Origin of the sequence: Streptomyces sp. NPDC089424 (assembly GCF_044749345.1) — a bacterium.
In the GTDB taxonomy this organism is placed as follows: domain Bacteria; phylum Actinomycetota; class Actinomycetes; order Streptomycetales; family Streptomycetaceae; genus Streptomyces.
The window spans coordinates 1-52,968 of sequence record NZ_JBIVHU010000014.1; the positions used below are offsets into that span (position 1 = coordinate 1).

Annotated in this window: 63 protein-coding genes (1 of these 63 only partly in view); 11 read left to right on the plus strand and 52 right to left on the minus strand. The window is 69.0% G+C overall.

Translation table 11 applies throughout. The annotated features are described in order from the left end of the window. Nucleotides 1-94: 94 nt before the first annotated feature. The 13 genes from ACIP2X_RS37625 to ACIP2X_RS37685 form a co-directional block, all read right to left on the minus strand. Complete coding sequence (locus ACIP2X_RS37625; RefSeq protein WP_401682804.1) at nt 95-244, minus strand: hypothetical protein; 150 nt, start codon at nt 242-244, stop codon at nt 95-97. 10 nt (nt 245-254) lie between these two features. Continuing rightward, nucleotides 255-389 (minus strand): hypothetical protein, encoded by a 135-nt coding sequence (locus ACIP2X_RS37630; protein WP_401682807.1) that lies wholly within the window; start codon nt 387-389, stop codon nt 255-257. 42 nt (nt 390-431) lie between these two features. Beyond that, a complete protein-coding gene (locus ACIP2X_RS37635; protein ID WP_401682810.1) occupies nt 432-926 on the minus strand; it encodes an SLOG family protein in 495 nt (164 codons plus the stop codon). 11 nt (nt 927-937) lie between these two features. Further along, nucleotides 938-1,720 (minus strand): DciA family protein, encoded by a 783-nt coding sequence (locus ACIP2X_RS37640; protein WP_401682812.1) that lies wholly within the window; start codon nt 1,718-1,720, stop codon nt 938-940. Nucleotides 1,721-1,722: 2 nt separating this feature from the next. Beyond that, nucleotides 1,723-2,208, minus strand: coding sequence for a hypothetical protein (locus tag ACIP2X_RS37645; RefSeq protein WP_401682815.1), 486 nt, complete (start codon nt 2,206-2,208; stop codon nt 1,723-1,725). A 12-nt stretch (nt 2,209-2,220) separates the two neighbouring features. Further along, on the minus strand, nt 2,221-3,516 hold the full coding sequence (locus tag ACIP2X_RS37650; protein ID WP_401682818.1) for a transcriptional regulator: 1,296 nt from the start codon (nt 3,514-3,516) through the stop codon (nt 2,221-2,223). A gap of 1,238 nt (nt 3,517-4,754) precedes the next feature. Further along, nucleotides 4,755-5,183, minus strand: coding sequence for a hypothetical protein (locus ACIP2X_RS37655; RefSeq protein ID WP_401682821.1), 429 nt, complete (start codon nt 5,181-5,183; stop codon nt 4,755-4,757). Then, entirely contained in the window at nt 5,180-6,088 is a 909-nt protein-coding gene (locus tag ACIP2X_RS37660) for a WhiB family transcriptional regulator (RefSeq protein WP_401682824.1), read from the minus strand. The genes ACIP2X_RS37655 and ACIP2X_RS37660 overlap by 4 nt, the downstream gene beginning before the upstream one ends. A 355-nt stretch (nt 6,089-6,443) precedes the next feature. Beyond that, the gene (locus tag ACIP2X_RS37665; protein WP_401682827.1) at nt 6,444-6,602 is read right to left on the minus strand and encodes a hypothetical protein; all 159 of its coding nucleotides are present in this window, start codon (nt 6,600-6,602) and stop codon (nt 6,444-6,446) included. Between the two features lie 76 nt (nt 6,603-6,678). Continuing rightward, nucleotides 6,679-7,059 (minus strand): helix-turn-helix domain-containing protein, encoded by a 381-nt coding sequence (locus ACIP2X_RS37670; protein WP_401682830.1) that lies wholly within the window; start codon nt 7,057-7,059, stop codon nt 6,679-6,681. Further along, nucleotides 7,056-7,469 (minus strand): hypothetical protein, encoded by a 414-nt coding sequence (locus tag ACIP2X_RS37675; protein ID WP_401682833.1) that lies wholly within the window; start codon nt 7,467-7,469, stop codon nt 7,056-7,058. The genes ACIP2X_RS37670 and ACIP2X_RS37675 overlap by 4 nt, the downstream gene beginning before the upstream one ends. Nucleotides 7,470-7,495: 26 nt before the next feature. After that, nucleotides 7,496-8,536, minus strand: coding sequence for an ERF family protein (locus ACIP2X_RS37680; RefSeq protein WP_401682836.1), 1,041 nt, complete (start codon nt 8,534-8,536; stop codon nt 7,496-7,498). Between the two features lie 84 nt (nt 8,537-8,620). Beyond that, complete coding sequence (locus ACIP2X_RS37685; protein WP_401682839.1) at nt 8,621-9,100, minus strand: hypothetical protein; 480 nt, start codon at nt 9,098-9,100, stop codon at nt 8,621-8,623. A gap of 225 nt (nt 9,101-9,325) precedes the next feature. Here ACIP2X_RS37685 and ACIP2X_RS37690 point away from each other — a divergent pair, with 225 nt between their 5' ends. From ACIP2X_RS37690 to ACIP2X_RS37700, 3 genes are all read left to right on the plus strand, one after another. Continuing rightward, nucleotides 9,326-9,772, plus strand: a complete 447-nt coding sequence (locus ACIP2X_RS37690) for a WYL domain-containing protein (protein ID WP_401682842.1) — start codon at nt 9,326-9,328, stop codon at nt 9,770-9,772. A gap of 9 nt (nt 9,773-9,781) precedes the next feature. After that, entirely contained in the window at nt 9,782-10,189 is a 408-nt protein-coding gene (locus ACIP2X_RS37695) for a hypothetical protein (protein ID WP_401682845.1), read from the plus strand. A gap of 128 nt (nt 10,190-10,317) precedes the next feature. Continuing rightward, nucleotides 10,318-10,515, plus strand: coding sequence for a DUF6011 domain-containing protein (locus ACIP2X_RS37700; RefSeq protein ID WP_401682847.1), 198 nt, complete (start codon nt 10,318-10,320; stop codon nt 10,513-10,515). A gap of 8 nt (nt 10,516-10,523) precedes the next feature. Here the strand turns inward: ACIP2X_RS37700 and ACIP2X_RS37705 are convergent, their stop codons facing one another. Beyond that, nucleotides 10,524-11,276, minus strand: coding sequence for a hypothetical protein (locus ACIP2X_RS37705; RefSeq protein WP_401682850.1), 753 nt, complete (start codon nt 11,274-11,276; stop codon nt 10,524-10,526). 269 nt (nt 11,277-11,545) lie between these two features. Between ACIP2X_RS37705 and ACIP2X_RS37710 the strand changes: the two genes are divergently transcribed. Then, nucleotides 11,546-12,403: a hypothetical protein gene (locus tag ACIP2X_RS37710; RefSeq protein WP_401682852.1), complete on the plus strand. Its 858-nt coding sequence runs from the start codon at nt 11,546-11,548 to the stop codon at nt 12,401-12,403. Nucleotides 12,404-12,448: 45 nt separating this feature from the next. On the opposite strand, the gene ACIP2X_RS37715 is transcribed toward ACIP2X_RS37710, so the two are convergent. Then, nucleotides 12,449-12,673, minus strand: coding sequence for a hypothetical protein (locus ACIP2X_RS37715; protein ID WP_401682854.1), 225 nt, complete (start codon nt 12,671-12,673; stop codon nt 12,449-12,451). 124 nt (nt 12,674-12,797) lie between these two features. Between ACIP2X_RS37715 and ACIP2X_RS37720 the strand changes: the two genes are divergently transcribed. From ACIP2X_RS37720 to ACIP2X_RS37735, 4 genes are all read left to right on the plus strand, one after another. Continuing rightward, nucleotides 12,798-13,136 (plus strand): hypothetical protein, encoded by a 339-nt coding sequence (locus ACIP2X_RS37720; protein WP_401682857.1) that lies wholly within the window; start codon nt 12,798-12,800, stop codon nt 13,134-13,136. Nucleotides 13,137-13,140: 4 nt separating this feature from the next. Further along, nucleotides 13,141-13,356: a hypothetical protein gene (locus ACIP2X_RS37725; protein WP_401682860.1), complete on the plus strand. Its 216-nt coding sequence runs from the start codon at nt 13,141-13,143 to the stop codon at nt 13,354-13,356. A 76-nt stretch (nt 13,357-13,432) separates the two neighbouring features. Beyond that, complete coding sequence (locus tag ACIP2X_RS37730) at nt 13,433-13,585, plus strand: hypothetical protein (protein WP_401682863.1); 153 nt, start codon at nt 13,433-13,435, stop codon at nt 13,583-13,585. 52 nt (nt 13,586-13,637) lie between these two features. Next, a complete protein-coding gene (locus ACIP2X_RS37735) occupies nt 13,638-14,144 on the plus strand; it encodes a hypothetical protein (protein WP_401682866.1) in 507 nt (168 codons plus the stop codon). A gap of 13 nt (nt 14,145-14,157) precedes the next feature. Here ACIP2X_RS37735 and ACIP2X_RS37740 read toward each other — a convergent pair whose 3' ends face one another. The 4 genes from ACIP2X_RS37740 to ACIP2X_RS37755 form a co-directional block, all read right to left on the minus strand. Further along, nucleotides 14,158-15,255 carry a tyrosine-type recombinase/integrase gene (locus ACIP2X_RS37740; protein ID WP_401682869.1) on the minus strand — a complete coding sequence of 366 codons (1,098 nt, stop codon included), beginning with the start codon at nt 15,253-15,255 and terminating at the stop codon, nt 14,158-14,160. Beyond that, on the minus strand, nt 15,252-15,491 hold the full coding sequence (locus ACIP2X_RS37745; RefSeq protein ID WP_401682871.1) for a hypothetical protein: 240 nt from the start codon (nt 15,489-15,491) through the stop codon (nt 15,252-15,254). The genes ACIP2X_RS37740 and ACIP2X_RS37745 overlap by 4 nt, the downstream gene beginning before the upstream one ends. 72 nt (nt 15,492-15,563) lie before the next feature. Beyond that, on the minus strand, nt 15,564-16,397 hold the full coding sequence (locus ACIP2X_RS37750; RefSeq protein ID WP_401682874.1) for a hypothetical protein: 834 nt from the start codon (nt 16,395-16,397) through the stop codon (nt 15,564-15,566). Beyond that, the gene (locus ACIP2X_RS37755; protein WP_401682877.1) at nt 16,394-16,993 is read right to left on the minus strand and encodes a hypothetical protein; all 600 of its coding nucleotides are present in this window, start codon (nt 16,991-16,993) and stop codon (nt 16,394-16,396) included. Before ACIP2X_RS37755 ends, ACIP2X_RS37750 begins: the two co-directional genes overlap by 4 nt. 114 nt (nt 16,994-17,107) lie before the next feature. Between ACIP2X_RS37755 and ACIP2X_RS37760 the strand changes: the two genes are divergently transcribed. The 3 genes from ACIP2X_RS37760 to thyX all read left to right on the plus strand — a co-directional run bounded on the left by ACIP2X_RS37760 (nt 17,108) and on the right by thyX (nt 19,665). Then, on the plus strand, nt 17,108-17,311 hold the full coding sequence (locus tag ACIP2X_RS37760; RefSeq protein WP_401682880.1) for a helix-turn-helix transcriptional regulator: 204 nt from the start codon (nt 17,108-17,110) through the stop codon (nt 17,309-17,311). A gap of 13 nt (nt 17,312-17,324) precedes the next feature. Beyond that, a complete protein-coding gene (locus ACIP2X_RS37765; protein ID WP_401682883.1) occupies nt 17,325-17,564 on the plus strand; it encodes a hypothetical protein in 240 nt (79 codons plus the stop codon). A 1,261-nt stretch (nt 17,565-18,825) separates the two neighbouring features. Then, a complete protein-coding gene (gene thyX, locus ACIP2X_RS37770) occupies nt 18,826-19,665 on the plus strand; it encodes an FAD-dependent thymidylate synthase (protein WP_401682886.1) in 840 nt (279 codons plus the stop codon). 4 nt (nt 19,666-19,669) lie between these two features. On the opposite strand, the gene ACIP2X_RS37775 is transcribed toward thyX, so the two are convergent. The 33 genes from ACIP2X_RS37775 to ACIP2X_RS37935 all read right to left on the minus strand — a co-directional run. Continuing rightward, entirely contained in the window at nt 19,670-19,885 is a 216-nt protein-coding gene (locus ACIP2X_RS37775) for a hypothetical protein (protein ID WP_401682889.1), read from the minus strand. A gap of 9 nt (nt 19,886-19,894) precedes the next feature. Further along, nucleotides 19,895-22,441, minus strand: a complete 2,547-nt coding sequence (locus ACIP2X_RS37780) for a hypothetical protein (protein ID WP_401682892.1) — start codon at nt 22,439-22,441, stop codon at nt 19,895-19,897. A 26-nt stretch (nt 22,442-22,467) separates the two neighbouring features. Then, a complete protein-coding gene (locus ACIP2X_RS37785) occupies nt 22,468-22,779 on the minus strand; it encodes a hypothetical protein (RefSeq protein WP_401682895.1) in 312 nt (103 codons plus the stop codon). Between the two features lie 672 nt (nt 22,780-23,451). Next, the gene (locus ACIP2X_RS37790) at nt 23,452-23,796 is read right to left on the minus strand and encodes a hypothetical protein (RefSeq protein ID WP_401682898.1); all 345 of its coding nucleotides are present in this window, start codon (nt 23,794-23,796) and stop codon (nt 23,452-23,454) included. A gap of 14 nt (nt 23,797-23,810) precedes the next feature. Beyond that, nucleotides 23,811-24,173 carry a hypothetical protein gene (locus ACIP2X_RS37795; RefSeq protein ID WP_401682901.1) on the minus strand — a complete coding sequence of 121 codons (363 nt, stop codon included), beginning with the start codon at nt 24,171-24,173 and terminating at the stop codon, nt 23,811-23,813. 31 nt (nt 24,174-24,204) lie between these two features. Further along, nucleotides 24,205-25,152: an N-acetylmuramoyl-L-alanine amidase gene (locus tag ACIP2X_RS37800; protein WP_401682904.1), complete on the minus strand. Its 948-nt coding sequence runs from the start codon at nt 25,150-25,152 to the stop codon at nt 24,205-24,207. Continuing rightward, nucleotides 25,152-25,529: a hypothetical protein gene (locus ACIP2X_RS37805; RefSeq protein ID WP_401682907.1), complete on the minus strand. Its 378-nt coding sequence runs from the start codon at nt 25,527-25,529 to the stop codon at nt 25,152-25,154. Before ACIP2X_RS37805 ends, ACIP2X_RS37800 begins: the two co-directional genes overlap by 1 nt. A 155-nt stretch (nt 25,530-25,684) precedes the next feature. Then, entirely contained in the window at nt 25,685-26,053 is a 369-nt protein-coding gene (locus ACIP2X_RS37810) for a hypothetical protein (RefSeq protein WP_401682910.1), read from the minus strand. Beyond that, entirely contained in the window at nt 26,050-27,738 is a 1,689-nt protein-coding gene (locus tag ACIP2X_RS37815) for a hypothetical protein (protein ID WP_401682913.1), read from the minus strand. The genes ACIP2X_RS37810 and ACIP2X_RS37815 overlap by 4 nt, the downstream gene beginning before the upstream one ends. Next, on the minus strand, nt 27,735-28,838 hold the full coding sequence (locus ACIP2X_RS37820; protein ID WP_401682917.1) for a hypothetical protein: 1,104 nt from the start codon (nt 28,836-28,838) through the stop codon (nt 27,735-27,737). Before ACIP2X_RS37820 ends, ACIP2X_RS37815 begins: the two co-directional genes overlap by 4 nt. Then, nucleotides 28,835-29,770 (minus strand): hypothetical protein, encoded by a 936-nt coding sequence (locus ACIP2X_RS37825; protein WP_401682920.1) that lies wholly within the window; start codon nt 29,768-29,770, stop codon nt 28,835-28,837. The genes ACIP2X_RS37820 and ACIP2X_RS37825 overlap by 4 nt, the downstream gene beginning before the upstream one ends. A 10-nt stretch (nt 29,771-29,780) precedes the next feature. Beyond that, nucleotides 29,781-30,674, minus strand: coding sequence for a phage distal tail protein (locus tag ACIP2X_RS37830; RefSeq protein WP_401682923.1), 894 nt, complete (start codon nt 30,672-30,674; stop codon nt 29,781-29,783). Then, on the minus strand, nt 30,658-35,208 hold the full coding sequence (locus ACIP2X_RS37835; protein ID WP_401682926.1) for a hypothetical protein: 4,551 nt from the start codon (nt 35,206-35,208) through the stop codon (nt 30,658-30,660). The genes ACIP2X_RS37830 and ACIP2X_RS37835 overlap by 17 nt, the downstream gene beginning before the upstream one ends. A gap of 18 nt (nt 35,209-35,226) precedes the next feature. Beyond that, nucleotides 35,227-35,649 (minus strand): hypothetical protein, encoded by a 423-nt coding sequence (locus ACIP2X_RS37840; protein WP_401682928.1) that lies wholly within the window; start codon nt 35,647-35,649, stop codon nt 35,227-35,229. After that, nucleotides 35,592-36,116 carry a hypothetical protein gene (locus ACIP2X_RS37845; RefSeq protein ID WP_401682931.1) on the minus strand — a complete coding sequence of 175 codons (525 nt, stop codon included), beginning with the start codon at nt 36,114-36,116 and terminating at the stop codon, nt 35,592-35,594. The genes ACIP2X_RS37840 and ACIP2X_RS37845 overlap by 58 nt, the downstream gene beginning before the upstream one ends. Nucleotides 36,117-36,219: 103 nt before the next feature. Further along, nucleotides 36,220-36,693, minus strand: coding sequence for a hypothetical protein (locus tag ACIP2X_RS37850; protein WP_401682934.1), 474 nt, complete (start codon nt 36,691-36,693; stop codon nt 36,220-36,222). Between the two features lie 125 nt (nt 36,694-36,818). After that, nucleotides 36,819-37,283, minus strand: a complete 465-nt coding sequence (locus ACIP2X_RS37855; RefSeq protein ID WP_401682937.1) for a hypothetical protein — start codon at nt 37,281-37,283, stop codon at nt 36,819-36,821. After that, nucleotides 37,280-37,669 (minus strand): HK97 gp10 family phage protein, encoded by a 390-nt coding sequence (locus ACIP2X_RS37860; RefSeq protein WP_401682940.1) that lies wholly within the window; start codon nt 37,667-37,669, stop codon nt 37,280-37,282. Before ACIP2X_RS37860 ends, ACIP2X_RS37855 begins: the two co-directional genes overlap by 4 nt. Then, nucleotides 37,669-38,124: a DUF6093 family protein gene (locus ACIP2X_RS37865; protein ID WP_401682943.1), complete on the minus strand. Its 456-nt coding sequence runs from the start codon at nt 38,122-38,124 to the stop codon at nt 37,669-37,671. Before ACIP2X_RS37865 ends, ACIP2X_RS37860 begins: the two co-directional genes overlap by 1 nt. Continuing rightward, nucleotides 38,124-38,507, minus strand: a complete 384-nt coding sequence (locus ACIP2X_RS37870; RefSeq protein ID WP_401682946.1) for a hypothetical protein — start codon at nt 38,505-38,507, stop codon at nt 38,124-38,126. The genes ACIP2X_RS37865 and ACIP2X_RS37870 overlap by 1 nt, the downstream gene beginning before the upstream one ends. Beyond that, entirely contained in the window at nt 38,504-39,346 is an 843-nt protein-coding gene (locus ACIP2X_RS37875; protein ID WP_401682949.1) for a hypothetical protein, read from the minus strand. The genes ACIP2X_RS37870 and ACIP2X_RS37875 overlap by 4 nt, the downstream gene beginning before the upstream one ends. Next, nucleotides 39,343-39,675 (minus strand): hypothetical protein, encoded by a 333-nt coding sequence (locus ACIP2X_RS37880; RefSeq protein WP_401682952.1) that lies wholly within the window; start codon nt 39,673-39,675, stop codon nt 39,343-39,345. The genes ACIP2X_RS37875 and ACIP2X_RS37880 overlap by 4 nt, the downstream gene beginning before the upstream one ends. An 87-nt stretch (nt 39,676-39,762) precedes the next feature. Continuing rightward, complete coding sequence (locus ACIP2X_RS37885; protein WP_401682954.1) at nt 39,763-40,095, minus strand: hypothetical protein; 333 nt, start codon at nt 40,093-40,095, stop codon at nt 39,763-39,765. 5 nt (nt 40,096-40,100) lie between these two features. After that, a complete protein-coding gene (locus ACIP2X_RS37890) occupies nt 40,101-41,150 on the minus strand; it encodes a major capsid protein (RefSeq protein ID WP_401682957.1) in 1,050 nt (349 codons plus the stop codon). A gap of 18 nt (nt 41,151-41,168) precedes the next feature. Then, the gene (locus ACIP2X_RS37895; protein WP_401682960.1) at nt 41,169-41,927 is read right to left on the minus strand and encodes a hypothetical protein; all 759 of its coding nucleotides are present in this window, start codon (nt 41,925-41,927) and stop codon (nt 41,169-41,171) included. A gap of 111 nt (nt 41,928-42,038) precedes the next feature. Next, complete coding sequence (locus ACIP2X_RS37900; protein ID WP_401682963.1) at nt 42,039-42,788, minus strand: hypothetical protein; 750 nt, start codon at nt 42,786-42,788, stop codon at nt 42,039-42,041. 62 nt (nt 42,789-42,850) lie between these two features. After that, a complete protein-coding gene (locus ACIP2X_RS37905; protein ID WP_401682966.1) occupies nt 42,851-44,761 on the minus strand; it encodes a hypothetical protein in 1,911 nt (636 codons plus the stop codon). Between the two features lie 725 nt (nt 44,762-45,486). After that, nucleotides 45,487-47,097 (minus strand): terminase large subunit domain-containing protein, encoded by a 1,611-nt coding sequence (locus ACIP2X_RS37910; RefSeq protein WP_401682969.1) that lies wholly within the window; start codon nt 47,095-47,097, stop codon nt 45,487-45,489. Beyond that, nucleotides 47,075-47,593: a hypothetical protein gene (locus ACIP2X_RS37915; RefSeq protein WP_401682972.1), complete on the minus strand. Its 519-nt coding sequence runs from the start codon at nt 47,591-47,593 to the stop codon at nt 47,075-47,077. Before ACIP2X_RS37915 ends, ACIP2X_RS37910 begins: the two co-directional genes overlap by 23 nt. 512 nt (nt 47,594-48,105) lie before the next feature. Then, nucleotides 48,106-48,600 (minus strand): hypothetical protein, encoded by a 495-nt coding sequence (locus ACIP2X_RS37920; RefSeq protein ID WP_401682975.1) that lies wholly within the window; start codon nt 48,598-48,600, stop codon nt 48,106-48,108. A gap of 25 nt (nt 48,601-48,625) precedes the next feature. After that, nucleotides 48,626-50,890 (minus strand): hypothetical protein, encoded by a 2,265-nt coding sequence (locus tag ACIP2X_RS37925; RefSeq protein WP_401682978.1) that lies wholly within the window; start codon nt 50,888-50,890, stop codon nt 48,626-48,628. A 40-nt stretch (nt 50,891-50,930) separates the two neighbouring features. After that, complete coding sequence (locus tag ACIP2X_RS37930; RefSeq protein ID WP_401682980.1) at nt 50,931-51,413, minus strand: conjugal transfer protein TraB; 483 nt, start codon at nt 51,411-51,413, stop codon at nt 50,931-50,933. A 13-nt stretch (nt 51,414-51,426) separates the two neighbouring features. Further along, nucleotides 51,427-52,968 carry the 3' portion of a hypothetical protein gene (locus tag ACIP2X_RS37935; RefSeq protein ID WP_401682983.1) on the minus strand. 474 nt of this gene lie beyond the right edge of the window, so only the last 1,542 of its 2,016 coding nucleotides appear in the window; its start codon lies beyond the right edge, outside the window; the stop codon is at nt 51,427-51,429.

The following is a 52,968-nucleotide window of genomic DNA, read 5'->3' on the forward strand; positions in this document are numbered from 1 at the left end:
TCACGCCGTGATAATCCGGGCCGGGCTGCTGGAGGGGTCCGCGATTATCACGGCGTGATAGTTGGCGGCCGGGCTCACGCGGGGCGGTGGATTATCACGGCGTGATAATCGCGGGCTCGTCGTCGTCTTCGTCGTCGGGTTCGGCGTAGGGCTGGCCGTCCTCGTAGACGGGCTCCACGAACAGGTCGCCGTGCTGGAAGACGGCGCGGGGCTGCGGGAGCTCGGGGGCGGCGGTGGTGGTCATTGGGGGCTCCTCAGGCTGCGGCGAGTGCGGGCTCGGTGGGGTGGAGGGTGTCGGGGTCGATCTGTCCGCGCACCCACTGGTCGAGCCATGTGCGTTCGTCGGCTTCCTCGAGGGCGTGCCAGTTGTCGGTGTGGGGGTGGGGCATGCGCGGCTCCGATCGTGCTCGGTGATCGCGCACCACGGTGCCTCACATTCCGGGGATCGTTCCCTCTTCCCAGTCGGTGATGGTGCGGTCGGGGATGCTGGCGGCGCGGGCGCGGCGGAGGCAGTCGTCGGTGCCGTGCGAGCCGTGGACGGGCTTGTTCGCGCACCGGGGGGCTGTGCACCGGGAGGAGAACGCCAGGAATATGGCCGGGCGTTCGTCGACCATGTCTTGGTTGCGGCGGTGTCCGGCGACGGGGCAGTAGTCGCCGCCGCCTCGACGGCGCCTACGGTGGCCGGGCTGGCAGGTGGGGGCGCAGGAGCCTTCCCAGTCGGCAGGACGCTCGCGTACGAGGATGCCGTTGCGGAGCGCCCACTGGCCGGCGAGGGTGTCGGCTCCTTCAGCGCAGCCCTGCATGAGTTCGATGTCGTCGTAGCCGATCTGCCGGGCGTCGTGGCGTGTGTCGAGGAGGGTGTCCTCGAGGAGTTGGATGTCGGTCCAGCCGCGGGATCCGGTGATGCCTATGAGGGCGAGGAGCATGGCGAGCGTCCTCAGGCCGCGCCGAAGAGGCGGCGGGGTTCGCCGCCGGCCTTCTCTTGTCGGGCGCGGGCGATCGCGGCCTGACGGCTGGCTTCGTTCCGGTCGTCCGCTTCCGCGGTGAGGCGGTTGAGTTCCCATTCGGCGTCGCGGTGCTCGGTCTCTGGCTGCCGGTTGGTGCGGGCGGCGGCTTCCTGCCGGGCGATCGCCTCGAGCATGTACGGGTCGGTGGGCTGCCGTTCGGGGCGGTGCTGGAGGACAGCTTCGAGGGTGGCCCGGTATCCGGGCGAGGCGGACTCCCGCGTCTTCACCGGCGCCTCAGGCTCGGACGCTTCGGGTACGGGCGCGGCCTGGGGGGTGGTGATCCTGCCGACAGGGAGGACGCGGATGGAGCGGACGACGGGCCGGCCCATCTTGTCGTTGATCTGCTTGGCGAGCTGTCCGCCGAGGAGTTGGAGCTGGGTGAAGTAGGCGTGGCTGGCGGGGCGGAGGTCGAGGCGGCCGCGGGTTTCGTCGTAGTGGACGGGCTGGACGTGTTCGGCGTACTGGGGGCAGAGGGTGGGCCATTGGTCGAGGATGCTGCCGCCGGCGAGGCCTGCGTCCATGGGGACGTCGGCGCCGAGTGCGGTGATGGCGGCGGCGAGGTTGACGGGGTCGCGTCCGCTGCCGGTGCGGCGGGTCCGCTTGGTTTTGCTGCGGGCGGGTCCGGTGGACGGGTTTTTTGGGGCGGCGGCGCGGGCGTTTTTGAGGGCGAGCCGGGCGAGGTCCATCCCGGACAGTTGCGGAGTGTCGGTCATGGTCATTCCCTCCACCAGCGCAGGTCGGTGACCTCGGCCTCGAGGTCGGGGTCTTCGGCGTTGAGGTGGACGCTGTACCGAGCGACTGCGTCTGCGGCGTGCTCCCGCTCCGGGGTGGACATCTGCTTGGTCAGGTAGCGCCAGTTGCCGTGGAGCCACACCGAGTGCCAGGCGGCATCGCCGGGCAGCGGATCGTTGCCAGTGATGGCGTCGATGACAGCCAGGGTGTCCCGGGCCTGCTCCACAGCCTGGACACGGACCGAGCCGTCAACGGTCGTCTGGCAGAAGCGGCGAACTTCGGTGAGCGCGGCCTGGGTGCTGACTGCCTCGGCGTGAGTGCGGGCGGTACGGGCGTGGGCCCGTGCCGTCTCGGCTTGCTGCGTGTGGAGGCGGGCTTCCATTTCGGCGCGTTCGGCGTCGGTGCGGTGGGCGTGCTGCTGGGCGAGGCGCAGCAGGGCTTTGGTCTGGGCGAGTTCGTCGCGGGCCATGGCGGGGTCTCCTCAGAAGGCGGGGGCGAGGTTGGTGCGGCGGGCGTTGATGGCTTCGAGGGCGAGGGTCTGGTCGACGAGGCGGCTGGTGTACAGGCGGCGGGTGTCGCGCTCGCCGAGGAGGTCGAGGGAGGCGAGGATCAGGCTGGGGTCGCGCATGGCGTCGGCACGCATCGCGGCGACCTCGGCCCTGCTCAGGTCCTCGAGGACCAGCGGGCCGGCTTCGACCAGCGTGGTGTCAGCGGCGAGACGGCCACTGATCGCGGCGAACGCCTCGTCCATGGCCCGGCGGGCAGCCACACTCCGAGGCCCCTCAGCGAGGTCGGTGAGCGTGGTGTCCTGGTGGCGGTCCTGCTCCTGGCGGCGGGAGTCCTGCCAGTCTTCCACCAGCACGCGGCGCCTTTCGGGGGTGTTGTACAGCAGGTGGCAGGACGCGAGCCGGGAGGCGAGCAGCCCCGACGGGCGGAACGCTCCACGCTCCGGGAGCGGAAGCCGTTCGGCAGCAGCCTGCACCTGGAGAGCGGTCCAGCCGGCGTCGGCGACGTGCCGGACGATCCACGCGATCCGCGGCGCAGAAGCTCGGTTGAGCCAGGGAACGGTCTGGATCAGTTCACGGGCGAGCTGGTAGCGGCGGCCGACCAGGTTCAGGGAGCGCGGGCCACGCTTGGACGACTTCGGGGTGGGGGACTTGCCTTCCCCGCTTGCGAGCTTGCTCTCAGGGGGGGAGTGAGTACCAGCCGCAGAAGAAGTGCCAGAAGTACCACCCTGCATTAGGGTGCAACGCCCTCGACCTGAAACAGGGGTCCGGCGGCGGTTGCGGCGTACCTTCCTGGAGGCCTTCTTCGCGAGCTTCCCCAGAGCCTTCCGGGCCTCCGCGGCGGCGCCGACGGGGCGGCGCGTTGCACCCTCGCCTATGGTGCGGATGCCGTGCTCGGCGTCGAACGAGGCGGGGATGGTCCGCTCGAAGACTGAGGCACGGCCGCCAGCGCCTCGGATGCGGGTGCCCTTGGAGCGGTACACGAGCAGGCCGGTCTCCCGGAGCATCCCGAGGTGGTACTTCACGGTGCGGACGGACACCGTGAGTTTGCGGGCGAGGTAGTCGATGCCGGGCCGGCACTCCTTCAGGCGAGAGATCTCCTCCGCGATGGCGAGGGTGGTGGGCCCCCACTTGGGGCCGTTGGCGCGGGCGGGCGTGTAGTCGCCCTTGGCGGCGCGGTCGGCGATCCAGTGGACGGCCTGCATCCACGAGTGGGCGTTGGTGGCGATGCGGCCGGCCGTGGCGTGCAGCCACTGGCTAGCTGCGGTCACCAGGAGCCGCGCGCCACGACCTTGACCGTCACTGTAATCGGTCAGGTGTTCGGTTTCAGGGGTGGGGGTGTGCGTGTCGGGTGTGGGCTGGGGGTGCGGGGTGTCGCCCGTGCGGGGGGAGATAAGCCGCGAATCGCCCGGCGTGGGATTGCCAAGCTGACAAGACTGGGTGCGCTGAGGCACTATGTACTCGCCTTCACTGAGTGGTTGAGGGCACAAAAGGCCCCGCTTCGGCGGTGCTGGCTTCGGTGAGAAGCAACTCGCCCTCGGGGTGGCACCCGATGGGCCTTAGCTCGGACTAGCAATCCGGGCCGTGGTACGAGGCCGTGAATTCCGGCAGGTGGTTGGCGCCACCAAACGGATCCAGCGGCCAGGCGGTTGAGGACGCTCCCCTTGGCAGGGGGAGCAGGAGACCTCCCGCCCCAGCTACTTGCTATGTCACTTGATCTCCCTCAGTGGGTGGGGTCTGCCCAACGACGAACTGGGGCTCCAGGTAGTCGCACTGGGCTTGATCGAAAGCGGTCTGCCATCCATCGCGGCACCGCTGGCATGTGGGGTCGAACGTGTCCGCGGCGTTGTGGTCGTGAGGCGCGGCACTCATCGGGCACCTCGCCACTGCCAGCAGTCCGGCGTGCAGTCCTCCGGCTCATGCCACGGCGTCGGCTGACCAGACAGAAGCAACACCGGGTCGCGGTGAACGCCTCGGGCCTCCATCTGGGCTACCGCCGGGTCCTGCCAGAAGTGCCCCCCGGCGTGGCCTTCCTCAGCCGTCCATCCGGCCGGGATCTGTTTCACGCACGGATGCCCGGAGTCCGGTGAGGGAATGGGGCACGGCATGGTGCCGTCGGAGACGGCGACAACGCCGTCTCGGGCGGTCATGCGACGGAGTAGGTAGACGGGACAGTGGCCGAAACACTCGACGCCGGTGTGATCTTCACGGCGGAGTCTCGGGTCTCACTGTCTGAACGGGGATAGCCCCGGGTACTCTTTGCCACGTCGGCACCTTCATTCGTGTCGCAACGGTGTGGTGTCGACAGCCCTCGCGTTCCGGCTTCGCAAACCGGGACAGCCACCAAGGTGGCAGCGGGGGCTTCCGACTGTTCGGAGCGAAAGCCACACAGCCTCGCAACTGACTGCACGTCTGACGCAAGGCTCAGCCTACCGGTTGACCATGCCACGTGTCCCTCCCCTTCCCTTACGTGTCGCTCGTCGTACTTGTCACACCACTTGACGAACCGTCACCGCTCCCGCGCCGCCTCACCATCCGCCGGATGCGACCCCCGACCCGCCAACTCCCGCGACCGCGCCACCAACCCACGCATCGCCTCAAAACCAGCCACAGCCAACCGCTCCTGCACCTCCGCCAACTGCGCCCCGAACCGCAGCGGCCTCTCATAGCACTGCGCACCACGCCACCCCACCTCCACACCCCGCAGATAGATCGCCAACACCGCAGCCGGATCCACCCCCGGCCAGAGATCCTTCAACAGCGCCTCAGGCGTAGGGGCCGTCGCCGCCTGCGCACCCGTGAGGATCCCGGCGATGTGCGCCCCAGCCCCCATGTTCCGGCCCGCGAACGTGGCGTCGGCCTGCATCGTCGCGAACGCCGCCGCCTCCTCCGCGTCATCGGACGGGACAGGGTTCGTCTCAGGGATGTGCGTGGTCACGCGGCAGCCTCCAGGCATCGAGCAGTGGGAAACGACAGGACAGGGACGGGGGCGAGGGCGTCGTCCAGTGTCGGGACACGGACGACCGGGACACGCGACGGGGACCGGCGGGAACGACGTGGGCGGACAGAAGGCTCGAGGGCTGCCTCCGTCACCTTCAGCGGCAGCAGCAACTGGTACGGGCGGGCAGGCGCCGAAGTTTTCGTCGGCGGCGGCACCGCCGGCACCGACCCGTCATCCGCCACCACCCGCACCCCATCCAGCAGCCCCCGCCCGGCGGCAGCCTCCAGGAGCTGCGCCCGCGACGCCGTCTTCGGCAACCCCAGCAGCCGCACCAGCGAGGACCGCTGCCAGTTCGCCGTCCGCACATCCATCCGGCAGTCGAAGACACGACCCTCAGCAGCAGACCAGCGACGCAACTCCACCTCCGCCGCGGCCGCCACCTCGAACGGATCCCACACCACGGCCAAAGCCCGCAGCACCGCCCGCTTCTGCGGCGTCTCGAACCGGTTCGCCGGCGCCGCGGGCAGCGCATGCCGCGCCCGGATCAGAGCCCTGCCACGCTCCAACCCCGTCCGGCCACCCCACACACCACGCTCCTCCGCCAGCTTCCCCTCCGGCGTGATGCTGTTCGCGTACGCGTCACACAGCACCATCACCGGACACGACAAGCACACCTCCACCGCGGCCCCTTCACGGGCCCGGCGCTCCCTCTGCGTCTCCGGCGCCCACGCATCCGGCTCGTGATGCGCACCCACATGCAGATCCGGATTCCCCGCCATCCGCTGCGGATTATCCGAGTCCGGAGCACAACCGCGGTACTTGAAATGCGGGTGCTCCACCCACGCCGTACGCGCGGCCTCAACCGACAAGGGCTTCTGCTTGCTGCTGGTGGCGCCGGTCATACCGGACCTCCCTCCGTGCGCGGGTCTATTCGGGTCGAATGAGCAAAGGGCTGGTCGACGGCCTCGCCGCCCCTACAGGGGGCGTGCTCCGCCAAGACCTCGTCGATACGCCGGCGAAAGTCATGGAACTCGAGGACCTGCCGCCGCAGCTCGGCGTTGTCCCGGGTCTCGCAGCCGGCCATTAGCCGCTCCGCGGTCGCCACACGCGACAGTCGGCGGTAGCGGCACTGCATCAGCACGATGGCCGCGGATACGGAAACCGCCGCGGCGAGTGCCGCGGCGGCAGTGAACGTTCGGACGTGCACGGCACTCACCCTTTCTCTGGGAAGGCGGGCGGGGACGGACAAGGGTCGAGTCAGGGACGCGGCGTCTGGTGGCCGCTGTCCGGCTTCCGCTCGGACGTGCGGGCCCGCGCCACATGCGCGTTCAGCCACAGCACCAGCGGCACCACGACCAGGGCGAGCAGGAACAGCAGCGGGAACACGAGCCCCGGGAAACGGCTGGAATCAGGCATGACGAAACCTCCATGCGGCCCACAGGCCAGTAGGAATGAGATAAAGCAGGTGCCCCAGGTCGGGGACTTGAGTAGCTCAGGCAGCGGAGCGGCGGCTGCGGGCGTAGTAGACGGTCTGCCGCGAGCAGCCGACCCGTTCAGCAGTCACCCGTACTGGCAGGCCCCACTGGTCGCACCGGGCGATCGCAGCCCGCCGCTCCACCCACGTCAGGCCCGCGGGCGGGTCTCCAGCGGCAGCCCGTTCGATCGCCGCCTCGTCAGGCTCAGGCTCTGCCCAGGTCCAGTCGTCACCCGCCGCCCGACGCTGGGCGCGAGAACGGTGGACAGTGCGCTGCGAGCAGCCGAGTCGGTCGGCGATTGCACGAGCGGAAAAGCCCTGACCATCCAACTCAGCGATTGCCGCGTGCCGCCCAGCTGGGGTAAGGCTGGCTGGTGCTGTCCCGGGGAGGCGGATCACGCTGCCTCCCCCCGGCTACCGGTGAGCCGGTAACGACGGTCAGCAGCCGCGTTGGCGGCACGGCATGCATCGCAAGGCTGCTCACCGTTCTTCAGATGACGCCGGTACATGCGCGGCTCGCCACACTTCGGCTCAGGCCGCGGTGTGCGCTTACGCGTCTTCGGGTGGGCACCGCCCGGCTTCCACCCGTTCTCCTTCCACCCAGTCACCGTCGACGAGTCGGCCCCGACGCGCCTGCCGATCTCCTTCGTGGCCACACCGCGCCTATCGAGGATCCGTGCCGCGTGGATCTTCTCGGCGACGGTGAGGCTCACAGGCTCAGCGTTCAGGGCGTACTCGATGGCGATGTAGTCCAGGTCGGCCGCCTCATCGAAAGTGTCGACGGTCGACGCGTACAAGCGCTCGCGCATGCCAGCGCCAACCCGGTGTCCATTCATCAGGCGGCACTCCTCTCCGCGTCGCCACCCTGCGCGGCCTGGATCTCGGCGATGCGGTCGTCCAGGACCTTCCGCAACGTAGTCACGACCCCGCGCTTGTCCGTGAACTCCTCGTCCAAGACCCCGTGCTGGGCGCCGTCCTCCCCGATCTGGTTGAAGATCAGCAGGTTGTTGCTGTTCCAGCAGTCGGACACCTGCCGCAGCAGCTTCGCCAGATACTCGCTCGGCGCCCCCGGACCCGCAGCCTCGGCGGCGGCCTCTCCAGAGGACCCGTCGGTGGGCGCGCCGGAACCCGTCTCCGCGACCACCTGAGCAGCCACCGCCGGCGCCTCGGCAGCCTGCCGCGCCTCACGCTCCGCAGCCTCCGCCTTCAGTGCGGTACCGCGGGCCACGATCAGCTCCCCGAGCGTCGTCTCATCGCCGCCCGGCGCATACACCCTGGCGTTCAGCAGACCGTCGGCCTTCGCCTCCGTGTGCATCGCCTGAAGCGCGGTCACGTTGTTCCACACCGCAGGCTTCCGCAGCCGCTGCATGTACCCGTCCGCCGGAGAAGCCTGCCCCTCCGGGTGGTCGCGGTCCCCGTCGTCCAGCGATCCGGCATCCACCGGAATCATGAACGTCTGCATCAAGGCGTACTTCAGGGCCGCGGACATCGCCTTGTTCGACGCCTTGTCCGCGGTGTCGGACGCCTCGCCCAGCGTGGTCGCCGTGACCTTGTCACCCGTGGGACCGTAGAAGTGGAACGCGACCCGCATATGGACGGCGTTCATCTTCCCCCGGACCGAAACCTGGAAGTCCAGGATCTCCGTCATCATGAAGACCCCGTGATCCCGGAGCGGCTGCGCTAGGGCACCGATGAAGTCGTCCACGCCGCGGAACTTGTACTTCTGGTGGTCGTTGAAGCCGTTCTTGCCGACGTCCCTGACGTCGTTCATGACCCGTGCCATCAACTCATAGATGGTCGGCTGGGCCTGGTTTTGGGTGTGCGAGGTCAGGCCCTCCGCCGTCGTGCTGGCGGGGGCCTCAACGGCTAGCGCCATGAGGGTCTCTCCTAAGAAAAGTGCGCGATGTACACGGGGGTCAGGCCAGCCCAGCGTCCAAGCCGGCCCCCACCCACACGCCGATCAGTCGAGCGGGCGCTCCACACCCAGCTCCTCCATCAGCCACTCCACCCCGATCGACGACAGAGTGATCCGATACCCGGCCTCCTCCATCACCTGCGGAATCCGGGCAGACACCCGATCCCGCAACTCCTCCGGGACCGTCACCGTCAACGTCGTCTTCGAATAGCCGGCCGCACCACGGACCTGACGCACCTTCGGCGGCACGAACTCACCGGCCAGGAACGCCTCCCAGCCCTCCACGACCGCAGCCGACAACACGGTGCCCGTGTCCTGCGCCGCAGCCATCAGGGCGTCCTTCAGCCGCTTGTCCATCGTGAACGGCATCGACACGACGTCCGTACCGGACGGCTTCGTGTCCCGCAGCAGCGTCCACCCGCCCGGCGCCAACACGGCTTCCACGTCCATCGCGGCGTCGGGGTGCCCGTCGGTGCGGAGCAGCTCGGCGGCGGTCTTCAGGCGGTCTCGCAGGGGGCGGGCCACTCGGGTTCCTCTCGGCGTGCGCCGTTCGGACCGGGGCCGGCCAGGCGGGCGCGTGGGGGCGTTTGCCACGCCAGTGTCCTCCAATCAGCATTGCCGCGCCATGCCGTACGGGTATGGCGGCCGGAACGGGGTGTCCCGGTGACCACAACAGTACCGGCAAAGGCATTGCATGGCAATGCTTGATTGGCTAGGGTGGAACCACCGCACCAACCAAGGGGGCACCCGATGAAGCACACCAACCGGCAGACCGACCGAAAGACCCTCGCCGACCTGCTTCGCGCCCTCGACAACCGCCGAGCCGTCACCATCACCTACGTGGACAGCAAGGGCGACCTCACGATTCGCACGATCGAAATCCACGAGATCCACGCCAAGACCGGCGACTACGAGATCGTGGCCATGTGCCGCCTGCGCAACGAGCAGATGAAGACCGACCCCACCATCCGCACCGCGCAGCGCGCCTTCGACCTCAGCAAAGTCATCAGCTACACGGTCCACCGGATCGCCTACGTCCTGGAGCGGCCGGCCCCCACCACCTACGAGCGCCCCGACCCGGCCCCGGTCGACGACGTCGACGCCCTCTACATCTACGAGCTGGAACGCGACCCCGACGACGCCGACCACCGGCCCCGCCGCAAGCTGACCGCGTCCGACACCGACCTCGCCGCGTAAGGAACACCGATGACTAACACAACCGACCCGGGCTCGACCTTCGACCAGTTCGAGACCAACGAGCAGCGCCAAACCCGCTGGGAGGACGCAGCCCTGGCCGCCGGCCGGGAGGTGGACCGGAACGCGCTACGCGCCTACATGGTCGTCGCGGACGCCGAGCAGAAGGCACTCGCCGATAACTGGGCCAGCACCGTGGCGTCGTGCGACGCGGAGATCCGCCGCCTGAAGGGTCGCGTCTGGGAGCTGGAGCGCCCGGCCGTTGAGGCGAAGCGCAACGAGATCCGCAGCAGCTACAGCGAGTCGATGGCCATGGCTCGTGAGGACCGCGACTACGAGGGCGCTTTCAACCTCGAATGCCAGCTGCGGGAGCGCGAGGAGCAGTGGGCCCTTGAAGACGCAGCCCGCCCGTCCGTCTGATCATTCGGATACACCGAAGGCCACCGCCCTGTACCGGGGTTGGTGGCCAAGCGTGCTGATCAGGTCAGGCGATTGTAGCCAGCGACCTTGCCAACGTGCCACCGCTTCCTGGGAAGACACTGGAACCCATGGGACAACGACAGCAGCAGACCGCTCTCCCCGAGGTTCCTGCCGGGCCGCGCCGGCGCGTGTGGTGCCGCGGCTGCCGACGGGAGTTGACGGACAGCGTCTCCAGGCTGCGCGGGTACGGGGAGGAATGCGATCCCGACGCCCGCACCGGTTACGACCGGCACGACGTCGAACAGGACCCCATACCCGGCCTGTAGCCCTGGGATCAGTCCTGCTGCGCGACGCCCTCGTCTTCCTTGCCGGTGTACCGGTCAAAGGCCTTCCCCGCGGCGACCATCGCGATGCCGGCCACCGCGCTCAGCTCGATCGCCTTGATCATCACCGCGTCCGCGGTGTCGCTGGTGAACGCCACCGTCATCAGCGTCATCAGGACCGTGATCCCGATGAACATTGTGAACGAGTGCCGGCGAACCTCGATCGGCACGTACTCGACGTCTCCCGCGGTGAAGTCGCGGACCGCGTCTTCCATCTCCGTGACCAGGTCGTCCGGGACGTCGGCGGCGGGCGTCGTCTCGTAGGTCTCCTCCACGACGGCAGCGGCTTCGGCGCGCTGCTGCTCGGTGAGGGTCTGCCAGGACGCCATGTCGCGCAGCAGCCGGGTCAGGCCGCTGGTGTCGACGTCGACGGCGGCCTGGGCGGCGATGCGGGCCGCCGCGAGGTTCTGACGCTGCGCCGCCGTCCACGTGGCCTGCCAGTCCTGCGCCCACCGGCCCAACGCCTGCCGGGCGATGCGCCGGCGTTCCTCCTCCGCCGGGAGCAGCGTCTGACGGACGAACCGTTCCCAGTTCTGCTGGACCTGCGTCATGGGAACGAGGGACCGGCGTATCTGCTCTGCCTGGCCAGCGTTCATCTGGGCGAAAGCCTGCTGGGCGCGTACGAGCGACGGGGTGAAGGCACGGGCGAATGCTTCCCGGGCGCGCTCGTCGTTGTCGTCGGGGTTGTCTGCTGCGGTCGGCATGACGATCACACTGCCACAGCGCAGGCGAGCCGGGGGAACGTCCTGCCGGATCCGTCATAGCGTGTGCTCACGGTCCCGCGCCGGACACGGTCCGACCCCCGGCACCCCAAGATCGAACTGGTTACAAAACTTCAGAGGCCACCACCCTCCAGCCCGCACACGCGCGACCCCGCCCCGCACTTCCCCGCACACCGCAACCACCCCAGCACTTGGGATGAGGTAGCCCGGAAGTTTTGTAACTGATCTTCGGGGCGGGCACACTATGGGGCATGGACGCTGAGGAACTGCTGCACACCTGGCTCGCCGGCTCCGTGCTGCGCCACTCCACCCGCGCCGAATACCTCCGCGAGATCAGCAGCTTCCTCACCTGGTGCACCCGACAGCAGCCCCCCGTCGACGCACTCACCGCCCGCCCCAAAGACATCGCCGCCTGGGCCGCCGACTGCTTCCTCACCCCCTACCTGAACGGCCGGCCCTTCAACGGACCCGACGCCCTCGGCTACCTCGCCGAACAGCACCCCGACGCCGCCCGCTCCCACGACCGCCGCATCTCAGCCCTCACCCAGTACTACGAGGCCGCGTTCGACCGGAAACTCATCACCCTCCCCCCGAACCTGACCGCCCTGCGCTCCGGCGTCCCCCGGCCCCCGGGCGCGAAGAACCGCCTCGACCGCATGGAACGTGCAACACTGTTCGCCGTCATCGGCGGCTGGGGCCCCCACCACGCCAAGCACTACCAACGCGACCGCCTCGCCGTCTGGCTCCTCCTCGAAGGCCTGCGCCCCGCCCAGGTCGTCCGCGTCGACAAACGCCACCTCTACCCCCAGCCCGACGGCACCTGGCAACTGCGTGCCCCCGACGACCACGAGAACGTCGGCAAGCAGTGGGTGCTGGAGCCGCTCACCGGCGCCGCCATCAAGGACTACCTGAAAGTCCGCCCCGAACCCGTCGACCCCGGCGAGTACCGGCTGCTCCTGAACGACATGCGCCGCCCGTTGCAGTCCCGCTGGGTGAACAAGGTCGTCGGGCAGATGGCCGCCACCCACCCCCTCCTCGCCGACCGCACCCCGCCGGTCACCGCGGACACGATCGCCCACACCGGATACTGGGACGTGCCCGCACCTTGAGCGGCTGGCCTGGCCGGGTCTTCATAACATGCCATATCGCGGGAGCTATTTGGGGCGATTGTCCGACTCCTGCTCTGCCGCCTTCATGAGCAACCTGATCTGCTCACGCGTCCATCCAGTGATGCGAGCAACCTCGGCTTGGTCGCCGCGCTTGGGGTCCTGGCGCATGGCGGCTACGGCTTCGGCGCGGAGGTCCGTCCGGGCGGCGTCGAGTGCCGCTTCAGCCTCCCTGTAGCGCTGGGCAGCGAGTTCGAGTTTCGCGGTGTCCATGCGGCACATCATGCCATCGTCTTGGCCAAGTCGCTAGGCCGAATGGCTTGACACTGCCAAGTCACTAGGCCAAACTAGAGGGCATATAGAGGCATAGGGGCAACCTACGGGCAGGGAGTACGCAGTGGAGCACTCGCTCTTCATTGACCAGGCTTTGATCCAGGCGCCGAACTTCCCCCGCTCTCTGGGGTGGTGGCAGCGACGCCTCCCCGTTTGGCTGGACGCGTCGGTCGACGATCAGGGGCGAGTCAAGGTCGAACCGAACGGCTGGTGCCTCGATGGCTCTTTCGAGGATTTGTCCCTATCCGAGCGGCGGCGTGAATTGACGGCCGCCAGGAGCTACCTCTCCCAGCGCCCGCACTTCGCCAGCGCATTGGTCGGATGCGAGGAGGTCGCCGATGCGGTGCAGCCGAAGGTAGTAGACCTCCACCTGCCCGAGCCCAAGCAAACATCGGCCGCATAAGCCCATGAAGGAGGAGCGCCTGATGATGAACACGTTCCAGAAGATGGCCGCTGGCCTGGAACGGGTCAGCCCGTCCGCCCCGATGAGCACGGCCGCTGCCGTAATGGCACTGGCAAGCAGCGAAGGTCGGCCGGTCACCCCCGCTGAGACGGCGCAGTTGCCCCCGATCCCGGAGGGCGCCACGCGGGCGGAGTACGCCAGCATTCTCCGCGAGAAGTGACCACACCCTGTGGCGATGCCCCGGCTGAGGAAAGCAGCCGGGGCATCGCCCCGTACCGTACCCGAATGGAGGCCCCGTGACCGACCTCGCCCCGCGCCAGCCCGACGCCACTCCTGCCGTCTACGACGCTGCGACGCTCGCCGTCCTCGCCGCCATGGAAGAGGCAGCCGAACAGCACCTCGACGCCATCCGCTCCACCGGATACTGGGACACGCCGGACACGACCTGACCCCGGCTCCTACGATGAGAGCGGAACGCTGCTCTATGCCCTGGAGGCCGGCATGCCCACACCGGAACCCGACGCCATCAAGCCGCGCCCCGACTACCCGCCCAAAACCCCGCCACCACCCAAGCGGCCACCGTCCCCGCCCCCACCCGAGCGCACCATGCAGTACCCGGTACAGGTGCCGACGCTACGGGGACGGCGGGTGATGGCGAACCGGCAGGGCGCCACCTGGTCTCTGGAAGCCCAGCCTTGGGCCGCGAAGAAGGCCGTCACGCACGTCGCCGAACGGTTCACGAAGTGGGGGCTGCGCCAGCCCGCCACCCTTCAGGACGTCGTCCGTCTCCTCGTGGCCACGGTCGTCGAGGACGGCGGCCGCCACATCAGCCTCCACCTCGCCGAGCAGGACCGGCAGGCTCTCATCCTCGCTCTGTCCCACCAGCCCACTGCCGTCGGTGCCAGCGACGCCGTTCTGACCCAGCTCCAGGAGCTGGGCGCGGTCAGCTGCGGCACCGAAGTCACCGCCGAAGGCCGCCAAGTCTGGGCCCTCCTCGACGTCGCGTAACGGACGACGCTGGTTAGCGCACGGGCACGAACCGGTCCACCAGGTGGTCGTACACCGCCACTGCGGCCGCAGCGTGCTTGGCCTTTCGGGCGGAGTCGTCCCGACGCCGGATGTATCGGAGCGTTGTTTCGATCGCGGCATGATCGGCGTACTCCTGGATCTCCTCAACAGGGTCGCCGGCGTCGTGCATGTGCGTGAGCTTCGAGGCGCGCAGCACGTGCGGGGTCAGGTCGCGGCCGGGGAGTACGCCGGCTTCTTTGCCGAGCCGGTTCAGGAGGCGGTCGACGGCGTGCCGGTCCATGGGGCGGTCGTCGTCGTCCAGGAGGAGGTGCCCCTCGGGGCGGTCGGCGGTGGAAACGTCGATGAGGGCGCACAGACGTTCCGGGAGCGGCCACACCCGGCCCTTGCCGCCCTTGCGGGACAGGTCCAATTTCCGTACGCCGCCGGTCGTTTTCAGGTGAAAGAGCTGGGCGGTGCAGCACTCGGTGACCCGGCCGGCGAGGGTGTAGATGAGGACGGGCACGAGGGCCTGGCGGGGCGTGGCGGCGGCATTGACGACGGCCTGGAACTCTGGGACCTCCAGGATCGGTGTGGCCGTGGTCTCGTCTCTCGGGTCGACTTTGGGCCGGTCGTACTTGGTGACCGGGGAGGCGATCGTCTCCTTGCGCTTCCATCCGGCGTACTGGGTGAGTGCGGTGAGGACGGACAGGCGCCGGTTGATGGTGCGCGGCGCCCGGCCCTGTGCCTTCTGAACTTTGGTCCAGGTCTCAATAATGCCGGGGGTGATGGCCCCGACGTGGAAGCGGTCGTGTCCGCCCAACTCCCGTGCCACCTGGGCCCAGAGACAGATGTCGTCGGCGTACGCCTGCTTGGAGGTGACGGCGGGGACGGCTTCGGAGCCGAGCCAGCTAGTGATGAGGAGGAAGGTGTCGCGGTCGCAGGCTTCGGCGAGGAGTTCGAGGCGGTAGCGGCGTTCACCGAGGCGTCGTGTTCTCGGGTTGCGGCGAGCGACGGTGCCGAGGGTGTCGCGGAGCCAGTACAGGGCCTCTTCGGCGGAGCCGGGTGCGGCCAGTTCGGCGCGGGGCCGAGCGGTGACAGCGTGCTCAGTCATCGTGCCGTCAACTCCGTGAACCAGCGGCGCAGCGCTTCTTGTTCGTCGGGGGCGGCGTGCTCAAGCGCGTACCCCATGACTACGGCGAACATCAAGCCCTCGATGCGGCCAGTGCGGTCCCAGTCTTCTGCTAGCCACTGTGCCGCTTCTGCTGTTGCCGCGCCATGCTGCATTCCGTGGTGCAGTGCAGCGGCTACGAGTAGGCGTCCGGTCGCCTCGTCATCCTCAGCCGTCATGATCTGAGTCTAGCGTCGATCATCCATAACACACGTTATGCGCATCCCCCAGACCGATCGTGCCGTCGGACGCTAGCGATCCAGATACAGGACGTCGAACTCTGGCGGCTCCCACCGGCCGAAGGTCGCCACGTCCTCCTCTGTGAAGTCGGACGCCCCGCGAAGGGCCACTCTTCCCATACGGAGACTTCGGAAGCTGATCCCTGTCGTCTCCATACCCGCTGCCTTGGCTCGGCTGCGAACGACGACGTCGATGCCTCCGGGTAGCAGGGCCTTCCCGGAGATGTTCCCCCAGCGGTCGATCTGACGAAACAGAGCACCTTCAGCCGGTCCGAGACCGCCCAGTGTCTTCAGCCAGCCGTCGGTAAACCTGACCACACTGGTTGCCATGTCGCCGCTATCCCGCACGAAGACGCTGGTCTCCGCTCCGGGCATCTGAACCCGGACACCGTCGTCCACCAGGCGCACGGCGTCCGCCGTGCATCGCGACAACTCCTCCGCCTGGTTGGCCGTTCCCCAAGCCAACGTGAGAAGGCAGCCGTCGCGTAGGCCGGAAGGGTCATCACGGCAAGTGGCCAGCATCGCCCTCAGGTTGAGTTCATCGATCGGCACGGTGTCCGGTGTCCGGCGGTTGGGCGACGACTGCCATTCCATCTTCCAGCGCGTGCACATCTCCCGAGTCAGAGTGGTGTCAAACCAGTGCCCGTGAGGCTGCCACGTTCGTATCGCGTACCAGGCGAGGTCCACCGTGCTAGGGGACATCCGGCGTTCCCTGATCAAATAGTCGATGTAGCTGTGGAACGTATCCGCCGTGCAGGGGCGGGGGGTCTGGCCTCTGCCTCCGCACCACTCCTCAAACTTGCTGCGCTGCATGGCATAGGCCCGTTGCGTGCTGGGGGTGGTCATACAGTTCCTCCAGCCTGGGTGTTCCACATGAGGGCGACCACGGTCGATTCATAGGGCCAGCGCGCAACACCGCCGTGTTTGATCAGATGCATCAGGGTCCTACTGGGGTAGGTCGATCCGACCTCCAAAGGGATGCATCCGGGAGGGATCTCGAACGGCACCACTTCGGGCCGGGTGCGTCCGCCATCGGCTTCAGTGGAGGCCTTACCCGTTGAGCGCTGCGCTCGGATCGTCTGCGACCAGCGCAGTTCGCCGTCGGCGTCTGCTCCTGCCTGGTCGGTACTCAACCGTGCGGAGAATGCGGGATGTAACCGCTGGAGTCGTTCTGCGTTTATCCCTCGCGCGGCGTCGGCTACCGGTATCTCCCCTACCTCCAGCAGCGATACCGCGAACTCGCCCGACATCAACCCGGTATGCACACGGAGGAAGGCCGCAGCCTGTACCGGAGGCCAGTAGGCGGCCCGGCGTTGTGTCTGGCCGATGCGGTCTCTGTAGGCGGCGGGTATCCGGTCATTGCGTAGGTCCTGGCGAGTCTGGGCCAAGGCTTGTGCGGCGCTTGGGCTGTAGAGCATCTGGTCCAGCAGGCTGCTGGCCATCCGTTCGTGAAGTGTCCTCAAGGCCGCCCTCCCGAAGTGGAGACAGTGACGAGTAGTTGAGCTACTCTAAGCGTAGCAGTAGTCAAGCTACTCCGCCCCGCCTACGCTGATCCCATGGACTTGACCGGCTACCTGACCTCCGACGAAGCAGCGGAACGGCTCGGCATCAACCGCCAAAGCCTCTACAACCTGGCCAACCGGTCACCGGACTTTCCGAAGCCCAAGAAGATCGGGCGGACGTCCCTCTGGCCCAAGGAGGGAGTGGACGCGTGGCGGGCGCAGCACCCGAAACGGCAGACGATGAAGAGAGAGAAGTGAGGACACCGTGCCCGTGAGGAAGCCCTCGAAGCCGTGGCGCGTGACCGTGACGGGCCCGGAAGTGGAGGCCACGTCGTCGTTCACCAGTGAGCAGAAGACGTACGCCTTCATCCGCGCCAGCCTGGGCGCTGGTAGCCCTGCCGAGGCCGCGAAGGTCGAGCAGTGGGAGGGCGGCCGATGGTGGCACTTCGAGACCGTCACCGCCAACGAGATCCGGACCGCCCAAGCCGCCGAGCACGTCACCGAGAAGTGAGGACACCGACCATGGCAGCCATCCCGCTTACGTCACTGGAATGCACCCTCGAAGCCGAGCGGCTGCTGGAGCAAGCCGTTCACAGGAGCGGAGCGGACTCCGACCGGGCCATCGCAATGGCTGAGGTCTATGCGCGACTGGCCCACGTTGCCGTTATCCGTGAGACCGCCGAGAGATGAGGACGCCGACCTCGGAACGCGACGGTGCCCTGGCTGAGGAAAGCAGCCGGGGCACCGTCGTGGAGGCTACCCGGCAGCGGCTGAATCTGGTCAACTTTCGGAGCAGCAGGTCACAGACGCTTGGCGGCCACTAACGGGTGCTGCTGAGGTGCTGCCGAGTTACCGCGGATGCCCTGCGCTTCCCGCAACTTACCTGCGTCGATGGCTCCGGGTGGCTGCGAATTGCAGCCCCTGCCTACGGGGATTCGCGATCTGTCCTACCGTTCGTGCATCGCTACTCGGACGTCCGACGAGAGGGAGGAAAGTGGCACGCACGGGCAATGTGGCGACAGTCACAGTAGAGGATACGGAGGGGGTAGTTCCTCCAGATTTGCAGGGTGTTTCGCGGGACTGGCCCGGACTGCGCGGGACTGGACGGTACGACGTAAGGCGACGAGGCACGACGAGTGCTCAGGTGACGTACTTCGTGCGGGAGTTCTGCTTGCGCGCCTCCATACACTGAGAAAAGCAGAAGGAGCCCGAACCCGACGCGAGTTTCCTAGGCCAACGTCAGGAGGGCTCCTAGCTGATGTCAATCCCGAGTTCTGCGAAAAAACAGGAGTAACCAATGCAGGGTAACAAGGAGCCGGACCCCCTGAACAGGTGGTGGCACTGTAGGGTCCGCCACCTGCGTGAATGGCGGAAACGCCATGCACGGAGTGTTCAGGACAACCTGGTCCGCGGCGTGGCGTCCGGCGTCGGGAGCGGCGCGGTCAGCTTGCTGATCGTGTGGTGGCAGACCCGCCACTGACCGGTGAAGAGATCGACAACGGCCCCTGCTTCGGCGGGGGCCGTCCTGCTGCCCGGTGCCCGGATACGACATTGTCGACAAGAACCACACCCGCAAGGACATCCCGGACGACGGCGGCGCCTACCCGCGGCCGGCCCGCCAGGCTTCCAGCTCCCGTTGGCAGACCACGCACAGCGGGTTCCCGCCGGAGCCGTACCGGTGTGTCGGCTGCTGGCACGACGTACACGGCCCGACCTGCGACGGAGCGCACTCAGGGGCTGGGGGCTTGGGTCTGTCGGAGGTCGGCGTGGTCATGTCCGCCATCGTACGAGCGTGCGGGGGGAACGGTGCGGGCGGGCACGGCGACACTGGTCGTACCGCCCCTCTTCCCGAACGGAGCCCGCCCGTGCCCGACGCCCCCACCCCCGACATCGCCCCTGAGCCGGTCTTCCGTAGCGACGTCACCGTCGAACTGGTCAAGGCGTCCGCGTCCGACGCCAACGTCCTGTTCGCGGCCCGCGTGTCCACCCTCGGCGAGCAGTCCCTCGACGAGCTCGACAAGGACCCCGCCCGGTCCAAGGGCCTGATCAACTACCTGATGCGGGACCGGCACGGATCGCCTTGGGAACACACGTCGATGACGTTCCTCATCAGCGCGCCAATCTTCGTGTTCCGCGAGTTCCACCGCCACAGGGCTGGCTGGTCGTACAACGAGGCCAGTGCCAGGTACCGAGAGATGGAGCCCGTGTTCTACGTCCCGGGCGCGGACCGGAACCTGGTGCAGGTCGGGAAGGCCGGCCACTACCGGTTCGAGCCCAGCACCGTAGAACAGCACCAGCTGGTCGACAACGTGATGATGGACGCCTACCGGCACGCTTACGGCGCGTACCAGCGGATGCTTGCCGCCGGCGTGGCCCGGGAGGTGGCCCGGTCCGTGCTTCCAGTGGGCCTGTTCTCCTCGTGCTACGCCACCTGCAACGCTCGGTCACTGATGCACTTCCTCGGCCTGCGCACCACCCACCCCGCCGCCAAAGTTCCGTCCAGCCCCCAACGGGAGATCGCCATGGTCGCCGAGCTGATGGAAGCGGAGTGGGCCCGGCTGATGCCGCTCACCTACGCCGCGTTCAACGCCAACGGGCGAGTCGCGCCGTAGGTGGCTATCCGCGCGGCACCAGGACGATCTCTGCGGGGGTGACCTCCAGGCTCATGCCGTGCTTGGCGAGTACCGCGTGGAGCTCCTCAGCGCAGGCCTGGACGCGGCGCTGCTCGGCTTGTGCGATGACTGCGCGGGCGGTCGCCTCGTCGACCGCCTCCGGGTTCGCCGTCGGCGCGGATGCGGACGGGGCGCCTTCGTCGGTGTGGTGGCTGTGCATGCGGTTCTCCTAGGCGGGGGCGAGTGTGGTGACGGTTCCGGCGGATCCCTTGTACTTGAGGGCTCCGGCTTCGACGTAGAGGACGCCGCCTGCGGACGGGGTGCCGGTTGGCAGCGTGGTGGCGTTGGCGATGCCGATGACGCCGACACCTGCTGCGACGGAGGTCGTGTTGACGAGGATGCTGGTGGTGGCGTGGAGGGCGCCGTCGGTCTTGAGGCGGCCTGCTGCTGCGCGGTAGAGGTTGGTGTCGCGGGCGCTGGCGCCGTCACCCCAGTTCATCTGGCCGTCGGCGCGGAGCCGGAAACGGTCGAAGCTGTCCGCGTTGACAAGGATGCCGATCTTGTCGGTGGTGGCGGCGGACCCGGTGAGGGTTTGCATGGTGGTGCCGGTCATCTGCAAGGCGCTGGGGCTGAGGGTGCCGGACACGATGAGCGCACCATCTGTGCGGAGGGTGGCGGCCGCAGACCGGTAGAGAGTGGTGTCGGGTGCGGTGGTGCCGCCCGGCCCCCAGGAGTGGGCGCCGTCCGCGAGGACCTGGAAGCGTTTTTGTGTGTCTCCCGCCAGTTGGGTCTGGACGGCTTTGACGGTGGCGTCAATGCCTTGGACGAGGATCGCGGACTGGGTGGCGGCCTGGGCTTCGAGGTAGAGGACCTGGCCGGTGGCGCGCTGCACGTGGAGTTGCGCGGTCGGCGATGTCGCGCCGCCTACGCCGATACGTCCGGTGGCGCGGTCGATGTGGAGGGGCGCGTCGAGGAAGTCGCCGTTGTCGTCGTAGCGGCGGATCTGGAAGTCGGTTCCCGTGTTGCTGCCGGCTTCGGTGGTGGTGTTCGCGCGGAGGATCCACCTGCGGCCGACGGTGCCCATGTCGGAGGAGATCGAGAGGGCGATGTCCTTGTTCACGGTGTTGTTGCCGCCGACGCGGAAGCACGTGTTCTGCCCGGTGTACGGTCCGGCGGTCTGGTTCTGGGCGCGGACGGACAGGTCGGCAAGGTTAGTTCGGATGTTGGTGTAGGCGACGCCGATGGTGGCCTGGTCGAGGGCTTTGGTGCTGTCGGTGGCCTGGTCGATGAACGGGATCTCCAGGCGTCCTTGGAGGGCGCCGGTGAGGTCGGCGATCTCGAGTTCCCAGTGTCCGTGGATGGAGGCGTGGTTGTTTGCCTCGTAGTGGGATCCGGCCCAGACCACGGGCTTCCAGGAGACGCCGGACGCTTTCGGGTCGCGGGTGCTCGGGTCGTAGCCGCCCTTCTTCGTCGCGTCGACCGGGATGTAGAACGCTTCCATGGTCTTGGCGTCGCTACGCATGGCGAACTTGCGTACGGTCTCGCCGTAGGAGCCGACGTCGGCCCGCTGGTAGCTGTACAGGTTGATGCGGCCGGTGGAGTCGAACTGTCCGGCTTGCCCTTCGTCCTCGCCGCCCGCGAACGACGACAGGACCGACAGGGATTCGACGGATCCTCCCTGCCCGAGAGGGTGGCCGGCGGGGGCATCGTGGTTGTTGACGCGGAGGACGGCGCCCGCGGTGATGACGCCGGCGCCGGGGTCGATGGTGTGGATCGCTGCGCCGTAGAGGGCGTTGACGTGTTCGACGCGGCCGGCGATCTGCACGTTCTGTGAGTCCGCGGACAGACGGAAGTAGGAGCGTTGCGTGCCGTCGAAGTCGGGCCCGGACCAGTTGGAGACGATGAGGTCCCTGCCAGTGGCTTCGAGGTCGAGTCCGTCGCCGCCGCGGCGGAACCGATATCCCTTTCCGGTACCGAGAATGCTCAGGTCGGCGCCGTTGATGATGACCTCGCCGGTGAACGTGGTCCCTGCCTTATCGGCCTTGTCGGGGAGTGTGTCCTCGATGATGTCCAGGCGGGTTTCCATGGGTGCGGCGACGGCGGCTGCGGTTCCGGCCGGGTCGTAAGCGGTGTCCGCTCGGCCTATCTCCGCGGCGATGGCGGAGTCGGTGTAGGCCTCGGCGTCGGCGTTGGAGCCGTCCTCCCCGGGTGGTCCGGCCGCGCCCTGGGGGCCGACGAGGGAGGCCAGCCACTGCGGCTCCGTGCCTTCGAAGCCGTTCGAGACGGCTACGGCGTAGGCGGATGCGCCGTCTTCCCCGTCTTCTCCGGGCGTGCCAGGCGCCCCCGGCGCGCCCGGAGCTCCGTCGGCGCCGTCCTGACCTGCCGGTCCTTCGGGGCCTTCCGGGCCGGGCACGAAGATGACGGTGCCGCCGCCGGTCGGGGTGTCGCCGAGGTCGACGCGGAGGTCGCCCAGCCACCACTCGCCGGTCTCCGGTACGAGGATGTGGGTGAGGACCGGCGTTCCGTCCTTCGTCCGGCCTTCCTGGACCGCCCACAGTGTGTCCCCCGCTACCGAGTCGATGAGCGTGTTCGGGGTGAGCTGGACTTCCCAGCCGCCGTCCGATTGCGCGGTGATCGGAACAGGCCGGACCAGTTCCCCCGCCAGTGTGGGGACGTAGCCGACGGCGGGCTGACCGGTGACGTCGACGAGCGTGGCCACCATCTCCACCCGCTGCGGAGCGGCAGCCCCGATCAGCTTCCCGGTCACCTTCGTCATCGCTGGTTCCTCATCTCACAGGTGGTTCAGGGGGTGGTGGCAGGTGTGGGCGTCGGAACCGTGGCGCAGATTTTGTCTGCCGCGGTGCGTACCTCGGTGGGTACTTCGCGTGTGGCGTCGTCACGGAGGACGGCCCACAGGGCGCACGTCAGCTGCTGGGTGTCGGTGCGCTGCGCTGTTCCGGTCACCTGGCCGCTGCGGAGTGTGGAGAGGCGGTCCTGCGCTTCGGACGACTGCCACACCAGCAGCGCCGCGAGGACCAGGACGATGCCGACTACGACAGCGATGAGGGGGGTGGAGTCATGGCGGGGGCGGCGTGCAGGGAGGTGCGCGGCCATGACGGCTCCTTTCGTCAGCGGTCGATCAGGGCCAGCAGGCCGGGCAGGAGTCCGGTGCTGCTGGGTGTGGTCGACGCGGTGTGGCTGCTGGTGGGGGTGGGGCTGGGGTCGGTTGTGGCGCCAGTGCGTCGGCAGATGAGGGCGTCGGGGTCGTCCGGGTCGGGCTGGAGGCTGTACCCGTCCGGGCATGTCGGGCCCGGGGGTCCTTCCTGCCCGTCTTGGCCGTCCTGGCCGTCGGCTCCGTCTTGGCCGTTCTGTCCCGGCTGCCCGGGCGCGCCGGAAGGGCCGGGGACCGTCGAGTCGGCGCCGGGGGCTCCATCGGCTCCTGGGGCACCGGAGGCGCCGGGAAGTCCGGCGGGACCTGTGGGGCCGGGGACCGTAGACGAAGGGCCGGGCTGCCCCGGATCCCCCTGGTCGCCCTTCTCGCCGGGCGCGCCGGTCGCATCCTTGCCCGGCTGGCCCTGCTCCCCCGTGACTGGTGTTCCGCCTAGGTCACGTACCTGCTGAGCCAGTGCATCGCGGGCCACGTTGGCGTCGTGGAGACTGCCAGACAGATCCCGCATCGTGATCACGATCCAGCCCAGGACCAGAAGGAGCAGCGTGACCCCGCCGACCCAGACAACGTCTGTACGACGTCTGCGTCTGCGGGACACTGCCGGGCTTTCCCTCACGTCAATTCGACCCCTTACTGGCCAGGTACACCTGCAAGAGCAGGAGCAGAACGGGTACGACAAGCGCCGTCAGAATCAGCCGCTTATCGGCCGCCCTGCGGTTCTCCAGCTCGCGCTGTTCCTGTTGACGCCGCTCTGCCTCACGGGCTCGATCGTCCTCAATGGCGGTCACGCGTGTGGCGAGTGCTACGGTCCGGTCGTCCTGCGCCTGCTGTTGCAGGGCCAGAAGACTGGCGTCGACCTTCGTGTCCAGGCGCGCCGTGAGGGCGCGCATGTCCTCTTTGAGGTCGTCGAACCCGGCGTCGAGGCGACGAGCCAGCTCACCGTTGGTCGGCTCGTCACCCATGGCGGCTCCTAAGTTCAGGCCTTAGCCGGCTGCACGGCGGCAGCCGGTACCGGTGCGGTGACCTGCGTGCGGACGAAGGCCTGCGCGACGACGGTCACGAACGCCATGACGGCGGCCTGCTTGGCGGCGGACCAGTCCAGGCCGAGGTTCATGCCGAGGGCGAGGCCCGCCTGCGCGAAGCCGGTCAGCGCGGCGACCTGCCCGTCGCCGACCTTGAAAGCGACGAGGAGACCGAGGAGCGCTGCTGCGGCGGCGTTGACCGCGGTCTGGGTGTTCTGGTCGACGTCGACGATGAAAGCGGCGACGAACTGCACGACGACGGCGACGATTCCGGCCCAGACTGCGGGCTCCCGCCCGAAGAGGGTGGTGGACTTCATGATGTGGGTCCTTGTCTTGTGGAAGGGGATTTCAGGCGACGACTCGGAAGCCGTACTTGTCGCCGAGCTTGGTCAGGCTGGTCCTGCCGGGGATGCCGTCGGCGTCGCTGCCGGAGTAGCCACAACGGCGCTGCCAAGCCCGGTAGGCGGTAATCGTGCTGGTCCCGAAGTGGCCGTCGGAGTACTTCTTCTCGAGGAGCCCTGCGTCGACGAGGGCGACCTCGACGGTGCGGACCCCGCTGTAGGTGACGGGGGTGCCGCTTCGGGCGGGGTTGGAGCGGGCCGCGGCGACCAACTGGGACAGGTCGACGACGGGCTTGGCCGGCGTGGGCAGCGGCTTGGGGGCCGTGGGCTTCGGCGTGGCCGGCTTCGGGGCGGTGGGCTTGTCGTCGTCGACGCGGTCGGCGATCCGGGCCCGCATGTTGGCCATGGTGAAGCCGCGCGGGTCGACCTTGCCGGGCTGCCACTCCAGGTGCCCGATGACGGACCGGTCGGACCAGCCATGGTGGCGGCAGATCGCAGCGGACACCCGCTCGATGGCCTCCAGCTGTGCTGCGGGCCAGGGGTCCTTGCCGTCGCCGAGGTTCTCGCACTCGAAGCCGTAGAAGTGCCGGTTCCCGTCGACGGTGGCCTCGTTGTCGGCGGGCAGGGCCTTCTCGTCGATGACCGCGCGCAGGACCTCGTCGTCGCCCAGGCCGGCGTGGTTGGCGCGGCCGTAGCCGACGAGGTGGACGCGGCCGTCCTTGGTGATGACGCCGTGACACAGCGGGCCGGGGAGACCGGAGTAGCCCTTACGGCAGATTTCGACGGTGTCCTTGCTGCCCTTGGTGACGGTGTGGTGGATCATCACGCCGTGCACCGGACCCCACGGGCCCTTGCTGTTGCGGTTGTGGGTCTCCCAGTCGCCTACCTCAACGACGGTGAGGCCTTCGGCGCGCAGGATGGACGCGAACGTGGAGGCGGGCATGGGCTGTGCCATCAGGTCTCCTTGGGAAGGGGCGTGACGCGCGGGACGCGAAGGCGGTCCCAGGCGGTCTCGTCGGGAATGCCGGACACGTCGCCGGCTCCCTTGGGGCGGAGCTGGCGCTGCCAGCACGCGAAGGCGTCGCGGTGTGCCGTTGTCCAGTCCGCGCCGAGGTAGCGGCCGTCGCCGCAGTCTTCGGCTTCGAGTCGGCGGGCCATCGCGACGATGACCGGGCTGTGGCGGCCGCCGTGGAAGAACGTCTCGCCCGGGTAGGGCTCACAAAGGCTGAGGTCGCTGCCCGGTTCGGTGACTGCGGCCGGGGTGGGCTCCGGAGCGTCGGTCTTCTTCCGGGCAGCCGTCGTCTCGTCCGCTGCTGTGGTCGGCTCGGGCATCGCCCGGTGCTCCTGGATCTCCCCGCGCCCAGGTGAATGGTGTGGCGGACCGCTGCTGTGCGGCCGTCCCTCGGGGGTGGAGCGTGCGGGCGGAGGGTCGCCCCGTGATCAGCGTAAGGGCGCCAGGCTCAGACGTTCCCCCAGCCCCAACGCCGCTAGTCGTAGTTCGGCTGGGGGTTCAGCTTGGTCGCGGCGAGGATCGGCCGGAGCTGTCCGCACAGCCCGCAGATCATGCGGACCGTCCCGGCGTTGGAGTAGATCTCCGGTTCCGTCGTCGTCGTGTTCAAGTTGACGCAGGTGGAGGTGACGCACACCGAGGTGACTTGGTACCAGGTGGCCGGCTCGAAGGTGATCGGGGTCGGCGGCGGGTCCGGCGGCGGCGGGGTTTCCGTCTCCGGGTCCGGTTCGGGCTGCGGCTCGGGCAGCGGGTCGCCCTCGACAGGGGGCGGCTCGTTGGGCGGCTGCTCCCCCTCGGTAGCGTCAGGGCTGGCGGGGATCTGCTCGTACTCGGGTTCTTGGCTCATGGCGTGCCGTACGCAATCCATTCGACGGAGGTGGAGCCGGTGGTGTTGGCTCGGGTGACCCAGATGGTGAATCCGGTGGCGGAGGAGCCGGTGGTGGAGACGCCGGTGACGACGGTGCCCGGGCCGGTGCTGACGGCGGTGGCGACAACACGGATGTTGGTGCCCTTGAGGTTGAGGCCGGTGACGTTCCCGGAGGTCGGCACGTTCGCGCCGGATGGGGTGATCGTGATGCGTCCGGCGGCTACGTTCCCCGCGGTGAGGATGCCGTTGATGTCGACGTTGCCCGCCTTGTCGAGGGCGAAGCGGTACACCGAAGCGTCGGGGTCGAAGTAGCGCAGGATCGGCCCGGTGTGGGACGGGCCGGGCTGGAGGAAGAGCAGGGTGCTGGAGTCGCCGACACCGGGCTGGATCAGGGCGCGGGCCCGGGTCATGGCGAGGCCGGGGCTGTAGATGGTGTCGGCGTTCCTGGTGGCGCCGGTGGTGTCCAGGTATCCGAAGGAGGCGGTGTTGTGGAGGAGGTGGATGCGGCCGCCGATGACGACGCCGGTGTCGCCTTCGCGGAGCCGTTCGACGACGGCGAAGTCGCCGCCGAGGAAGGTCCGCCATTTCATGTCGGTGTGGCCGCTGCCGGAGAAGATCCCTGAGTTCAGGCCAAGGTCGGCGTTGCCGGTGTTCGTCTCGACGACGTTGATGACGGCGTCGTTGGTCTGGCCGGCGTTGGTGAGGCGGATGTTCGGGTAGGTCGCGTTCGGGTCGAGGACCATGAGGGCGCCGCCGGTACCGACCAGGGCGAGACCGAGCGCGGACAGTTCAGCGACGGCCCGGCTGGCGTCGTACACGAGGATCTTGTTGGCGTCGGCTTCGTTCAGGGTGATCCGCTCGCCGGACGCGGCGGTCTGGATCTCGGTACCGGTGAGGCTTCCGCCGGTGATGACGGATCCTTCGATGGTGCCGGTGAAGACAGCGTCCCCAGTGGCGGAGTCGAACTGGATGACCAGCTCGTCAGAGCTGTTGTAAACGCGTAGCCCGTCTTCGTTCAGCTCGACCCGGGCGCCGTCCGGGTCGCCGGCAACGATTCGGGTCACCAACTGGAGGACGGCCTCGAGCTTGTCGGCCTGTACCGCGCCGGCCTGAATCTTCGCGGCCGTCACGGACCCAGCGGTGAGGTCGGGACCCGTCACCTGCACCGGAGTGGCTGCGGTCTCTGCGGAGGCGGGCCCGCCGATCCCCGAGCTGTTGACGGCGATCAAAACGACGTAGTGGGCGTCGTACGGGAGGGGGGTGACGGGCAGCATGCCGCCCTCACCGGACCGGGTGATGGTGCCGACGAACGTGGCCGCGGACGGGGTGAAGCCGCTGCTCGTGGAGACGTGGACGGCGATGTGGTCGAAGTCCGACGGGAGGGTGCTGCCGTCGGCGAGGGTGCCGTCCCAGACGACACGCAGCCCACCGATGGACGGGACGACGACCGGCACGGACGGCGCGCCAGGTGGGGGGCCGTCCTGCGCTATCAGTCCGATGGTGCCGTCCGGCTGCATCCCGATCCGGCCCCGCACCGCTCCTGTGCCGTCGGTGACGACGATCGACGCATTGTCCAGCGAGGCGTGCGAAAGGCGGGCGGAGCGTTCCACGCGGGCGATGCGCGCCTCGAGCTGCTGAAGGATCCGGCCGATATCCAAGGTCACTGACCCCCGTAGGTGTACATCGCGGACGGCTGAAGGCTGACGACGGCTTGACGGCCGCCCGGCGCGGTCGGGTTGATCCTCCATCCGGTGACACGGCACCAGCCGGTGTATGACCCCCACGCGTTGTGGATGCGGGTGTAGACGTCGTCGCCGACCTGCCACGACCCGAACGGGGCGGCCGGCGTGTCGCGGAGGGTGACCTGGTCGACCCGTCCCAGGGACTGCCGAAACGCCCTCTCCCACTCGACGCGCTGCTTGAGGACGTCGTTGCCGGAGACTTCCGGGTAGTCCGCGACGTGCTCCAGGCGAAGCCGGCCGTTACGGACCGCGCTGACCTGCTTGAGCTTCGCGGATCCGTCGCCTGCGCCGGTGCCGATGACAACCTGCGCGTAGTCGTCGCCGGCGCGGGCCTTCTCCGGCTCTTCAATGATGTTGACGCCGCTCGAGAATTCGATGTCGCGGCGGCGGGCCCCGAGGCGCGGCCACCCCAGCTTGATCCGCTTCACCACGTCGGTTTTGGCGGCGTTCCAGGTGGTGACGCACGTGTACTCGGGCGTGGCCTGCTCGGAGACGAGGTCGTCGACCTGGGAGCCGAGGGACTTCAGATCCCACCAGTTGGAGTGCCACACCTCCTCAGGCGTGCCTACCTTGCTGGTGGAGGTGGTGGAGTCGACGGTGACGCCGAGGTTGCCGTCCGGGATGGACTGCGCGTACTCCCAGATGTTGCGGATCACCTGACAGCGGTCGGCGAACGTGTAGGGGCCACGGCCGCCGTGCTCGCCGTCCAGGTCGAACCGCTTCATCAGGTACGACGACCACGACGCCGCCTCGATCCGGTATTCGTTGCCCTGCTCGCGGACGTCCCAGACCAGGCCGCCCCACTCGATCTGCCCGGCGGACTCCACAAAGATTTCGGTGGTCCCCGGGTCCGCCACAGATGGGTTGGATGCGATCAGCCGGGGCGACAGCACGCCGCGAAGCTCGCCCGGCCCGGACAGTTCCGGACCGTACTCCAGGTCCGTGACCGGGAGCGCCGTCGACAGCCACGCCCCGGTGAGGACGTTGCGGGTGAGGACCCGGTCCGGGGCAGGTGCCGTCACCGCGGTGCCTCCTCGAACTCGACGTCGTAGATAAATGCGGTGTAGTTGGTGACGCTGATCCGGCCCGGGTTCCCGGAGCCGCCGTTGGCGCGTGCCCGCAGGAGCTGGGTGGTGCCGCGGTAGGCGTCAGGAATGGTCAGGGTGTCCGCGACGATCGCGGGCTGCTTGCGGATGCCGGTTCCCTGGTTGTCGTCCAGGGAGATCGCCTGAAGCGTCAGGGACGACCCGAACGTGGCGGCGAGGGCCCCGGAGAAGTTGTTGACGCTGTACTTGATCGGGGACACGTCGATCCGGATACGCGCCTTCGTCGCCCACACGGGAACGTAGAAGTTCTTCCCCGCCTCGGTGGAGAAGTAGGAGTAGGTGGTGGACGCCCCGATGAGGGCGCTCTCAGTTGCTGGGCTGCTGGTTTCCATCTGCCGGGTACGGCGCGGGTTCGCTACCGTCCGCAGATCGGTGATCATCGCGTTCGTGATGGTGGCCGTGGACGCCGGGATGTCGATCCGGGCGAGCGGGATCCCGGTGCGGCTGTCGGGAATGGCCGTCGCCGACGACGACACGTTCGAGATGACCTGGAAGTAGGCAATCTCGGCAACCTCGGGGTCCAGGGTGCCGGTGTACTCGGGGTCTTCGATCCGAAGGATCACCATGTCGGAGCGTGGGCTGCCGCCGGTCGCGGCGATGTCGACATCGACGGCACCCACGTTGCACGCCGAGTAGGTGCCCTGGAAGGCGTCGTCGCGGCCGCGGATGACCCCGGACCCGTCGCCGACGGTCACTCCCCCACCTGGGGTGGAACGCTGGGTGACCTTCAGGTCGTCGCCTTCGGTGATTCCTTCCGCGCCGCGGGCGAGGTCGCGGACCAGCATCCGGAACTGGCTGGCTGGGTGGGTGGCCCCGTCGGTGAGGATGGGCCGCGGGAACAAGGTCATGGCTCTCTCCTCAGAGGGCTGTGTAGGCGTCGCGCCACGTCATGCGCAGGCGGGCGGTGTTCGTGGAGTCGAAGGCGGTCCAGCGCATCTCCGACGTGCCCGGAGGCAGGGAGAACAGGTCGATGCGGGATGCCGGCGACAGATAGTTGGCGTTGCCGCCGTTCTCGCGGGTGACGGTGCGGTAGCCGGGCCGAGTGTCGATCTCCACCCACTGCCCGGCGTCCAAGTTGAGGGTGGGCAGGGCGAGGGTCCGCCCGGTCGGCACGTGGATCACGGTGACGTTGGCGCAGGGCCCGGTGATGCGGATGACGGGCCACGTGTCGGCACTGCCAGCGTTGTGGACCCAGCCGGGCCGGTCGGCGGCCGTGGTCCCGGACTGCACGAAGATCGGCGCGGTTACCGGGGCGGCGAACCCTCCGCCGGTCAGCCATCCCAGGGGGATCTCGGTGGTGGACTCCTCATCCGCGTACCAGGTCGGGTCGTGCGCCAGGAACTCCATGTCCAGGGGGACGTAGCCGTGGATGACCTGCCGGTACTCGGGTGCCAGGCGGCGGGTGCGGACGGTGAGCCGCTTCACAGGCCTGCCGGGCCGCTTCACCCGGAACGGCATGCCCTGCCCGGCGACCAGGCGGACCGAGCTGGCGTCCGTCGCGGCCTCGAGGTTGGCCACCATGTCGTGGCAGGCCGCGGCATCACCGGGAATCTTGATCGCGGCGTCGATCTGGACCTGCCGCCCGGACCAGTAGTCGGGTCCGGCGAACTGCCCGTCCGAACTGGGCTGGTCGACGTCGGAGTCGCGGACCGGGGGGCGGCCGAAGCCTGCGGTCTCGCGGACCTGGACGCTGGTGCCGGCGCCGATGACGACGCCTCCGATGTCGTACTGCCAGTCAGCGAGCTCCGGCATGGGCAGCCACACCTCCCCTCTTCGCGCGGCGGAACTGGTAGCCGACCTGGGCGCCGATGTCGGACGCGGTCGCCCGTGGGCTGGTGTTCGTGACGGGGACGGTGATGGTGTCGCCGCCCTGGACCACGACGACCGGACGACCTGCCTGGCCATCGGTCAACCCGACGCCGAAGCGACGCGCCACGTCCGCAAGAACCGGCATCGCGCTGCGCCGCTTGTTCGACCCGAGCGGGAGGAAGGCTTCGCCGCCGGTCTCCGGCTCCGCGAAGCGCATGATCCCAGACTGGGTGGCGTAGATCCCGGCCCGGATACCGCCGTTCGCGTACGCCTTCCCCGCGTTGGCCTTGGCGAGGTCGGACAGGAACCGCGGGGACCTCGGTCCCAGAGCCGACGACAACTGCCCCTTCGCCTTGTTGGCGACGGCGATGATGACGTCTTCGCCGATGCCGGTGGAGCCGGACACGTCGTGCATGCCGGTGGTCTTCGTCTTCACCGCGGCGATGATGGCGACCAGCGTTGCCAGCTCATCCTGGGTGAGGGTATTCCCGGCGGCAGTCACCTGGGCGTTCGCTGCTTTGGCCTTCTTCGGGTCCCGGACCGCGGCCGCGGCGAGTTGCTGTGCCGTCTCGTCGTTCTGCTCGGCGAGCTGCGCGGCGAGGTCGCCGTAGCCTTGTCCGGCGAGCTTGGCGAGGTTGTTCGCGAACGTCTGGTTGACCTTGTTCGCTGCGCCGAGCTCGCGGGTGTAGTCGGTGAGCGAGGCCTTCGCCGTGGCCTGGAGCCCTCGGAGGGCGGCGGCCATTTCGTTGATGTACTTCGTGGAGCCGCGCGCCATCTTGTCGGCGAGCTTCACGCCTTCCGCGCCCATCGACGCGAGGGCCTGTGCCACGTCGACGCCGACTCGGTCGGCGACCCGCTCAAGGTCGGCGTTCCAGGCGCGGGTGGCAGCCGAGGCGCTCTTCAGCTTCCGCTCGACGGCCCCGAGGTCGAAGTAGGACTGTTCCTTGCCCTTGACCTTCCGGGTCTTCCGGCCGGCCTGCCCGGCGTCGGACGGCGAGTACAGGGACCCGGTGGACGGGTCGTACCGCCAGTCCGTGACGGAGCCGTCCGCGTGCCAGGAGATGGACCGCGGGTCGCCGCCGAGGCGCCGCACGGTCTCCGCGGCGATCGCCCGGGATCGGGGACGCTTGGACAGCGCAAACGGGATGTAGGCCTCGCCGCCGGTTTCGGGTTCGGCCCACATCCGGTAGGTGGGCTGGGCGATCTGCGCGACGTGGTTTTCCCGCATGCCGCCGTCCGCGAACCGCTGCACGCGGGCGGGGCCGTAGATGTTGCCGTCGGCGGACCGGCCGGCGGTGGACCCGTGGTAGGTGCCGGACGGGGGCCCGCCGGGCCTGCCCTGGATGCGGTACACGGTGGTGTAGGTGACCGTCACCGACCGGTTCCTCAGGCTGGCGATCGCTGAGGCGAGGGCACCGACGTTGGCGCGCTGGCTGCCGGTCGGGACGGTGATGACGACGTTCTTGCCCTTGGTGTCCCGGATCTTGAAGCCGAGGGCCTCGAGCTGCTTGCGGGCCTCCGCGGTCGGCGCCTTCATCGTGATGGTCTTGCCGTTGGTGGACGCGACCTTCTTCTTCACCGCTTCCAGGTCGGTGATGGCGTCCTGAGTGGTCGCGTTGATGGTGATGGTCTTGTTCTGGAGGCCGTCACGGACCCGCTTCACCGAGTGGAGGGAGTCCTTCGCGGTTTTCGTGTCGGCGGTGACCTTGAAACGGCCGTCCTTGAGCTGGACGACTTTGAATCCGAGGTCTTCCAGCATGGACTGGGCGTCCGTGGTCAGGGCTTTGACCGTTACGGACTTCGCGTCCGGGGTCCGCTTGATCGCGGCGATGACCGAGTCGAGGCCAGTGATGGCGTCCTCGGTGCGCATCTCCAGCAGCGTGGACTTCTTGTCGGGGATCTTCAGGTAGGAGTCGGCGAGGGCTTCGGCCTGCGCGCGGGTCAGGCCCATGCCGTCCGCGGCGTCGATGAACGCCTTCCGGCCGTCGCTCATGATGCCGTTGACGTGCTCCCACGACTTGCCCTGGTCGCGGGCTGCCGCGGCCGCCGCATCGGTGTTCGCGGCAAGCTCGGACAGGACCTTCTCCGCCTCGCGGGCCTTCTCCGATCCCAGGTCCAGTTCCCCGTCGCGCATCTTCAGCGCGCCGGCGTGGTCCTTGACGGCTTCGGTGGCGTCGTCGATGGACTGCTCGAACGCGGACATCGCCGACCCGGCGGCCCGGTTGACGTCGTTCAAAGCCTGGATCGACTGGCGCAGGCCGTCCGCGCTGCGCTTCTGCTCCTCCAGCTTGGCCTGCGTGGCCTGCGCGGCCCGCCCGAACAGGCCCTGCGACTGCGCCGCCAACTCCGCCTCAAAGGCGGCGTCGGCCATCGCGGACTTGTAGTCGTCGAGCCGGTCCGTGAACTCGCTGGTGTCGCGGCCGCCCTTGCCGTACTCCGCGGACAGCTTCTTCAACGCTTCGCGGGCGAGGTCCGCCTGGCCGTTCTTCACCAGGTTCGCCAGCGACTTGTCGATGGCGTCGATGTTCTCCTTGGCTTCCTTGACCGGGGTGGAGTCCCAGTCGGCAAGCCCGCCGATGCTGACGATCCACTGCTGCACGTCGTCGGTGCTCGAGGGGTCCGTCAGCGACCGGACGCTGTCGTAGAGGCCCTCCAGGTCCTTCCCGAACGCCCGCGCTGCCTCGCCGGTGGTCTTCCCGGTGGAGCCCAGCTGCCGCAGAGACGTGGTCAGCTTGTCGACGTCCGGCGGGGCCTTCTTACCGACATCGGACAGCTTGATGAGGACGTAGGCGAGGGCGGCGATCCCGGCGACGATGACCGATGCGCGGGCGGCCGTACCGAGGGCAAGGAACGCGGCCCGCAACCCTGCCAGGCCGCCGCCGGCCGCCGCGGACGCGGCGCCCAGCGTGGCTATCTGTGTGCGGACCGCGGCGAGGCCACCCGCGAGCGCTGCGAAACCGGCGCCGGACAGCTGGAGCAGCTTCAGTGCGGTCGCGACCTGAAGGATGATCCCGATCAGTTCGGGCGGGAACGCCGCTACCAGCTTCGCCGCATAGGTGATGAGGGTGAGCAGGCCCGGTCCGGCTTCCGCCGCGCCCCGCAGGAGCGTCACCAGGGCGTCGGAGAGCGCCCGCAGCGCTTCCCTGGCGGCGGGCCCGTTCTGCTTGGCGTACGCCATGAACTCGGCTATCGGGCCGCTCGTGATGGCGCCACCCTCTGTCAGCACCCGCAGGAAGTGGATAACGCCGTCGGTCATCTCGTCGAGTTGCCGGTCAGTGAAGTCGGAGAACCGGTCGGCCATCGCGTCGAAGCCTGGGGTGTCGACGGCGCCACCAGCGACGTCGATGAGCCGGTTCAGCTGGGTCGACGCGGTCTGAACGTGCGGGGTCAGGCGCGGGATGAGCGTGTCGAGGATGGCGATGCTGTGGGTGACGGGCTCCATGGTGAAGCGGGCCATGTCGTCCGACCAGTCGGAGAAATTGTCCTTCAGCCCGGACACGGCGATCGCGGCGCGCTGCGCCTCGGGCGGAAGCTCGGACAGGAGCCGCTGGTAGGCGATCTGCGCCTTCATCGCTTCCGCGGACGCTTTGCCGTGCTCGCGGACGGTGTCCTCGTACTTGGTCTGTGCTTCGGCGACCTCGGTGAGGGGGCCGATCTGCCCGGCGAGAGCGGCGCCGAACGCGGCTGCGGGGATGGTGGCGGCGGCGAACGCACCCGGCAGCGGCGCCAGGCTGGTCGACAGGCCTGCTACGAGCGGGATGACGGCGGGGGCCAGGAGGAGCAGGCCTCGCAGGGTGCTTTGGAGTCCTCCCCCACTGCTGCCGCCTCCGGCGCGGAGGGTCCGGGTCAGGTCGCCGAGGCCGCTGGTGTCGGCGTCGACACGAAGCCGGATGACCTGGTTCATCTGCGCCCACCGCACGGCGGCGGTGACGTCGCGGCGCAGCTGCATCGGGTCGGCGAGTCCGATGGGGATGGTGATGCGGTGCCCCCAGGCGGCCCACCGCACCGCGGCTTCGACCTCGCGACGCAGGTCCATGGCGTTGCCGAGACGCAGGTTGACGGCCAGGCCCTGCCCGGAGCCGGCGGCCGTGAGCGCGGTTCTGACGTCGGACCGCAACCGTGCGGCGTCGATACCGAGCCGTACCCGGAGTCCCTGTCCTGCGCCGGCGGCGGCAAGTGCTCTGGTGACATCGGAGCGGAGCTGGCTTGCGTCGATCCCGAGACGGACCCCAAGGCCCTGGCCGGTACCGGCGGCAGTCAGCGCGGCCCGTACGTCGCTGCGGAGGCGGGTGCCGTCGACGTTGATACGGACGCGGATGGGTGTGCGGGCCTCGTTGCGGAGCCGGGTCAGGTCCCGGCGCAGCGCGTTGACGTCGCGGGAGGCCGCCCGGGCGTCGCGGGAAGTGGATCGCAGGGTGCGGGCCAGGTCGGAGCCCTGCCCGGTCAGGCGGACACTCAAGTTCCACTGAGAGGACATCGCGGGCTCCTTCCTGGGCTAGTGCGGGTGGCTGTTCTGGACTTCGAGGGCTGCGGCCACGCTGGACGGGATCAGGGCGACCTGTACGCCGTGCCCTTCGTCGCCGGCGGGGATGGTCTTCTGCCGGTCCTGGAGGAGTTGGCAGCCGATGCAGCGGTGGGTGGTGGCCCGGTAGGCGTCCTCGTCGCCGCCCGCCGCTTCGTCCCACTCGTCGGCTCGGGTCCCGCAGGTCGGGCAGAGCGTCTTGAGGTAGTGGGAGTAGGCGAGGGCTTTCCGGCGGTCGAGGTCGGTCCAGGTGCCGTCTCCGTGCCCGCGGAACCTGCTGTGGGGGATGCCCCACTTGTGGCAGAGCTCCAGTTGGGAACGGAAGTCGGCGTCATCGATCAGCCTTTTCCCAGGTCGGTCCGCTGGGTGTGCTGCACCGACCAGGCGGCGTTCCATAGGGCGCGGGCGTCGGCCGGTGTCCAGGTCCGCATGTACCGGGCGGCTGCCTCTTCGGGCATGCCGTCGAGGGACGCGGCCGCGATGAGGGCTGGCATGAAGGAGTCCTCGGCGAACTCGGAGCCGTTCGCTTCGTCGTGCTCGCTCGGCGGGTGCTTCGCCAGGAGCTCCTCGAGCTGCTGCCGTTCCAGGCCCTGGAAGCGGAGCACGATGGTGTTCCGGTCGTACGCCTTCTGCGCGTCCTCGAGCTCCGCCTTGGCCTTCTTGGCCTGCTCCTCGACGACGGCACGGGCGTCGGGGTCGGCGTCCTTGGACAGGAGCGCCTGCTGGCGGTCGGCCTGCTCGGCTTCCCGCTTGGCGGTGAGGTAGCGGTCGCGGACGTCGGTGAGGGTGCACAGCTTGAACACGCTGACGGGCGGCTTGACGGCGTTCAGGCGCTTCTCGAGGGCTTCCCAGGTGCTGGTCATGCGGGTCTCCGGAGGGGGAAGGCCCGGCCGGGCGCGCGTGGCGCCCTTCCCGTGTACGCCACGGGCCCGGCCGGGGGCTGGTGGGATGTACTGCCGGGCCGGGTCAGGTGAGGGTCGGGACGGTGCCGTTGAACAGGGGCCGCTTCGTGATCGTGAACTGGACGGTGATCTTCGCGGCCTCGTTGTCCGTCGTGTACGCCTTCGAGTTGGAGACGACGGTGACGGGGAAGACGTCCATGCCCTTGCTCGCGGCGACCAGGCCCTTGGAGAAGATGACGATGAAACCGGACGTGCCCTTGGCGAGGTCGGTCTCGATGTCGTCGAGGGTGGAGTCCTCGTAGAACGTGAGGCTGGAGTCGGCCGCGGAGTCGTCGCCGCCGATCTTCGAGACGAACGTGGACGCCATGTCCGGGGTTTCGATCGGCTGGTTCTCCAGCGACCATCCGTCGATGGCGTTGATCTGCTGGGTGTAGTCCGTCCCTGCGGTGATCTCGGCGCCGGTGGGGATCAGCGTCGTCGCGGCGATCGTCGGAAGGTAGTGGATCTTCGTGGTGCCCTTGCGGTTGAACCGTGCCATGAGTTTGGCCCCTCGCGGATAGGGGCTCGTGGGGCCCCTGCTACACGTGTCGGTGTGGCGGCCACCTGTTGTGGTGGCGTCCGCGTGGGGTCCCGCCGCGGTGCGGTTCAACTGAGCCGTCAGGCTCAGGTAGGGGTCAGGTTGAACCTGAACCTCTGTACGTAGGTCATGATTCCAGCTTCTTGCTCGGACGTTCCCCCAGGTGTCCCGCCCCACTCGACGTCGAGGGAGCGGGTCATGCAGGACAGGCCGGGCACGGTGAGCGGGTGCAGCCACAGCCCAGTCCCCGGGTCGCGGCCCAGGAACGTGGTGCGGGCCTTGTCGGCCATCCACTCCAGCTGGTCCAGGTCGGCCACGGACTGGGGGACGTGCGGGTCCGGCCCGGACACTGAGGTGATCTGGTAGACGAACGATCCGTCTTCGCTCATGTCCGCAAGCGGCGGCCCGCCCACGGCGGTGTCGACGCTGTACAGCAGGTAGTACGGCGGGGAGTCCCCGGACGCTGGCGCCCGGCCGCGCCCTACCGGCATCTCCGACGCTGCCGCGAGCGTCGCCGCCACCCACCCGGTGACCAACCGCTTCTCAATCACGACAGAACCTCCCCGACCGCGGCGCGCATCTGCGCGTGGAAGGTGTCCTTGATGAAGCCCAGGGCGGGCGCGACGTGCGGGAAAGGCGGCTGGAAGTAGTGACGGCCGATGCTGTCGGTCATGTCCCAGAACCCGAACTCGAGGCGGCGTCCCTGCGGCGCGCTGGTGCCGATGGTGCACTCCGCGCCGTACGGGATGCCGCGGGTCTCGGACCGCCAGGACGCCCTGTACTGGCCGGTGATGACGTTCGGTCCCGGCCTGCCCGACGCGTTCTGCTTGATCCTCGCCGCACCTACGGCACCGACGTGGCGGATGCGGCGTTCGGTGACCTCACCGATCCGGTCGGCGGCTTCGTCCAGGCGGGCCGCCAGGTCGTCCAGGTCCATCAGGCACCTCCCTGCGTTCGGGGGGCCTGCCGCATGTCGAGGGGGGTGATGCGGACGACTTCGATGCTGGAGGCGCGGCCCGGGTCCTGACAGAACCAGGTCCGGCCGATCAACGCGGTGTTCTGCGGGTTGTGGACGGTGACGACGGTGACCAGGTCGTCCCGTGCTGGCATCGGCGCCGTCAGGGGCGTGAACAGGCGTGCCGGAGACATGGTTTCCTCCGCCCACGGCAGCGTCGCCGACGGCAGGGAACTGATGCCGCCCGGCGCGCCAGCGGCGATGACGCCGCCGATCCCCTCGTAGATGAGGTCCGGCGTGGGCGGTGTCAGCCGGCCCGTGTCCGGGTCCAGGACGGGATCCCCCGCCACGGGGCGGGTGATGCGGACGACGTCCACCATCAGGTTGCCCTCGATCCAGGTGACGACCCCTGCGAGGGCAGCGTCCAGGCCGGCCACTACCCGGCTCCTCTCGCGTAGTCGGCCAACTGCGAGAGCATGGCGCGGGTCAGGTCGTGCTTTTCCCCGCCGAGGTCCTCCCGGTTCAAGGCGGCGTTCTCGAGTGCCGCGGGGTCGATCTGGGCGAGGAACCCGGCCACAATGTCGGCGGGCGTGTCGGTGACGCCGACAGCGACGCGGGCGAGGCCCTCGAACGCGGCCCCTTCGGGTTGCCGGGTGTGGAGAACGACAAGCGGGAGTCCGCCGTTGACGTCGTGCTGAAGGGTATAGCCGGTGACCTGCCCGGGCGGTAGGGGAATTCCGTCGATGCTGATGGTGGCGTGGCCGGGCTGGGCGTCGATACGTACGCCGTGCGCCTGCGGCTCGGCTGGAGGCTCGGTCACAGGGGCGCTCCTGTACGGATCTCGGTTCGGCCGATGAGGTCGAGGCGGGGCAAGAACTCGCGAACACAGTGGGCGTGGCTGGTCGGATGAGCGAGGGCGTCCTGCACAGTGCGTAGGGTGCGGTCCGCCTTGTCCTCATCCTGATGATCACGCCAGCCACAGCCGTGCCCGTCCCGGACCTCGACCCATTCGGTGCCGAGTTCATCCAGGGCGGTGCGGGCGGCCGCCGTGTTGGCGGTGGTGACGGCCTGCCAGGTGATCGCGGCGCGCGCCCACGCGTCGACGGGGTGGCGGGCGTTGTTCGCGTAGACGACGGTGTCCAGCGGGTGGTCTCGGCGCAGCGCGGTCACGTCGAACCGAGCGGCGGTGCTGCGGGCGGCGTCCTGGGCGGCACGGAGGAACGCCCGGGCGCGGCGCAGGGCCTCGCTGATACGGGCGCTGACGTCGGCGTAGTACTGCGCGGACGCCGCAGTGACGGCAGCCTGGTGCCGGCCGGTCCACGTGAAGGTCGTGAGGCGGCGGTCGGCGTTGTCGAGGAGGGTCCAGGCGCCTTCGCGGTAGATGAGGGGAAGGTCGGTGGACGCCCACCGTTCGGCGAACGCGCCAGCGGTGCGGGCGAACGCGGCAAGGCTGGTGTTGAAAGCGGCGACCGCTGCACGCAGGGCGGCGCCGGTGCCGGAGGACCTTCCGGGCCGGATCCGGGCGAGGGCGGTCAGGAGGCGGTTCTGCGCGCCGATGAGGATGGCCCAGGCCTGGTTGAGGCGGTTGACGGCGTCGGTGATGTAGGCGAGGAGGCGCTGTCGGAGGGTGCGGCGTCGGCGCCGGACAGGGGTCGTCATCGGCGGGGCCTTGCACGCAGGATCAGGTAGCCGATCGCAGCGTCCTCGTCATCGGTGGCGGGAGGGTCGTCGGGGGCGACGATCTCGCCGGACTCGAGAGCCAGGATCTGCCGTTCGTAGGCCTTGATGTTCTCGGCGAATCCCACGGCGACGACGCCGGACACGTTGACGGTGCTGGGCTGCTGAAGCAGCGTGGCGAGGCGTCCTCGGAGGACTTCCAGCGCGACGGCTCGGCCGGACTTGAGGCGGGTGTAGCGGGCCTCTAGGTCGGTCAGGTCGGTGGTGGAGCCGAGTTGGGCGAGCAGCCACGCCTTGACGTCGTCATTCATGGCTACCTCCAGGGTGGGTGTGGGAAGGGTGGTGCGGGGTGCGGGCCCGCCTGTGGCGCCCCCACCGTGGGGCGGGCCCGCACTCCGCTAGTCGCCGCTGGTGCCCTCGTCAGCGGCGTCCCGGCCCCGGGACCGGTTGGACGCCGCGGTCTTACGCGCGGCGGTCTTCTTGGCCGCGGGTGCGGCCGGCTTGTCGGCGTCGTCGTCGTTGTCGGACAAGGGGGTGTCGTTGCCGCTGTCGCCGGCGTCGGACTTCCCCTCCTCTTCCTTGACGGCCTTGGGGAGCTGGCCGTCCTCCCACGCATCGGGGTTGGTGACCAGGGCCGCCAGGCGCGGCTCGGGCTCCTCCCCCGCGTGCAGCAGGACGGTGCGGTGACGGTCCGGGTCGCGAACGAACACGGCCTTTGCGAGCTTGGCCATGTGGATCACGCCCCGAGGACGGTCGCCGAGATGTGGATGTCCGGGACGTAGAGAACCGGCATGCCGATCGCGGCGCCGCGGGTGTAGATCTGCACCGGGTCGTCTTCGACCTTGGTGACGACGACGATGCCCGGGGCCTCTTCGCGGGTGAGGGCCGGGTTGGTGCCGGAGGTGAACTTCGCGGCCTCGCGGGTGACGCCGTACTGGGTCTCCGCCCACTCCGACGCCGGGACGTCGGGAAGGAGGATCCACCGGTTGTCCGGGATGACCCGCTGGTAGGAGTCGTCGTTCCACACCTGCACGTCGTAGATGACGATCGGCGGGAGACCGAAGCGGGCGCGGACGGCGTCCACCTCGGGCGGCGACAGCGTGGTGCCGGGGTTGTTGGCGGCGTTCTGCCCGTAGAACGCGATCTGGTACTCGGCGTTGGACGCCAGCATGGAGCGGGCGCGCCGGGACGTGAGGACCATCTTCGGGGCGGGGGCGCCGGAGTCGATGAGGTAGTCGATCCAGGCGCGCTCGTCTGACAGCGGGGTCGCGTTCGCGTTGTCCCACAGGACGGACGCGGTCGGCATGTTCGCCGACGGCACGTTCCAGTTCACGTCGAGTCCTATGCCGGGCAGGGTGACCGTGCCGGTGGCCAGGAGCTGGCCGGCGGCGAGTTCCTGTGCGGTGCGGATGGACTCGACGTGCCGCTCGACGTCCGAGTACAGCAGGTCCAGGTAGCGCTGGGTGTCGGAGCCGTGGCCGACGTCCAGGAGGATCTGGTCCATCTCGGAGATGGGCAGGGTCTGGCCGAGGGCGGGCAGCATGCCCTCGTTGACGACTCGCTCCGCCTGCCGCTTGGCGAGCGCGGTCGGCGCGTCGTAGGCGCGGAACTTGGCCGCGTTCACGCGCCGCTTCGCGGACGTGGTGCGGAAGCGGACGCCCTGGACGCTGCGCTCGGGGAGGATTTCCCGGGTCAGGCGGTAGTTCGCGGGGGTGTCCATCTGGCGGGCGAACACCGTCAGGTCGGTGTCGTTGGTGTCCCGCAGGAGGAGCTCGAGAGCCTCCATGGTGATCTCCTCCTTCTCTTATCGGGTCCGGTAGTGGATGTTGACGCCGGGTGCCGTGGAGGCGACGTCGGTCGGGTCGAACGGGACGGGGCAGTCCTCGGCGTAGACCTCGCCGTGCCAGAGCAGCGCGCCGGCGGCCTTGGTGGAGCCGGGGTTGAAGCTGATCTGGGAGACGAGGAACCCGGCGAGGGCCTCGGTGCCGTCGGTGGCGGAGGCGCCTCCGCCCGCGGTGGTGGTGGCGACGGCGACGGCCGGGGTGGTGCCGCCGGTCAGGCCCGTGCCGGACGCGGTCATCTGGGCGACGTCGTCGGACAGGTACTGCCCGCCGAACGTGACGACGACCGGGGTGCCCGGGTGGGGTCCGCCGGAGACGGCGACGTCACCGACGCCGATGTTGGACAGTGCCTCGAGGGCGGCCTTCACCTGCGCGGCGGTGGCGTTGTAGGGGATGCCGGCGGTGGTCTGTCCGCTGAACGTCAGCGTGTAGGTGCCGCCGGTCGGTCCGCCGGTGATGGTGACGGTCTGCACCTCGGACCGGGGCCCCGAGTAGGGGGCGTACAGGCCGGAGGCGGTGACCTTGCCGAGCGGGATGCCGGACTTCATGACGTTGCGGCCCTGAAGCAGGGGGTTCGCGGACGTCACGTAGTGGGTTCCCTCGGTGAACTTGGTCAGGTCGAGGGTGATGGTGTTGGTGTCCTGGACTCCTACCAGGGACGCGAGCCAGGGCCGGTCGGCCGTGACGCTGTCCGTGTAGGAGTAGGGCTGGAAGTCGTTCACGGCCTTCTCCTGATGGCAACAGGCGTGCGTTGGCAGCGGCACCCCTGCGGGGTGTGCGTCCACGTGGAGAGGGCGTGGTCCCGGGCCCCGACCCGGTGGGTCGGGGAGGTCTTAGGCGGCGTCGCGCTTGTGTCCGCGGAGGCGGGCCATTTCGAGGCCTCGGCTTCCGGGCTTGGAGGTGGGTGCCTGCCGGGGCGGGGGCCCGCCTGCCGGTGACCCGCCGGGTGCGGGCGGCATCTGCCCGGGCTGCTGGGCGGGTGCGGCGCCGAAGAGGGCGGCGCGGCGTTCCTTGAGGGCTTCGGCGGTGGTCCGGACGGTGGCCTCGTCGGCGTCGGGGGTGTCGCGGAGGTCGCGTTCGAGGAGGGCGAGGGCGTCGTCGAGGTCGGTGCCGGTGGCGCCGAGCTGGGCCAGGACGGAGGTACGGATCGCGGCCCGCTCGCGGGCGATGGCGGCGGACTCGCGGGCGGCGAGTTCCTGCTCGCGGCGGTCGAGTTCCTCCTGCCGCTTCTGCTCCTCGGTCTTCTTGGCGTCCTCTGCCTGCCGGGCGGCCGCGACGAACGTCTTCACGTCGTCGGGGTCGGTGAAGCCGAGTTCCTTGGCGAGGTCCTCGAGGGCCTGGCGGGCCCCTGCCCGCTGGCCCTGGGCCTTCTCCTTGGCCGCTATGCGGTCGAGGTCGTCCTGCGTGAACTGCGCTGAGGGCGCCGGGGTGGGAGGCGGTCCGGGCTTCGGCTGGGCGGCGGGCTCGGCGGGTGGGTTGCCGCCGTCGTTGTAGAAGACGCCGAGGGCGCGGACGCCGGTGTAGGGGTGGGTCCAGCCGATGGCGGCGGTGAGGCCGGGGCGGTGCTGCGTGGGGGCACGCATTGCAGACAGTCCTCCCATGGACAGTTCAGGCCCCGCGCCTAGATCCAAGTTGAGCACAGATCTCATCGGGTGTTCCCCCCGCTCCCTGCCGCTGCCCCGTCGCCGGGTCCCGTCGGGTCTTCCCCGGCGGCGTCTGCGCCTGTGGGCGGCAGTTGCGGCAGGGGCGCGTCGGCAGGGTCGGGTTCGGTGACGGTGACGCCGAGGAAGTCCCCGACCAGCGTCATGTCGCTGGTGGCGTCTGCGAGCTGGCGGGCCTTTTCGAACTGGCGGGCCTGGATGCGTTCGATCTCCCGGGCGGCGTCGTCGATGGGGAAGCCGGCCTCGATGAGCATCTGCACGCCTGTCTCCAGGGAGATGACGCCCTTCTCGACGCCGGTGGCGACCAGTTCGAGGACGGAGGCCTTGTCGGTCGGCTTGTACGAGCCGAACACGAGACGGGCGGGCATCACGGTGACGCCGGCCCAGTCGGGGTGCTGCCCGGCCATGTAGAGGCGCTGCACGAACTTCAGGAGCAGCGCGTACTTGTGGTCGCGGGCCAGGCGCATCGACGCGATGAGCGCGTCGAGGGGGCCGAGGGAGACCTCCATGGCGTACCCGGACGGGGCTTTGGACGGGTCGAGGGTTCCGAGGGCGACGGCGGGCAGGCGTGCGACTTTCGCCGCGCGGTCTTCGAGGTCGTGGATGTGCGCGCGGAGTTCGGCGAGGTTCCGGCTGGTGTCGAGGGCTCCCATGCCGCCGCCCTCGCCGAGCTTGAGGACCAGGCCGGGGGCGACTTCGCGGACTTCGAGTTCCCTGCCGGCGGCCTTGCCCCACAGTCCGATCATCGGGGATCCGGTCGTGGCGGAGGCCTTCGCGGAGTCGGTGTCGGACGAGGACAGTTCGTCGAACACTTGGATGACCTTGGCGAGGGACGACTGGCCCCAGTGTTCCTCCGCTGGGGGGACGGTGTTGGGAAGGTGCACGACCGGCACGAAATCGATCATCAGGTCAAGGTGGTCGAGTACTTCACCGTCTCCGCGGGTCGCGAACGTCGCCGACTCCAGCGGCAGACTGTCGACGTCGGGGGTGCCCTTGATGTCCTCCATCACCCAGGTGGCGTCGGTGAGGTAGCAGGTGACGTAGGAGGGTCCGTCGTTCCACGGGTACTGGCGGGCGATCGCCCCGGTCTGCGGGTAGTACAGGTCCCCCGGGGTCAGGGGCGGCGGGACCTCCGCGTCAGGGTTGTCGGGGTCGGCGACGTCGGACGGGAGTGGGGCGCGGACCGCCCGCCCTGTCTCGTCGAGTCCGGACGCGGTCGCTGGGCGGATCCAGTCGAGTTCGTAGGTGATGCGCCGCAGCCGGGCCTTCGTGCCGCGGCGTTCGTCGGCGGGCAGCTCCCACGCGAAGTGGACCCTGGTGGGGTAGTCGCCTGCGTCGCCGTCCTCGGGCAGGAGGGGGAAGTAGAAGCCGGGGTCGTGGATGCGCAGGACGGGCCGCATCTTGCCCGGTTCCCAGGCGAGGCGGCAGACGCCGTCTCCGAGGGTGACGGCCTTCCGTTCGGTTTGCTGCACCCGCATCGTCAGCAGTTCGGCTTTGGCCCAGTCCCGCAGGAGGTCCTGGACGCGGGCGGCCATGGCCTCTTCGGGGGTGGGCTGCTCGCTGTCGGTGTCCGCTCCGGCGACGGTGATGGTCTGGTCGCGGCCAAGGACGTGCGACATGACGGTGTCGATGAACATGCTGGGGTCGCCGAACTCGCGCTTCTCGCGGGCGTGGATGTCTCCGGCTACTTCGGCGAGCTCGGCGGCCTGGTTGTTGTCGTAGGCGGCGAGCAGCTTGTACGCGGCGAGACGCTTCTGATCTTCTTCGGGGACCCACATGGCGTTGGCTTCGGGGAATGCCCGCCGGTTGGGCATGCCGGGGGCGTCGCCGCCGGAGTAGACGGGCTTGTAGTTCAGCCACGACCAGGCATGGATCACGACCTCGCGCAGGCCCACCTCGACTCCCTCACCTTGTAGGCCCCGCGCCTAGTGATCAGGATACGGGCGGGCGCGGAAGGCGTTCCCCTCTCCAAGGGGTGTTCAGGTCTTTGACCGGGGCCGGTGCACCCCACGACGGTGACCTAGTTGGGCACTTATGCCCGGAATCTAATGTGGGAGACGTCGCAGTCGCTGGCAAGTTTCGCCCTGTGGGCCCGAGTTGGGGTCCGCTGGTCCTAGAGTTACTTCCCACGGTTCTGCGGACCTCGAATCGCCCTCCGGATCTAGATCGGAGGGAGACTTCCGATCCCCTCTCGACCATCGTCGAAGGGACGTTCGAGAAGACGGAGTGCGCAGTGCTCGGAAACGAGAAGCCGCCAGACATGGAACGCTGGCTCCTGTGGGTCGCGCTGATCCAGTTGCACCTGGATCTGACCCAGTGGATCAGTACGCTCCTCGTCTGACGGCAACCGAAACCCCGGCGGTCGGCCATCCAGGTCGGCCGCCGGTCCCGTTGTCGGCCCATCCACGCGGATCGGCCGTACGGACACTGTAGGCAACTTGTCCGTACGGCGCTGCACTTTCATCGCAGCAATACGGATTCACGGGACGTGAAATCACCATCTGCGGCAATTTATCCGCGACCAAAGTTGCGCGATTCACAGCTGTCAAACATTGCTCCGCCGCCAGCTAAACAGTGATCTGCCACCCGCCAGCATTGCATCATGCCTGGTCAGACGGCATTACCGGCGTCCGCGCAGCCGCTGGTCGCTGTAGTGCTGCGTCCCAAGGCCCTCCTGCGCGGGGTCTGCGAGCTCGGTCAGGGCGTGCACCGCGGCGTCCATCCGGTCCGGGGAGTCCATGCCGGGCAGCCACGTGACCATCTGGCCTTCCAGTCGCGGGAACTCCCCGACGTGGTGGACCTGCCCCTGGGAGTAGATCTGCGCGATCGGCTCCGCGCGAAGCCGCTTCCCCTTCTTCGCGTGGACCTCGATGATCGCGGGCATCAGCATGCCGTTCGTCTCGCCCTGCTCGGCAAGGTCCTTCCACGCCTGGCGGACGATCTGCTGGGCCATGTCGCCGCCGAAGTTCGCCTCCACCACGATGGCGTCGGCCTGGTACTCGATGGCGAGGCGGCAGACTGCGTGGCCCCAGGTGTCTGCGCCCATGCGGCCGGAGCGGTCGGCCAGCAGATACAGTTCGCCGGCCCGGTCGCGTCCGGCCGCGCACAAGCCGACTTCGTCGTTGACGTCATCGGAGCCGCCGGCGTGGTCGACGGCGACGACGGTACGGGTGAGGTCGACGCCACGGAATGCCATGGCGCTGATCCGGTTGTCGGTGATCCACGGCCACTTCCACACGCCGCCTTCGAGGGGGCGTGGCTTCTGCTGATAGAGGGACCACCAGACGCGTTCCCCGACGGCACGGCGGATCTTCTCAAGGGCTTTGCGACCGTAGCGCAGCGGCCAGAGCGCTTCGCCGACCTTCCGACCGAGGGGATCGTCTTCGGTGTCGCAGATCGCGGGGAGGTCCAGGCGGATCCAGTCGTCGGCGTCCTCGCCTTCGAGGATCTTCCCGGCGAGGTCCTGCTCGTGCCATCTGGTCTGGATGACGATGATGCTGCCGCCGGGCTCAACGCGGGTGTTGAGGACGGATGTCCACCAGTCCCACAGTCGGCGCCGCATGGTGGGGCTCTCGGCGTCTGCCGCGTCCTTGATCGGGTCGTCGACTATGGCGAGGTGCGCGCCCTTGCCGGTGAGGCCGCCTCCGACGCCGGCGGTGACGAGGCCGCCTTCGAGGCGGTTTCCGTCGGCGTCGGCCAGGTCGAAGCGGTTGGCGGCTTTGGACCCGGCGTGGAGATGGAGTCCGACGTGGGGGCCGTAGGAGACGATCGCGTCGCGGATCCAGCGGCCGTGGTCGTCGGCGAGGTCCGCACTGTATGAGGCGATCATGACGCGGTGGTTGGGGTGCCGTGACAGGTACCAAAGGGGTGCCCACCGGGCGGCGCGCCGGGACTTTCCGTGCCGCGGCGGCATGGTGATGAGGACCTTGCGGGAGTGGCCGCGGGCGATGTCCCGGAACACTCGGTCGATTAGGTCCAAGTGCCGGGCCTGCATCTCCTTGCCGTCGGTGAGGATCGCCGACATGGAGCCCGGGGACCGCTCCAGCGCCATGGTGCGTTCGAGGTCGGCGAGGACGCGGCGGGTCTGAGGGCTGGCGGCGCCCGCGATACGTCGGCGCTGCGCCCGGTTCAGCTTCCGGTAGGCCGCGGCTAGCTGAAGGAAGTCTTCGGCCTGCTGAGTGACACCGGTGTTGCCTTCCGCGTCGAGGTCAGGCGTTGTCGCCGTCGTCATCCAGGTCCCCGTCGGGGTTTTCGTTGTCCGAGAGGTCGTCTGCGTCGGGGTCGCCGGCGGTTCGGATCAGGTCACGGAGCTCGTTGATGGTCTCGGCTCGTACGGGGATGCCGGTTCCGCCGGGGCCGGAGAGTTCGGCCTTGAGGGCGGCTTCCCATCCGTTGACCTTGGCCTGGCGTTCGAGGGTGTCGAGTACCAGCTTGGCGACCTTCGGGTCGGGGTCGCTGTTGTCGGCGCCGAGGGCGATGGGCAGGTAGACGTCGAGGAGGCTTTCGAAGATGCCGTTCTGTTCCTCGCGGTAGTCGGCGACCTCTGCCTCGGTGGCTTTTCGGCGGGCGGTGACGGCGCGGTAGAAGTCCTTGCGGGCGCAGTCGGCGCTGCTGTAGCCGAGGTTGAGGATCTCGGGGCTGTCGTAGGGCGTGCGGACGCGGCGGAGCTTGATGAGCTTTACGCGGCGTTCGTCGATCTCAGCCTGGACGGCTGCGCTGTTGGGCATGGCGGTGGGGCTCCCGCTCGTGTGTGTGGTTGTCAGGCCCCGCGCCTGCAACGAATGATCGCCGATTTCACCGTTTCTGTTCCCCCGGCCCGTGGCGCGGTGGACCATGCCGGGCATGAGTGACGCGGAGAGACGTGGGTGGCGGCCGTCCCGGAACCAGAAGATCGTGGGCGTTCTGGTGCTGTTGATTGTGTGGACGGGGTTGGCGGGGCAGTGGGCGGACAAGGGCTGTGATCTGGTGCCGCAGGGGTATGGGCTGGCGTTGACGCGGTGGGCGCCGGATCGGGATGAGGGGTGTGAGGAGGAGCCTGGGGGGCCGGAGTACACGGACAACTATTACGGCTAGACGTGGGGCGGCCCCGGTGGCAGGGGGGATTCTGCCTGTCCGGGGCCGGTTGGGGGGGCGGGGATGTCTTGGCGCGGGGGTGCTGAGACGTCCCCGCCCTCGCAGTTCTGATGGTGGCGTATGGGTGGGGGTTTGTCAGAGCCGCTATCCCCCGGCCTGTGGGCGGCTACTTGGGGAGCTGGTTGCGGGTGCTGGCCCACACGCTGCGCTGGTGGGTGGTCTGGGTGTTGTACGTCTGCCGGACGTTCCCGTTGTAGTGGTGGTGGTGCGTGTCCGGCGCGGCCTGCTTCGCCTTGCCCACCAGGCGGGAGAGCGCCAGGACCAATGCGGCGGGCGCACCGCAGATCATCCCGACGATGACCGGGTCGGCGTTGCCCGACGCCCATAGGATCCCGGTCACGGCGGCACCCAGCGGCAGGGACGCGATGCCGGCGGACAGCATCAGCGCACTCGCGTCGGTGGCGCGCTGCGACATCGGCGGCCGTCCGGGCTGCGCGACCGGTGGGGCGGTCCCGATCGCAGGGACCGGGGTGGGGTCGTGGAACGAAGTGGGTATTTCGTCGAGGGCGGCGAGCCAGCGGCGGGCCTGGTCGCGGTCGGCTTCGGTGGGCTGCCCGGCCGTAGTGGCGTGGGGCTGCTTGGGGTCGGGCAGGCGGGTCACGGTTGAGGGCTCCTGTCGGGGTGGATTAGTTGGAGAGCTGGTAGACGCCGCGGCTGATGGCGGTGACGGTGCCGTTGTTGTGGAGTTCGGCCATGGCGTTGTTGACGCTGCCCGCGGCGACGTCTGGCATCTTGCGGCGGACATCCTTCAGGGCGTGGGGGCCATCGGTGAGGACGTCGAGGATGCGGTCTTTGATGCTGCCGGTGGACGGCTGGTCTTCCTCGTCGTCTGCGAGCAGGTCGCGCTCTGCTGCGTTCCTGCCGATCTCCACGCTTTCCTCGTCGTCTCCGCTCAGGAGCAACTCGGCGTGGGCAAGCCAGTAGCTGTAGGACTCCTGGAAGACGGCGTGCTCTTCGGGGGTTAGGCCCGGGATGGGCGCGGATTCCATGAGGGCGATGAGACCGGGGTAGGTCTTGTTTTCCTTGCGGGCGAACCAGGTTCGGTTCGTGTAGAGGCTGCCGCCGTTGATGATGTTGGCCATGCCCGCGGTGATGGGTCCGTGCTTGGCTTCCTTGCCGTGGAAGGCGGCGTCGATGGCGTTGTCGCCGGTGCCGAAGTAGCGAGGGATGGGGGCGAGTTCGACGCCGGGCGGGAGAACGCCGTCGCGGGCCATGTGCTGGGTGGTTGAGCTGTTGGTGCGGCCGAGCCAGACGGTGCCGTTCTTGGCGTTGGCGCGGATGCGGTCTTTGTCGCCGAGGTCGGCGAGGTGGATGGACTGGGCGGCGAAGCGGATTCCTTCGCCGAGCTTGCGGCCGGTGGACTGGCTGTCGCCGACGAGGCCGGTGACCCACTTGCGGAAGGGGCGGGGGACGACGGCGTCGGCGGACAGGATGCGGTTGAGTTCGTCGGCGGTGATGTTGACCAGGCGCCAGGGGTTGCCGATCTCGAAGGATCCCCAGCCGTTCTCTGCGCTGATCTTCTCTCGGTATTTACCGAGGTCTACTGCGGCGGCGATCGTGGCGGCAGTGGCGGCGATGCCCTTGCCGAAGTGGTAGACGCGTCCGTCGACCTCGGGGAGGCTCATGCCGTCCTGGGCGTCGGCAACGATGGAGACGATGCCGCTGATGCGTTCGGCGGCGATGACGTGGAGCAGGGTGACGGACTTGCCGGCGCCTGGTGCGCCGACGAACAGGTCGGTGATGGCGCCCATCTGGGGGTCGTAGAGGGGGATGCGGCCGATGCGGCCGTCGGGCTGCTGGCCGAGGGCGATGGTGCCGTCGGCGGCCATGGTCAGGTCTTCGATGGTGGCTTCGCGGACGTTGAGGAGGGGGTGGGTTTTGTAGATGGAGATGAGGCCGTCGCCGAGGCCGTCGGTTTCGACGGTGACGAGGCTGGTGTCCTTGCAGCCGATGGAGCGGGTGATCTGCTTCTGGTTGAGCTGGATTATCTGGTTGTCGGGGGCGGCCACGCGCAGGGCGATCCGGTTGGGGTCCGTTTTGAACTCGACGAGGGTCATGCCGGGGGCGCCGCCGGAGGGTGTGGCCAGCCTCTCGGTCCAGAGGCGCTCGATGGGGTGCTGGCTGGCCTGCTGGGCTGCGTCGAGGGTGGGGCGGGCCTGGAGGAGTTTGCGGCCGGGCCCGGATCCGTCGATGAGTTGGAGGGTGACGGTGCCGACGGGCAGGTCGAAGATCCCGGCGAGGGTGGTGGCGTTGAGGTCGGGGACGGCGTCGCCGGTTTCGGCGACGACGATGCCCCAGAAGTCGGGGGCGCCTTCCTGGTAGGGGTGGACTTCGGCGAGGCGGGTGGTGCCGGTGTGGCGGGCGTTGGCCCACTGGACGGCTCGGTAGTCGGCGTATGTGGCGGGCTGCGCCTTCTCGTGAGCGGCCTGTTCGGTGTCGAGAGTGAGGGGGGCTTTTTCGGTGGGGAGCAGCGCGTGCAGGTTGAGGGAGTGGGTGACGGGTGTGGTGAGTCCCATGAGGAGGGCCCAGGTGGGAGCGTCGGCGTATTCCCACCAGGGGGTGTTGGGGTGCAGAAGGTTGGTGAGGTAGATGCCGGCGCCGGTGAGGAGGGGGAAGGCGCGTTGTGCGGCTTGGAGGATGCCGAGGGCGCGGGTGGTGCCTTCGGTGGGGGTCCATTTGCCCCACAGCCAGGAGAAGGTGCCGATGGCGAGGCCGGCGGCGGTGATGTGGGCGGGCCACCAATTGTCCATCTGGGGGGCGATGGTGATGCCGAGGGCGGCGGCGCCGTAGACCACCTGTTCGAGGCGTCGGCGGCGGCGGATGCTGCGGGCGGGTACGAGGCGGGGGCCGTCGTGTACGGCCAGGTCGGGTGTCGTGTTGGTGACGGCCACGGGGGTGTCCTCCTTCTGCGGGGTGTGGTGGTTGGTCGGGTTAGCGGACCGCGTTGAAGCCGGGCTTGGGCTGGGCGTACGGGGATGCCTGGGCGACTTCGTAGATGCCGCCGTATTCGGCCTGGTGGGCGTCGCGGACGCCGTTGGCGTCGGCTTCCATGCCGTCGGCTGCGTCAGCTAGTTCGCCTGAGGCTTCCGCGACGCGTTCGAAGGCAGCGGCGACCTCGAGGGTCTGTGCCTGGAAGTGCTGGTCGACGCCTGCCTGTGCGAGGTGTTCGGCGAGGCGCCGGGCGCGGGCGGCGTCGTCGTGCATGCGCGCCTTCAGCAGGTGGAGTTGCTCTTTCAGGAGGGCGGCGGCCGCGGCAAGGGCCAGGATGCGCAGGGACAGCGTGACGAAGTTGAGGATGCCGGCGATGGCGCCGGACCAGGTGGGCCGGTCGGGGGCATGGTTCGAGGCCGGTGCGGGGGCGTTGTCGCTGATGGTGTGGTCGGATGTGGGTTCGATCGCGGCAGGGTCGGGCACGGTCCGCTCCTTGTCAGGTCTGGTTGTGGATGGGGGCGGACGGGGTGGCCAGGCCGGCGTCGGCGGTTGCGGTGGTGTAGGGCCGGTAGGCGTCGTTGAGGTCGTTGTCCGCGGTTTCGGACCGTTCGGCAGCCTCGAGGGAGGAGACCTGCATTTCGTCGGCCATGCGTGCGACGAGGTCCATGGATTCGGACATGCGGGCCATGGCGAGGGAGAACAGGGGCCCGATCAGGTTGTGGTTGATGGCGAGGTCTTCGGCGAACGCGGCGAGGGTGTCGCGGAGCTTGCGGGCCCGGCCTGCGAGCTTCAGGGCCTGGTCGTGGGTTTTGAACCCGTCGTCTTTGAAAGCGCCGTATTCGTCGAGGGCGTCGTCGAGGGTGATTTCGGTGGCGTGCTGGTCGTCCATGCGGCGGCCGACGCTGTCGTGGGCGGTGCGGGCGGCCTGGGTTTTCGCCTTGCTGATGCGGGGGTCCCGTGCGGCTGGTACGGGGGCTGGGGGCATGGGGATGGCGTCCTTGGGTCGGGTGGTGCCGGGCCGCGGGCTGTGGGGGGTGGGGGCGGCGTGGAGTGCGGGCTGGCCGGTTGTGAGGGCGGCGGCGGGTGGGTGGGGGTTGGTGGTGGGGCTGGGCTGGTCGGCGCGTTCGACGGTCCAGGTGGTGGCGCCGGCGGCTTGGCCGGCGTTCTCGAAGGGGCTGCGCCGGTGGCTGTGTCCGCCGGTGGGTGCGGTGCGCCGCGGACCGGGGCCGGGGTTGCCGTCGGGGCGGGGGGTGGTGCGGGGGCTGCCCCACGGGGAGTTGCGGCGGGCGTAGTCGCGGATCCGCTCCCAGCGGGACCGGGCCGACTGCTTGGTGTTCGCGTCGCGCGGGGCTTGGCGGGGTGCCTGCTTTGTGCGGGTGCGGTCGGTCTTCCAGATCGGCGGCGTGTGGCCGTCCTTACGGGCCCTCTTCTGGCGCTGCTTCCACCGTCGGGCTGCGCTCTTCTTCAGGGTGCGCCACATGGGCTGGTCCGCCTTGGACGTGTCCGGGCCGTGGCCCGTGCTGGCCTTGCCGTTCCTCTTGACCTTGCTAGGCCGGGTGGAAGTGTCCTTAACGGACGGCTTCTTCCCGTTCTTGCTGTTCTTGCTGGTCTGCTGGGTGTCGGCCCACAGGGCGGGCTTGTCGAGGCCCTTCTTGTTGCGGCGCTTCCACCGTCGCGCTGCGGCCTTCTTGACGTCCGCCGTGCTGCCGGCCGGGCTTGCCTGACCGGCGTTGCCGTTCCTCTTCTTCTTGGCGTTGTCGCGGGTCGGCTTGTTGCCCAGTCCGTGGCTGCCGCCCTGGGAGGGCCGGTGCGGGGCCTTCGGCTTGCGCTTCGGGCTCCGACCGTTGCCGTTGCCGCTGCCACCGGGAGGGCTGGGCTTGGTGGTGCCGCGGTCCTTCTTCTTGCCGGTCGGTGAGACGGGACCGCTGCTTGAACTCTTGCTGGACCGGTTGGTCTTGCCGCCGCGGCCCCCACCGGACCCGCTGCCGCCTGAACCGCTGCGGCCGCCGAGGGTCTTGCGGCCGAACTCCGAACTGGA

What these genes read in the sequence shown, in the direction of transcription:
- ACIP2X_RS37625 (WP_401682804.1), bottom strand. Translation starts at nt 244, where the DNA reads ATGACCACCACCGCCGCCCCCGAGCTCCCGCAGCCCCGCGCCGTCTTC.
- ACIP2X_RS37630 (WP_401682807.1), bottom strand. Translation starts at nt 389, where the DNA reads ATGCCCCACCCCCACACCGACAACTGGCACGCCCTCGAGGAAGCCGAC.
- ACIP2X_RS37635 (WP_401682810.1), bottom strand. Translation starts at nt 926, where the DNA reads ATGCTCCTCGCCCTCATAGGCATCACCGGATCCCGCGGCTGGACCGAC.
- ACIP2X_RS37640 (WP_401682812.1), bottom strand. Translation starts at nt 1,720, where the DNA reads ATGACCGACACTCCGCAACTGTCCGGGATGGACCTCGCCCGGCTCGCC.
- ACIP2X_RS37645 (WP_401682815.1), bottom strand. Translation starts at nt 2,208, where the DNA reads ATGGCCCGCGACGAACTCGCCCAGACCAAAGCCCTGCTGCGCCTCGCC.
- ACIP2X_RS37660 (WP_401682824.1), bottom strand. Translation starts at nt 6,088, where the DNA reads ATGACCGGCGCCACCAGCAGCAAGCAGAAGCCCTTGTCGGTTGAGGCC.
- ACIP2X_RS37665 (WP_401682827.1), bottom strand. Translation starts at nt 6,602, where the DNA reads ATGCCTGATTCCAGCCGTTTCCCGGGGCTCGTGTTCCCGCTGCTGTTC.
- ACIP2X_RS37675 (WP_401682833.1), bottom strand. Translation starts at nt 7,469, where the DNA reads ATGCGCGAGCGCTTGTACGCGTCGACCGTCGACACTTTCGATGAGGCG.
- ACIP2X_RS37680 (WP_401682836.1), bottom strand. Translation starts at nt 8,536, where the DNA reads ATGGCGCTAGCCGTTGAGGCCCCCGCCAGCACGACGGCGGAGGGCCTG.
- ACIP2X_RS37690 (WP_401682842.1), top strand. Translation starts at nt 9,326, where the DNA reads ATGAAGCACACCAACCGGCAGACCGACCGAAAGACCCTCGCCGACCTG.
- ACIP2X_RS37695 (WP_401682845.1), top strand. Translation starts at nt 9,782, where the DNA reads ATGACTAACACAACCGACCCGGGCTCGACCTTCGACCAGTTCGAGACC.
- ACIP2X_RS37700 (WP_401682847.1), top strand. Translation starts at nt 10,318, where the DNA reads ATGGGACAACGACAGCAGCAGACCGCTCTCCCCGAGGTTCCTGCCGGG.
- ACIP2X_RS37705 (WP_401682850.1), bottom strand. Translation starts at nt 11,276, where the DNA reads ATGCCGACCGCAGCAGACAACCCCGACGACAACGACGAGCGCGCCCGG.
- ACIP2X_RS37710 (WP_401682852.1), top strand. Translation starts at nt 11,546, where the DNA reads ATGGACGCTGAGGAACTGCTGCACACCTGGCTCGCCGGCTCCGTGCTG.
- ACIP2X_RS37715 (WP_401682854.1), bottom strand. Translation starts at nt 12,673, where the DNA reads ATGGACACCGCGAAACTCGAACTCGCTGCCCAGCGCTACAGGGAGGCT.
- ACIP2X_RS37725 (WP_401682860.1), top strand. Translation starts at nt 13,141, where the DNA reads ATGAAGGAGGAGCGCCTGATGATGAACACGTTCCAGAAGATGGCCGCT.
- ACIP2X_RS37735 (WP_401682866.1), top strand. Translation starts at nt 13,638, where the DNA reads ATGCCCACACCGGAACCCGACGCCATCAAGCCGCGCCCCGACTACCCG.
- ACIP2X_RS37740 (WP_401682869.1), bottom strand. Translation starts at nt 15,255, where the DNA reads ATGACTGAGCACGCTGTCACCGCTCGGCCCCGCGCCGAACTGGCCGCA.
- ACIP2X_RS37745 (WP_401682871.1), bottom strand. Translation starts at nt 15,491, where the DNA reads ATGACGGCTGAGGATGACGAGGCGACCGGACGCCTACTCGTAGCCGCT.
- ACIP2X_RS37750 (WP_401682874.1), bottom strand. Translation starts at nt 16,397, where the DNA reads ATGACCACCCCCAGCACGCAACGGGCCTATGCCATGCAGCGCAGCAAG.
- ACIP2X_RS37755 (WP_401682877.1), bottom strand. Translation starts at nt 16,993, where the DNA reads ATGGCCAGCAGCCTGCTGGACCAGATGCTCTACAGCCCAAGCGCCGCA.
- ACIP2X_RS37760 (WP_401682880.1), top strand. Translation starts at nt 17,108, where the DNA reads ATGGACTTGACCGGCTACCTGACCTCCGACGAAGCAGCGGAACGGCTC.
- thyX (WP_401682886.1), top strand. Translation starts at nt 18,826, where the DNA reads ATGTCCGCCATCGTACGAGCGTGCGGGGGGAACGGTGCGGGCGGGCAC.
- ACIP2X_RS37775 (WP_401682889.1), bottom strand. Translation starts at nt 19,885, where the DNA reads ATGCACAGCCACCACACCGACGAAGGCGCCCCGTCCGCATCCGCGCCG.
- ACIP2X_RS37780 (WP_401682892.1), bottom strand. Translation starts at nt 22,441, where the DNA reads ATGACGAAGGTGACCGGGAAGCTGATCGGGGCTGCCGCTCCGCAGCGG.
- ACIP2X_RS37785 (WP_401682895.1), bottom strand. Translation starts at nt 22,779, where the DNA reads ATGGCCGCGCACCTCCCTGCACGCCGCCCCCGCCATGACTCCACCCCC.
- ACIP2X_RS37790 (WP_401682898.1), bottom strand. Translation starts at nt 23,796, where the DNA reads ATGGGTGACGAGCCGACCAACGGTGAGCTGGCTCGTCGCCTCGACGCC.
- ACIP2X_RS37795 (WP_401682901.1), bottom strand. Translation starts at nt 24,173, where the DNA reads ATGAAGTCCACCACCCTCTTCGGGCGGGAGCCCGCAGTCTGGGCCGGA.
- ACIP2X_RS37800 (WP_401682904.1), bottom strand. Translation starts at nt 25,152, where the DNA reads ATGGCACAGCCCATGCCCGCCTCCACGTTCGCGTCCATCCTGCGCGCC.
- ACIP2X_RS37805 (WP_401682907.1), bottom strand. Translation starts at nt 25,529, where the DNA reads ATGCCCGAGCCGACCACAGCAGCGGACGAGACGACGGCTGCCCGGAAG.
- ACIP2X_RS37810 (WP_401682910.1), bottom strand. Translation starts at nt 26,053, where the DNA reads ATGAGCCAAGAACCCGAGTACGAGCAGATCCCCGCCAGCCCTGACGCT.
- ACIP2X_RS37825 (WP_401682920.1), bottom strand. Translation starts at nt 29,770, where the DNA reads ATGACCTTGTTCCCGCGGCCCATCCTCACCGACGGGGCCACCCACCCA.
- ACIP2X_RS37830 (WP_401682923.1), bottom strand. Translation starts at nt 30,674, where the DNA reads ATGCCGGAGCTCGCTGACTGGCAGTACGACATCGGAGGCGTCGTCATC.
- ACIP2X_RS37835 (WP_401682926.1), bottom strand. Translation starts at nt 35,208, where the DNA reads ATGTCCTCTCAGTGGAACTTGAGTGTCCGCCTGACCGGGCAGGGCTCC.
- ACIP2X_RS37840 (WP_401682928.1), bottom strand. Translation starts at nt 35,649, where the DNA reads ATGGAACGCCGCCTGGTCGGTGCAGCACACCCAGCGGACCGACCTGGG.
- ACIP2X_RS37845 (WP_401682931.1), bottom strand. Translation starts at nt 36,116, where the DNA reads ATGACCAGCACCTGGGAAGCCCTCGAGAAGCGCCTGAACGCCGTCAAG.
- ACIP2X_RS37850 (WP_401682934.1), bottom strand. Translation starts at nt 36,693, where the DNA reads ATGGCACGGTTCAACCGCAAGGGCACCACGAAGATCCACTACCTTCCG.
- ACIP2X_RS37860 (WP_401682940.1), bottom strand. Translation starts at nt 37,669, where the DNA reads ATGGACCTGGACGACCTGGCGGCCCGCCTGGACGAAGCCGCCGACCGG.
- ACIP2X_RS37875 (WP_401682949.1), bottom strand. Translation starts at nt 39,346, where the DNA reads ATGACGACCCCTGTCCGGCGCCGACGCCGCACCCTCCGACAGCGCCTC.
- ACIP2X_RS37880 (WP_401682952.1), bottom strand. Translation starts at nt 39,675, where the DNA reads ATGAATGACGACGTCAAGGCGTGGCTGCTCGCCCAACTCGGCTCCACC.
- ACIP2X_RS37885 (WP_401682954.1), bottom strand. Translation starts at nt 40,095, where the DNA reads ATGGCCAAGCTCGCAAAGGCCGTGTTCGTTCGCGACCCGGACCGTCAC.
- ACIP2X_RS37890 (WP_401682957.1), bottom strand. Translation starts at nt 41,150, where the DNA reads ATGGAGGCTCTCGAGCTCCTCCTGCGGGACACCAACGACACCGACCTG.
- ACIP2X_RS37900 (WP_401682963.1), bottom strand. Translation starts at nt 42,788, where the DNA reads ATGCGTGCCCCCACGCAGCACCGCCCCGGCCTCACCGCCGCCATCGGC.
- ACIP2X_RS37910 (WP_401682969.1), bottom strand. Translation starts at nt 47,097, where the DNA reads ATGACGACGGCGACAACGCCTGACCTCGACGCGGAAGGCAACACCGGT.
- ACIP2X_RS37915 (WP_401682972.1), bottom strand. Translation starts at nt 47,593, where the DNA reads ATGCCCAACAGCGCAGCCGTCCAGGCTGAGATCGACGAACGCCGCGTA.